This is a genomic window from Salinimicrobium sediminis, assembly GCF_900215295.1.
GTDB classification, from domain to species: Bacteria; Bacteroidota; Bacteroidia; order Flavobacteriales; family Flavobacteriaceae; genus Salinimicrobium; species Salinimicrobium sediminis.
Map to the genome: position 1 here is coordinate 403,204 of NZ_OCMF01000002.1, position 57,671 is coordinate 460,874.

Genomic DNA, 57,671 nt, shown 5'->3' on the forward strand with positions numbered 1-57,671 from the left:
GCTGCAGTTCCTGCCCCCACTGTTGGCCTATTTCCATTCCTTTTCTGGTGAGTTCAGGGGTGATTTCTCTCATCTTTTGGCCTACCGGTGTGTTATAAAACGCCAGGATTTGGTCGATTTCTGCTTCTGTGAACTCTTCTGTATATATCTGTGCCATTTGTCCGTACAGGCTTTCTAAACTGGCTACAACTTCCGCTTTAAAAGCTTTTCTGTTGTCCTCTGGCACCATCTTTACAATAGGATCTAACATAACATCAAATTGTTGTCCCGAGGTCATTTTTATTAGTTCAATGGCTTTTTGGTTAAGATCAGTTTTTTCCTGCGCCTGAGATTGGATTCCGATAAAAATCAGGAACAGGAGGCATAGTGCTTTTTTCATTATAAAGGTTTTTTAGGTTGCGGTAAAAATAAAATATAATTTCAGGTATTAAAGAATTAAAATGAAATAGAAGTGTTTTAAAACTTAAGAGCTATAAATTTGTACAGTTTTTGATTCTCTTGAGCAAATGGGTAAAATGAATAAATACTTATTTCTGATATTTTTAAGCATAACCACTTTGGGAAATGCTCAGGAACTTAATTCTTCTGTTGAAGTACCAGACTTTCAGGAAACAGAATTTACTTCTCCTGAAGGCCTGTACATTAAATTCGGAAATATGAGTCGTCCCAGCCTTTCCCTACTTGCTCCTCAATTTCCGGAAAGCAGAATGCACCTCACTGAAATCAACTGGAACAGGGAAGAGAAACGGGAAGTGAACCTAATGGCTATGATGGAGCGCGAAAGATATGAAAGAGAACGAGGCTACGTGGAATTAGATGCACCCATGCCCACCCTGGGCAAAGCTGAAAAATCGCTGATCGAGGTCACCAATGATATCAGGATCCATGACCGTAGTTCCAATTATGATATTTACACTGGAAAGAAAAAGATTCCGGCTTATGAGGAAATGCGGGTGCCACTCTTTAGCAGTCCATATCATTCCCGGGCAAGAGTAAGAGGTTATGTTTCCCCTTTTTACCCTTCTCCTTATTTAAGATAAACACCGTTGTCTTTGATATCTACCTTTCTTTGTTTATAAAGATTTCCCAAAGCGCGTTTGAAACTTTTCTTGCTCATTTGCACTGATTTCTGGATTTCTTCGGGCGAAGATTTATCGGTCAGTGGTAAAAAACCACCTTTGATCTCAAGGAGAGTCAAAAGTTCCTGGGCGTTTGGTTCTATACTGCGATAACCGGGACGTTGAAGGGTAATATCCAGTTTACCATCAGTTCTGGTCTTTTTCACAAAGCCTTTTAACCGATCCCCCACATGTAATTTCTGAAATACCTCATCTTTATAAAGCAATCCCTTGTGAATCTCGTTCACGATCACATTCCAGCCCAGGTCTGTAGGATTGGCAATGATCAAATCTACTTCTTCAAATGGTTCAACTGTAAGCTGGGAATTATCAAGGAAAGCATCAACCTTGCTGGAACCCACCAACCTGTCACTTAATTCATCCAAATAGCAAAAAATGAGGTACCGTTCTCCTTTTCGAATTTTCATTGCCTGTTCTTTAAAAGGCACAAAAAGATGTTTTTCAAGACCCCAATCCATAAAGGCACCAATTTCACTCACTTCCGCACATTTTAGAAGGGCGAATTCATCCAGCTTAACAAAAGGTTTTAAAGTGGTTGCCACCGGCCTTTCCTCATGATCCAGGTAAACGAAAACAGTGAGTTCATCACCAATTTCAAAACTCGCAGGTTTGTATTTATTAGGTAGTAAAACCTCATTTCCATCATCATCTTTAAGAAAAAGTCCGGGATCAGTATCGCGGTCGATCTTCAACGTATGGTATTCCCCAATGGCAAGCATAAAAATATTTTTGGCAAAGTTAGTTATAATAAACGGCTATTTCACGAAGCTGAAATATTCCAGCAACACCTCGTCATTCACTTTTCTCGGAGTAAAGATCTCCAGAACTCTCGCCTTTTCTGAAGTGTCAAAAAAGCCATTTAGAGCCTGTTCTATTTCTTCGGAAGTATGAGCCTCCGCATAGTCAAAGCCGTACATCTCGCAAAGAGACCTGGCATTGAGATCGTGAACCGTCTCGAAATACTCATCAAAGGTTTCCGAATTCTTATCACCCGGAAGTATCCTGAAGATTCCTCCTCCTCTGTTATTAAGAATAATGATCCTGAAATTCTTCGGAATATGTTTGTTCCATAACGCATTGCTGTCATAGAAAAAGCTTAGGTCCCCGGTGATCATCAACACCGGCTCTACTGAGATCATTGCAGCTCCCACCGCAGTCGAAATACTGCCATCAATGCCGCTGGTTCCCCTGTTACAATAGATCTTTAAGCTCTCTTTCCACCTAAACAGCTGTGCATACCGAATCGTGGAACTGTTTGCAAGCTGCACGATATAATTCTCCGGTACCGCCGGACAAATCAGCTGCATTGCCTTAAAATCTGAATACGGGATCCTCCCCATATAATCCTCATGCTTCACTTTCCTCCTGCTTCTCACCTCCTGCCAGTATTCGGCATAATTGCTTTCTGAAATTTCAGTGAGTGGAAAGAACTGGCTAAAGAAACTATTCACTGAAGTCTCAAAATGCTTGTTCAAACAAAAGAAGGTGTTATATGCCTTTTTTGGATCCACATGCCAGTGCTGCTTTGGCTGGTAATTCCGAAGGAAAGCCTTGATCTTCTTGGACACGATCATTCCGCCGAAAGTGAGAAGGATCTCCGGCTGCAGGTTGTCGAAAAGCTGGTCACGATTCTCATCCTTTTCGATAGGACCTACAATGGTGTCAATGCGGGTGAAAAACTTCTCCTGCTGTACATTTGAGGTGGTTTCGGTAAAAACAATCACCGAAGTATCATTAGCCAACCGGTCGAGGAACTCCTGCTCCACTGCATTTGGTGCAGAAACCCCCACAATCACCATCTTCCTCTTTGCCTTGTTCCAAAGATCGGCATAAGCCTGGAGCTGATTTCTCGAATAGGTTCTTTCAATGATCTCCGGAAGGATCTGAATGGGATTCACTTCCACATCGTCTACCGTCCCGTACAAGGGTTCGTAAAACGGAACATTGATGTGTACCGGACCTTTCTCCTCAATGGCCTTATTCAGCGCCAGATTGATCTCCCGTTCATTGTGCTTCTGAGACTCAAACTGTTTCTGCTGAAGTTTTTTATCTGTCGCCTCATTTTCCAACACTAATTCTGAATGCAGGTTGGCTGAATACAAAATATGGTTTTCAAAAACGTTTTTTTGACGTATTGTTTGTCCGTCGCCTATGTCAACACGCTCAATAGGCCTGTCTGCAGAGATCACCACCAGCGGAATGTCGCTGTAAAAAGCCTCGGCCACCGCCGGATAATAATTGAGCAATGCCGATCCTGATGTACAAACCACTGCAACGGGTTTTTGCAGTTGCTGTGCCATTCCTATGGCGACAAAAGCAGCGCAGCGCTCATCAACCACGCTATAGGTTTTTATGTTTGGGTGATATGCAAAACCATTGGTAAGGGGTGCATTCCGTGACCCGGGAGAGATCACCACATGGTGAATTCCTTTGGCTTCGCAGAGTGCGACAATAGATCTTGCAACAGGTATTTTGGGGTATTTCATATTTATATTGGTTATCCAGACCTCCCAGGTCTTCATTGCGACCTGCAAGGTTTTGAAAACCTTGTAGGTCTAAAAATTCTATTTCAACAACACTTTCTTCATCGTCTCCGCCTTGTTCACTGTTTCCTGCCATTCATCTTCGGGCACAGAATCTTTGGTAATCCCGCCACCTATATAAAGAATAGCCGTGCCATCTTTAATTTGCATACAGCGCAGGTTAACGTAAAGATCGGTTTCTTTTTTTACAGCACGATACGCGAGATTCTCCACATTTCTCCTGGTCCTGCTTCGTTGTACATTTTTTTGCAGATTGAGCTCTCCCAGGAAGCCGGTGTAGAATTCCCTGTCGTAATTTTCTTCTGAAAGTATGAATTCTTTCGCTTTTTCCCTTGGTAATCCGCACACGGCTGGAGTTGGATGAAGGGCTGATATTATTTTTTCTGCTGATCCAGGATTATTATTTGGAATTTGGAATTTGGAATTTGGAATTTTCCCATTTATATCGGTTCGCAAATGCAGCAAATTCCCCGCCCTGGCAGTATATGGCTCTGAGCTCTCGACTCCGCTCGAGCTGACACCTGCTTTTTCAAGGCCTTGTCGAATAGAATCAGTAACAAATTGCTGTTCCTGCTTCTCTTTTTCGCCCCATTCCACATCTGTGGTGCCCTGAAATTTCTGAGTTCCGGCGAGGGCCATTGTTTTAAATCGGTTTCCTTCGACCTTCAGGAGCGTCTCAGGCGTTGCGCCAAGCCAACAACCGACTTTAGGGTGATACCAGCAGTAAACAAAGGCTGTAGGATAAGTAATAAGCAGGTCCCTAAAGAGCTTAAGCGGATCTTTCTCTTTAAGCTCTACTTCTTCCCTGCGGGAAAGCACCACCTTCTCCATTTCTCCGGCTTTTAAAGCCTCCACTGCTTTTGTTACCAGCTCAATATGAGTCGACTTTTTTTCTCCGGAAATTTCCCCTTTTTGAAAGGTAACGGGAGCCGGAACTTCTTCAGGAACTACCTGCTCAAAAATTAGCTTTTCCGAAGCATTTTCAGGAAAGAGAATGGCTTTTCCTGAGGTGTCAAAAGGGGCAAAAACAAACCCGCTTTCTGTGAAATCCTTTGAATGATAAAGTTGCTCATCCTGCTGAAGAATTGCCGTGACTTCATTTTTTTTTCCGTTAAGAATTGGCTTCCGGTACGCTACAAAAGGTAAACCTGAGGCATATTGCCCTTCCAGCCGATCAAAAAATTCAGCTTCAGGCATTGTCTTTCTTTTTCGGAAGGGTAATGGTAGTCAGTTTTACCACTGAGATAAGATTTTCAGCTTCATCTGTGATCCTGATGTTCCAGAGTTGAGTGGTACGACCTTTATGTAAATAGGTGGCTTTGGCGTAAACAAACCCTTCAGAAATGCTTTTTAAGTGATTGGCAGAAATTTCAATTCCGCGTACATAATAATCATCGGTATTTAAAAAAACGAAGCTGGCCATACTACCCACAGTCTCGGCCAGAGCAACGGTCGCGCCTCCGTGCAGCACGCCATCCGGCTGATGGACCTTTGGAGTCACGGGCATTTTTGCGATGAGATAATCTTTCCCTACTTCAGAAACCTCGATATCAAGAGTTTCCATGAGGGTGTTTTTGCATATCTTTTTCAACAGCGCGTGAGTTTCCTCTTTGGTCATAGCAAATAGATTGGTTTCTTTGTAAAAGTACAAAACCATCAGATAATATGGATGAAAAGCAGGTTTCTTATCGCGCTACCAATACCTATAGCACATTAAACCAACTTACCGACAAAACAGAAAATGTCTGGGTGGTTTTCCACGGCATCGATTACCTGAGCCGCTTTTTCCTGAAGTACTTTCGCCACCTCAACCAGGAGAAGAATTATATCATTGCTCCCCAGGCACCTTCCAAGTACTACCTCAATGGCAAATATGAGCACGTTGGAGCTTCCTGGGCTACACGTGAAAATACTGAGCTGGAAATTGAGAATGTGCTGGCATACCTCGATGAGGTCTATGAAAATGAAGGTCTCAAAAGAGCCAAAAACCTTGTACTTTTCGGATATTCCCAGGGCGTCTCTGTCGTAACCCGGTGGATAGCGAGAAGAAAGATCAGCCCTTCACAACTCATCCTGAACTCGGGAAGAATTCCGAAGGAAATAAAGCCGGAGGATTTTGCCTTTTTGGAAGGTACAGAGATCTCCTTCGTCTACGGAACGGAAGATCCTTTTGTGAATAAAGAATTCCTTGAGTCAGAGGAAAAGAGGATACGTGAGCTATTTCCAAAGAACCTGAAATTTATTCCCTTTGATGGCGGACATGAGGTAAACCAACAAGTCATTATTAAACTGGCGGGAGAATAGGTGCGTAAAAAGAGCCTGGACCGCTGCGCTGCTAGAGACTAGAGTCAAGACTATTTTGAATCGAAATTCTTTTGGTGTTTTCGTCATCCTGAACTTGTTTCAGGATCCTTGAGAAGCTGAAACTCCCGAAGCGTCGGGACAGCTTGACGATTCATGTCACCTCGAGCGGAGTCGAGAGGTCTCTTTCAATAATCTTATTTAGTCAGGTAAAGTTGGCGCGGATTTGTAATCCGTGCCGAGGTCTACCTTCCCCATCCCGACCTGCGCCCCCCCCTCCGCCGGAGGGGACGATTCAAAACAAAATAAAACGCTGCTCCCGAATAATCGGAAGCAGCGCTTTTAAAATATTCCCTAGGCTCCCCCTTTTTCAAAGGGAGGCTTGGAGGGGTCTTATTTCACCTCTTCGAAGTCAACGTCTTCTACATCGTCACCTTGCTTGGAGTCACCACCGGCTTGTTGCCCTCCGGCCTGCTGACCGTTTTGAGCTCCCGGTCCACCTTGTGGCCCACCCGGTTGTCCGCCTTGCTCGGCTTGTGCTTTGTACATTTCTTCAGAAGCTACTTTCCATGCCTCATTGATCTTGTCTAATGCAGGCTGAATAGTTTCTACTTCTTTAGTCTCATAAGCTTTCTTCAATTCTTCCAAAGCATCTTCGATCGGCTTCTTCTTATCTGCAGAAAGTTTATCACCAAATTCTTTCAGCTGCTTTTCAGTCTGGAAGATCATAGCATCGGCTTCATTCAGCTTATCTACTTTTTCTTTGGCTTTTTTATCGCTTTCGGCATTCGCTTCAGCTTCCTGCTTCATCTTTTGGATTTCTTCTTCAGTAAGACCAGATGAGGCCTCGATTCGAATATCCTGAGATTTACCGGTAGCTTTATCAGTTGCGCTTACTTTGATGATACCGTTGGCATCAATATCAAAGGTCACTTCAATTTGAGGTGTTCCTCTTGGCGCCGGTGGAATTCCGTCAAGGTGGAATCTACCAATTGTTTTGTTGTCATTCGCCATTGGACGCTCTCCCTGCAACACATGGATCTCAACAGATGGCTGATTATCGGCCGCAGTAGAGAACACCTGTGATTTCTTGGTAGGAATCGTAGTGTTAGACTCGATCAATTTGGTCATCACACCTCCCATAGTCTCGATACCAAGAGAAAGCGGAGTTACATCAAGAAGCAATACATCTTTTACATCTCCTGTAAGTACACCACCCTGGATCGCAGCACCAATCGCCACTACCTCATCCGGGTTCACACCTTTAGAAGGTTTCTTTCCGAAGAACTTCTCAACTTCTTCCTGGATCTTAGGGATACGGGTGGATCCACCAACAAGAATTACCTCGTCAATATCACTTTTTGAAAGTCCGGCATCGCTAAGTGCTTTTTGCACAGGATCCATAGAACGCTTCACCAAAGTATCGGCTAATTGCTCGAACTTAGATCTTGTAAGTGTCTCAACAAGGTGCTTTGGTCCGCTAGCGGTAGCAGTTACGTATGGTAGGTTAATTTCGGTCTGAGAAGAAGAAGAAAGCTCAATTTTAGCTTTTTCCGCAGCTTCCTTCAAACGCTGAAGTGCCATTGGATCTTTTCTTAGGTCGATATCTTCCTGCTTTTGGAAAGTATCGGCAAGCCAGTCTATGATAACTTCATCAAAATCGTCACCTCCAAGGTGCGTATCACCATTTGTAGAAAGTACCTCAAAAACTCCGTCTCCCAATTCAAGGATAGAGATATCGAATGTACCACCACCAAGGTCATAAACAGCGATCTTTTGATCCTGGGATTTTTTATCAAGTCCGTAAGCCAGTGCAGCTGCAGTTGGCTCGTTGATGATCCTTCTCACTTTAAGACCGGCGATCTCACCGGCTTCTTTTGTAGCCTGACGCTGAGAGTCATTAAAGTAAGCTGGTACAGTAATAACGGCTTCAGTCACATCCTGTCCAAGATAATCCTCGGCAGTTTTCTTCATTTTTTGAAGCACCATTGCAGAAAGTTCCTGCGGAGTGTACTTACGTCCGTCGATCTCCACACGCGGAGTATCGTTATCACCTTTTACTACTTTATAAGGAACCCTTCCGGCTTCTTTAGAAACTTCGGAATATTTGTTTCCCATGAACCTCTTGATAGAGGAAATGGTTTTTTGCGGGTTGGTTACAGCCTGACGCTTTGCAGGATCCCCTACTTTTATTTCGCCTCCTTCTACAAAAGCAATCACAGAAGGAGTAGTTCGTTTTCCTTCGGCGTTAGGTATAACCGTTGGCTCGTTACCTTCCATTACGGCAACACAGGAGTTGGTAGTACCTAAGTCGATTCCAATTATTTTACTCATAATTCTATAGGTTGTTATTTATTATTTCTGAATTTTTTTGAACAACCTCTTAAAGTCAATCATTATGCCACCTGAAATAATATGACAGGATGTCATTTTTGACACCTGAATGCGGGCATTTGCTGCAATATTTGGCAAGGATTTTTATTCTGAAATTGCTGAAGGGATTATTACCTTTGCCCGCTAAAGATTGAGAATGGAGAGTATCAGCGTTTTTGACATGCTTAAGGTAGGAGTTGGACCGTCCAGCTCCCACACCCTTGGTCCATGGCGGGCTGCCGAAAGATGGATCGCGGAATTAAAGGAAGCCGGTAGATTTGATCAGGTAGAAAAAGTAACCATCAACTTGTACGGCTCTCTTTCCCTTACCGGAAAAGGCCACGCTACAGATCTGGCTTCTGTGCTTGGACTTTTAGGATATGACCCCGTTACTATACCTGTTGAAAATATAGATCCCGAGATTAATAATATCCAAACATTTAACCGGCTTAACCTTAACGGGGAACGCAGTATTGACTTTAGCCTCGAAAACGATATCGTGTTCAACAAGAAGTTCCTGCCATTCCACCCTAACGGAATGAAATTCACTGCGCAGCTTTCCTCCGGAAAAACCACCTCCTCCACCTTCTACTCCATCGGCGGCGGATTCGTGGTAAAGGAAGAACGCAAGAATGCAAAAAAGCAACTGAAGAAATTTAAGGAGTTTCCGTTTCCTATCGTAAAGGGAACCGACCTGGCTGCATTTTGTAAGCAGGAGAATAAAAAGATCTCCGAAATAGTTTACGAAAATGAAAAATCCCTTCGGACTGAAGAAGAGATCGACGCCGGACTCAAGGCTATATGGAATGTAATGCTCGAATCTATGTATCTTGGTTGCCATACTGAAGGCACACTACCCGGCGGATTGAACGTACGCCGTCGTGCTCCCGATTCCCACAAGAAGCTTATCGGAGATTCAAAATATGAGACGAAGGAAGAATGGATCGAAGCTATTCGCAATACCGAAGTGAAATTCCGTTCCATCCTGAAATGGGTGAGCTGTTTTGCCCTCGGAGTGAATGAAGTAAATGCTTCTTTGGGTCGTGTGGTTACTGCACCAACTAACGGAAGTGCCGGAGTTATTCCTGCAGTTCTTATGTACTATTTGACCATCGAAAACCACGACGCCGGATTCGAAAAAATAAAACAGTTCCTGCTGGTTGCCGGAGAAATTGGTAGCCTGTTCAAGAAAGGTGCAACCATTTCGGCTGCTATGGGTGGATGCCAGGCTGAAATTGGCGTTTCCTCCTCCATGGCCGCCGGAGCATTAACCGAAGTCATGGGAGGATCTCCCGAACAGGTAATGATGGCTGCCGAAATAGCCATGGAACACCACCTTGGTCTCACCTGCGACCCCATCGCCGGACTTGTCCAAATCCCCTGTATCGAAAGAAATTCCATGGGTGCCATTAAAGCCATCAACGCCGCCGAAATGGCGATGGACGCAGATTCCATCCACGCCAAAGTTCCTCTTGACAAAGTTATCGAAACAATGTGGGAGACAGCGAAAGATATGAACTCCAAGTACAAAGAAACCTCTGAAGGGGGACTGGCCGTGAGGGTGAGTTTGAGTGACTGTTAATCAGATGTGAGATATTAGATATTAGATCTGAGAATTGGACCACCCCGCCCTTCGGGCAACCCTTTATTAGATTTGAGATATTAGTATTGAGTATTCAGATTTCACAAGGCTCCTCTAATGGCTACGCATTCCCGGTAAAATTTAATTTCCTGCCGCAGGCAGGATGAACGCGAAGCGGAAGTACAATTAAAAATCCTCTCCTCTCGAAGAGAGTGAACGCGAAGCGGAACATTTCTTCGGAACTTCCTCCACCTGTGGAGGGTTTCGCGCAGCGAAATGTCTCAAACAGCTCCCCTCCTTTTTTTAAGGAGGGGTGGCAGGCGAGAGCCTGTCGGGGTGGTCAGGCGCTGCTCCTGCCGCTGGCAGTGTGAACGCGAAGCGGAACAAAATGAAAACAAACTCCTCCACCTTTGGATGGTTTCGCGCAGCGAAATGTCTCAAACAGCTCCCCTCCTTTTTTAAGGAGGGGTGGCTCCGCCGGGAGGTGGAGACGGGGTGGTCAGGCGCCACACCCGCGCAGCGGAAGTCGTCCCAACTTTTCTATTTGAAAGTTTTGACCTTTGGGACCCTCTATCTACAAGTTGCAACCAACCTCACTTAAGCTTTTTTTTAGAATGAATGGAACTTGAGATTTGGGATTTGAAATTTGGTATTTATCTTAACGGTACTCTCTTTCCTACCTGCTTTTAACGCTACATTAAAGCTATATGGCATTAATTATCAATAACTTCAACAACCTAAACCATTTAGAAATTATGAAAGCAGCTCAAGTCCAGGAGAAAGGTGGTGATTTTAAAATTGTTGAACTTGAAAAACCAACCCCAAAAGCAAAGGAAGTACTCATTAAAGTAGAGGCATGCGGCATTTGTCACAGTGACGCCTTTGTTAAAGACGGAACTTTTCCGGGAATAGAATATCCAAGAGTTCCGGGGCATGAAGTGGTGGGTACGATCGAAGAAGTCGGCAAGGAGGTAAAAATGTGGAAGAAAGGCCAAAGAATTGGAGTGGGTTGGCATGGTGGGCATTGTTTTGAGTGTGATCCCTGCAGGAGAGGGGATTTTATCAACTGCCAAAATGCCAAGGTAAGCGGAATCTCCTATGATGGCGGATATGCCGAATATATGACTGCGCCGCAGGAAGCTGTTGCCTCAGTTCCCGAAGAGCTATCTTCGGCAGAAGCCGCTCCCCTGCTTTGTGCAGGAATAACAGTATACAATGCCTTAAGGAATTCCGGTATCAAACCCGGGGATCTGGTCGCCGTGCAGGGAATTGGAGGCCTTGGGCATCTGGCTGTTCAGTACGCTGTAAAAATGGGAATGCGCACAGTAGCCGTTTCCCATAGCGACAGCAAAAAAGAACTGGCAAAAGAACTCGGGGCTCAGCACTTTATTAATACTGATAAAGAAGATCCGGCGAAGGCACTTCAGAATCTGGGTGGAGCAAGATTAATACTCGCAACTGCCCCGGTGAGCAAAGCTATTACTTCGGTAGTTGATGGACTAGGAATCGATGGAAAGCTGCTTATGGTAGCCGCGACGGGAGAACCGGTAGAAGTTTCACCAATGCAACTGCTCATGGGTAGAAAATCCCTTTCGGGATGGCCGAGTGGAACTGCTAAAGATTCTGAGGATACTCTTAATTTTAGCGCCCTTACTCAAACCGTTCCTAAAATAGAAGAATATCCTCTCGAAAAGGTAAATGAAGCCTATGAGAGAATGATCAGCAATAAAGCGAGGTTTAGGGTAGTGCTTAAACCATGAAAGAGATTTGATTAATGAGTACTAAGTATTGAGTATTGAGATTTTAATCTCCCCAATCTGCCGAAGGCAGGTAAATGCGCAGCGAAATGAAGTACCAGACTGCCTCCACCTGTGGAGCGTTTCGCACAGCAAAATGTCTCAAACAGCTCCCCTCCTTTTTTCAAGGAGGGGTGGCTCCGCCGGGAGGCGGAGACGGGGTGGTCAGACCACTCTCCCGCGCAGCGGTTTTGGATAAAAATCCCGCAACTCGCAACCCGCAACTGGCAACTATTTTACCTTCCTCTCCTCACAACCCTCTCTCCTCCTGGTATCTATCAGGTAAATGATCTTCCATTCTTCATTCTGCTTCAGTAGTTGGAAATTATTCACTCCGCAGTGGCTAAACGTGTCGTTCAGGTAAAAAGAATAAGGTGTCCAGGCGTTTGCCATGTCACCATCAATTTTAATCACATAATCATGCAGCACCTCTTTAAATTCAGTTTCCAGCGGAATGGCAACAATTCCTTTCAGCACCTTTTCAAGTTGTTCATTTACTAGTTTTGTTTCCCCTACCTTGGTTTTGCCAATGGTCTGCACCACAGGATCTTTATAAAAAACCGATTTCATAATAATGGAATCCCTGGCATGAAAACCTTCGAAAAATGTATTGACAACTTGTTTAACTTTCTCTTCTTCAGAAGAGTTTTGTGCTACCGCGAAGATTCCAAAAAGTAGAAAAAAAACACAGGTTATAAGTCTTTTCATGTAATTATGGTTTTGCGGGTAATTTAGTACTTTTACCTGAATTTAAAATCGGTACCCCTATGTCAGTCGCTAAGAAAGAATATAAACGCATTACCACGAAGTCCCTTGTTGAAATGAAATCCAATGGGGAGAAGATCTCTATGCTGACTTCCTATGACTTCTCGATGGCCAAAATTGTAGATGGTGCAGGGATAGACGTAATCCTGGTCGGCGACTCGGCGAGTAATGTCATGGCGGGGCATGAAACTACCCTTCCCATCACCCTTGATCAGATGATCTATCATGCGGCCAGTGTGGTTCGTGCAGTAGAGCGCGCACTTGTGGTTGTAGATCTCCCCTTCGGAAGTTATCAAAGTGATCCGAAAGAGGCTCTGCGCTCAGCGATCAGGATCATGAAAGAAAGCGGCGGACATGCAGTTAAACTGGAAGGCGGAAAAGAGATCAAAGATTCTGTAAAACGAATTCTCAACGCCGGGATCCCGGTAATGGGCCACCTTGGGTTGACTCCGCAGTCTATATATAAATTCGGCACCTATACTGTGCGTGCTAAAGAAGAAGCCGAAGCTGAAAAGCTTAAAACTGATGCATTAATGCTGGAAAAAGCCGGTTGCTTCGCACTTGTTCTGGAAAAAGTTCCTGCCAAACTCGCTAAAGAAGTAGCTGAAAGTCTTACAATACCTGTAATTGGAATCGGTGCCGGAAATGGCGTGGACGGGCAGGTGCTGGTAGTTCACGATATGATCGGGATGACCCATGAATTTAATCCCCGGTTTTTAAGAAGGTATCTCGATCTTTATCATGAGATGACAAAAGCATTTGAACAGTACCGGGATGATGTGAAGAGCGGGAATTTCCCTTCAGATGAGGAACAATACTAATAGTTCAAGGTTCAAGGTTTAAGGTTTATGGTAGATGAAGATTAAATATTCAAAAAAGCGACTTTATTCCGGATTTTTCCTCGGAGGCTTATTTGCTTTGTTTGCTCTTCTGCGTTTGATAGATGACCCCGAAAACCCATGGCTTTACTTTTTACAACTCTTCCTGGGGCTATTTGTAGTCGCTGCTTCCTTATACGAGAAGCATTTTCAATATCTCCTTATAGAAAATGGATTCTTAACCAAGAATACCCTTAGAAGAAAATCCTTTCAGCTCGACAAGATCGAAAGAATTCAGTCATTCCCGGGGAAGATCAAACTTTTTACTTCCGAAGAAAACCTGAACATTAATACCGAACTCCTTGAAGACGATTCCAGGAATGACTTGTTAAGAGTTCTTGGATCTTTGGAAATTGATAATAATCCTTTCATTGGCTACTCGCCAAAAACCTCCTAAAAATCCCATTTTTGGAAGATAAGACCCTTTCCACTCCGCAGAACCTGCAGGTATTGTACGAAGACAATCACCTCATCATTGTCAATAAACGACCTGGAGACATTGTTCAGGGTGACAAAACAGGAGATACTCCTTTAAGTGATGTGGTTAAGGAATACATCAGGGTCAAATATGGTAAGCCCGGAAATGTTTATTTGGGAGTGGTACATCGCCTTGACCGGCCAACAAGCGGAATCGTTGTTTTTGCAAGGACCTCTAAAGCCCTCCCCCGTTTGAACAAACTTTTCAAGGACAAGGACGCAAAAAAGACATATTGGGCGATCGTTAAAAACTCTCCTCCAAAACAGCAGGATACGTTGGTGCATTACATGAAGCGCAATCCAAAGCAGAACAAATCATACGCTCATATCAAAGAAGTACCAGATTCCAAAAAAGCCATTTTAGAATACCGTATTTTAAAGCAGCTCAATAACTATTTTTTACTGGAGATCGATCTGCAAACCGGCCGGCATCACCAAATAAGGAGTCAGTTCTCGGCGATTGGGTGCCCGATAAAAGGAGACCTCAAATACGGCTTCGACCGCAGCAACAAAGACGGCAGTATTCACCTGCACGCGCGTAAACTTTCATTAGTACATCCTGTGAAAAAGGAAAAACTGGAGATCATTGCCTCACCGCCTCAGGATCCTTTATGGGATGCATGCATTTCTGAATAAAACATTTACACCCAACCAATTATCTTTTTTCGTACCTTTAAGTTCCTCACCAAAAGAGTGTTGCGCTTGATCGAATTCTGAATTCGAAGATCTATGGTTCCATTCGGAACTTCCGGTAAGCCCCTTTTTTTGTATTGATCGTAGTGCCGGTATTGACCGGAAATGTTACCACAGCATTTTTTTCCCCATTAAACATAAAATTTCATGTTATGATAGATGAAACAGCAATGAAGGAATTCCGTACCGGTCTAAGAGGAAGTATAATTGAACCGGGTGAAAAGGATTATGAAGAATCGCGCAAGGTGTACAATGCCATGATAAGCCGTAAACCCAAAATGATCGTGAAATGCGCCGATGTCGCCGATGTTATCTCGGCAGTAAATTTTGCCAGGGAGAACAAGATGTTGCTTTCCATTAGAGGAGGCGGACATAATGCCGGAGGTCTTGGTGTTTGTGATGACGGACTGGTGATAGACCTTTCTATGATCCGCTATACACAGGTGGACCTGCACAATAAGACTATTACCGTAGGTGGAGGCAGCACCTGGGGAGAAGTTGATCATGCAGCTCATGCCTTTGGAATGGCTACTCCCAGTGGTATTATCTCTACCACCGGAGTGGGAGGATTGACCCTTGGAGGTGGTATGGGATACCTTACCAGAAAATACGGTCTCAGTATTGACAATCTTCTTTCTGTAGACATGGTGTTGGCCAATGGTAATTTTGTTACCGCAAATGCTATTGAAAATAAAGATCTCTTCTGGGCCGTAAGAGGCGGCGGCGGAAATTTTGGAGTAGTTACAGCATTCACCTTCCAGTTGCACGAAGTAGACGAAGTTGTTGGTGGGCCAATGCTTTACGAATTAAGTGAAACTGAAGAAGTACTTAAATGGTACAGGAAGTTCATCAAATACGCTCCGGATGACCTCTACGGATTTTTTGCATTTTTGACAGTTCCTCCGGGAGATCCATTTCCCGAACATCTGCACCTGAAAAAGATGTGTGGAATTGTATGGAACTACACAGGGCCGAAGGATAAAGCAGAGGAAGTTTTTAAACCGGTTCGAGAATTCAAAAAACCGGCTCTTGACCTGGTGGGACCTCTGCCCTTCCCTGCACTGCAATCCATGTTCGATCCCTTATATCCAAAAGGTATGCAATGGTACTGGCGTGCAGATTTCGTGAATGAAATTCCGGATGAAGCTATAGAAAAGCACAAAGAGTTTGCAGAAAAACTTCCAAGCATGCTTTCTACTATGCACCTCTACCCCATTAATGGGCAGGCTGCACGTATAAATGACAGCGATACCCCATGGAATTACAGGGATGCAACCTGGTCTATGGTAATAGTTGGTGTGGATCCAGATCCTGCAAATGCAGAAAAGATCACGAAATGGACCAAGGATTACTATGATGCGCTGCATCCATATTCAGCCGGTGGTGCTTATGTGAACTTTATGATGGACGAGGGTGAAGACCGGGTGAAAGCCACCTATGGTAAGAACTATGACCGGCTTGTTCAGATAAAGAACAAATATGATCCAAAGAACCTCTTCTGCATCAATCAGAATATCAAACCTTCTTTGGAAACCCAAAATGAAGCAGAGGCTGAAGGTCCAGTACTCGCTTGATCATTGATCAGTCAAAAAAGGTCCGGAAAATCCCTTTTTGAAGGGGTTACTTCCGGACCTTTTAATATATGTATGACAATGATTATCTAAGATTCTTTTTCTTTTCAGCGATCTTATCAAGAGCAAGATTGTCCTTACTGCCAATATGGGAGTGATCTTTTAGATCTGTAGGTTCATAAGTGCCATTTTGCACCTGTTCCCCTATTTGTTTGTAAGCATCCCTGAAAGAACTTCCCTGCACCACCAGGTCATTTATACTGTCTACGGTAAAGAGATATCTGTATTTTTCATCTTTCAGATCAATATCCTTCACCATAATCTGGCCAATAGAAAAAGTGAAAATATCCAGGATCTCTTTAATATTTTCAACAGCGTAAATACTGTTCTCCTTGATCAATTGAAGATCCCTGTGGTACCCGCTTGGAAGATTATTAGTGATAAGGATCATTTCATTAGCGATCGCCTGCAGTTTATTACATTTCCCCCTGATAAGTTCAAAAACATCCGGGTTCTTCTTATGAGGCATAATACTGGAACCGGTAGTAAGTTCATCGGGAAAGCTTATGAATTCAAAGTTCTGACTCATATAAAGGCAAATATCCATAGCAAATCTTGACAGGGTATTTGCCAGGGAAGCTATATTGGAGGTCACTGTCCGCTCACATTTCCCTCTGCTCATTTGGGCGGCTACCACATTGTATTTTAAAGTTGAGAATCCCAGTTCTTTGGTAGTTAATTCTCTGTCAATAGGGAATGATGATCCATAGCCTGCCGCCGATCCCAAAGGATTCTGATCAACGATCTTCAAACCTGCATCCAATAAATACAGGTCGTCTATCAGTATTTCGGCGTAAGCTGAAAACCATAAGCCGAAAGAAGAAGGCATTGCCACCTGCAGGTGAGTGTATCCCGGCAATAGTTTATCCTGGTGTTTTTCAGCAAGCCCTAAAAGGACATCTATCAATTCGGAAGTTTTTCCGGAAATTTCCTGCAGATTCTCCTTGAAGTATAACTGCATGGCAACCAAAACCTGGTCATTCCTGGAACGTGCGGTATGTATCTTTTTACCGGTATCACCCAATGCCCTGGTCAGTTCAAATTCAATTTTTGAATGCACATCCTCAAAATCCTTTTCGATTTGAAAGCTTCCCGACTCCACTTGCTGCTGAAGTTTTTCAAGTTCAGAAAGAATAGCATTTACTTCTTCCGTGTCAAGAATTCCGATCTCCCCTAGCATTTTTGCGTGTGCAGCCGAGGCTGTTAGATCATACTTCGCCAGATGCATATCCAGTTCCCTGTCGTTTCCAACGGTGAACTTCTCTATTTTTTGATCTATAGAGTTTCCTTTGTCCCAGAGTTTCATATTTATACCATTTAGACCTCACAGGTCTTGGAGACCTGTGAGGTCTGTTAAAATTTTATTTCTTTACCGCCTTTTCCAACAGCTTAATATACTTCTCTATTCCTTCTTCGATCTCCTTCACAAAGATGTATTCATCTGCGGAATGAGATCTTGTGGAGTCTCCCGGCCCCAGTTTTAAAGAGGGGCAACTCAGCATTGCCTGGTCAGACAGGGTTGGCGATCCATAAGTGTTCATTCCCAGAGACATTCCTGCTTTCACCAGCTCGTGATCCAACGGAATTGAAGATGAATTCAATCTGAGAGATCTGGCAGTAATACTGTCAACCGGAGCATTTTTCTGCAGGACCTCTTCGATCTCCTTATTGGAATACTGGTCATTTACTCTCACATCAATTACAAGCTCTACCTGTCCCGGCACTACATTGTGCTGACTCCCGGCATTGATCTGAGTGACCGTAAGCTTCACCTCTCCCAGCACATCAGATTTCTTTTCAAACCTAAAATCCTCGAACCATTTCAAAACATTAGCTGTCCTATAGATGGCATTATCATCATTGGGATGTGCCGCATGTGAAGGCGTGCCCTTAACCACCGCGTCAAAAACGACCAGGCCTTTTTCGGCTATAGCCAGATCCATTAAAGTCGGTTCTCCCACAATTGCGACATCTACCTTCGGGATAACCGATAAAAGACAGGCGATTCCGTTCTTTCCATTGATCTCCTCTTCGGCAGTACCTGCAAAAAGCAGATTGTATTCCAGATCTTCAGCTTCATAGAACCAGGTGAATGTAGCCAGAAGTGAAACCAGACAGCCACCGGCATCATTGCTTCCCAACCCATAGAGTTTCCCGTTCTCGACCCCGGCCTCAAAAGGATCTCTTGTATATCCTGAATTAGGTTTTACCGTATCATGATGAGAGTTCAAAAGCAAGGTAGGTTTTAGAGGATCAAAGTTTTTATTGACCGCCCACACATTATTCAGGTAGCGTTCGAAAGGAATGTTCCTGCTCTTAAACCACTTTTTTAAATGACCTGCCGTTCCTTCTTCCTCTCCCGAAAAAGACCGGGTTTGGATAAGCTCTTTCAATAATTCTAACGCTTCCTGTTGTAGATTTTCAAGTTTCATTACTTCACGATTTCAGTGGCGTTTGCATTTTCAGTTATTACCCGGGCATCGCCTAAAAAGATCTTCTTCACTCCATTTTCAAGGGCTCCAAAACAGTTAAGGAGCTTTGGTAACATACCGTCAGTTATAGCTTTCTGATCCAGCAGATCCTGATACATTTTTTTATCAAGAGTTTTTATCACCGAATTTTCATCCATAGAATTTGCCAAAACCCCCTTTTTCTCAAAACAGTAATAAAGTTCTGTATTGTATTTCTCACTTAATGCCTTTGCTATTTCCGCGGCAACAGAATCGCCATTCGTATTCAACAATTCCCCTTCCCTTGTACAGGAAATAGCTGAAAATACCGGTACCACCCCCTGCTCCAAAATGGAAGAAATAAAATCTGAATTCACAACTTCAATGTCTCCCACATATCCATAATCTATTTCCTTTACTTCTCTTTTTTTGGAAATAATACTCCTGCCATCAGCACCGCATAAGCCTAAAGAATTTACATCCAGAGCCTGCAATTTCGCCACTATGCGTTTGTTGATAAGGCCGGCGTAGGTCATAATGATCACTTTTAAGGAATTGGCATCTGTAATTCTTCGGCCATCTATCATTTTGGTTTCATAACCAAGCTTTGAAGCTATTTCCGTAGCCATGTTTCCTCCTCCGTGAACCAGTATTTTCAGGCCTTCGAGCTCTGAGAAATCTGAAAGAAATGCCTGCAACTTGTTCTCATCTTCAATAAGCTTTCCTCCTACTTTTACAATTTTTAATGTCTTTTTCATTTCTTACTGTTTTCCAGAATTCTCTTCAATACAGCCTGAGCAGCGAAAGTCCTGTTTCCTGCCTGTTGAATGACCACGGAATTTTTTCCGTCTAAAACTTCATCAGCAATAACTACATTCCTTCTAACCGGAAGGCAATGCATTATCTTTGCTGCGTTGGTAAGACCTAGTTTTTTATTATCAAATGTCCAGACCGGGTCTTCACTCAGTATCTTTCCATACTGCTCATAACTGCTCCAGTTCTTGACATATACAAAATCTGCGTCTTTTAAAGCTTCGGCTTGTTCATGAACAACAGGAGTGTCTTTGGTGATCGCAGGATTAAGATCATAACCTTCAGGATTTGTGACTACCAGGTCCACATCCATTTTTTGCATTACCTCCACAAAAGAATTAGGCACTGCCTGCGGCAACGCGCGTGGATGCGGCGCCCATGTTAGAACTACCTTTGGCTTTTTCTCGCCTTTCAGTTCAGACACCGTCATCGCATCGGTAAGCGCCTGTAAAGGATGACCTGTAGCGCTTTCCAGGTTGACTACAGGCACCGTAGCATATTTCTCAAATCCTGCCAATACCACATCAGCTTCATCTTTTTCACGATCTACCAGCCCGGGAAAAGCTCTCACAGCTATAATATCGCAATATTGTGAAAGCACTGCCGCAGCTTCTTTGATGTGCTCTGCCTTATTGGAATTCATTACGGCCCCATCTTCAAATTCAAGAGCCCATCCGTCCTTATCAGCATTCATGACCATCACCTCCATTCCAAGCAATTTTGCCGCTTTTTCGGTGCTTAAACGGGTACGAAGGCTCGGGTTAAAAAATAACATTCCCAAGGTCTTCCCTTTTCCAACTTCTGCCGCAGAATTCTGTTTCTTAAGTTCTCTGGCCTCAAAGATCAATTCCTCTAAATTCTCGATATCTTCTAAACTTGTGTAGTTCTTCATTTTCTAATGCTATTAGTCGTTCAGGGCTTTTTTCAATGCCTCAAAGAACTCATCAAAATGTTCTTCTTGAATATTTAATGGTGGCAGGATCCTCAATAATTTTTTATTGGAGGCAGCACCCGTAAAAACCCGGTGTTCAAAAAGAAGTTCCTTTCTAAGGGATGCGATCTCAAAATCAAACTCCAGGCCTATCATTAGTCCCCTGCCTTTCAATTTCTTGATCTGCGGAATTTCTGCAGCCCTTTCTTTTACGTACTGAAACAACTTTTCCGCATTTTCGAGCAGGTTCTCTTCCTTTAAAATATCCAGCACTGCAATTCCGGCAGCACAGGCAAGGTGATTTCCACCAAAAGTGGTTCCCAGCAATCCATGTTTAGGCTGAATCCTAGGATTCATCAGGATCCCTCCAACAGGAAACCCATTGCCCATTCCTTTTGCTACGGAAATTATATCCGGTTTAATTCCGTGTTTCTGAAAGGCGAAAAAATCTCCTGTCCTTCCATATCCACACTGAACTTCATCGGCTATCAACAAAGCTTCATGTTTCCTACACAGATCTGAAACTGTCCGGATAAATTCCGAAGAAGCTTCTTCCAGCCCTCCTACTCCCTGGATGACCTCAAAAATAACAGCTGCGACATCCTCTTTTTGAAGTTCTTTTTCAAGCGCTTCAACATCTTCAAAAGCGAGTTTTGTCACCGAATGCTGTTGATTGAACGGTGCCTTAATCGATTCATTATCGGTTACTGCGACTACCCCTGAAGTTCTTCCGTGAAAAGCATTTTCGAAATAGATCACCCTGCTTTTACCGGTATGGAAAGACGCTAGTTTCAAAGCATTCTCATTGGCCTCGGCACCTGAATTGCACAGAAACAGTTTATATTCTGAGCATCCCGATAAGTCACCAAGCTTTTTGGCCAGTTCTTCCTGCAAGGGATTCTTTACTGAATTGGAATAAAATCCCAATTTCTCAACCTGCTCAGAAAGCGCCTTTACATATTTTGGATGCGCATGACCTACAGAGATCACTGCATGGCCCCCATAAAGATCAAGGTATTTTGTGTCGTTTTCATCATACACATAGGCTCCCTTCCCTTTTACAGGGGTAATATCATAAAGCGGATATACATCAAATAATTCCATCATTTTCTTTTAAAAATAACTGGCTTTCAACTGCAGGCCCTGGTTTTCAGGAAAGCCAAACATCAGGTTCATATTCTGAACCGCCTGGCCAGAAGCTCCTTTTAAGAGGTTATCCAGCACACTTGTGATAAGCAGCTTGTTTCCGAATTTTTGCAATCTTATAAGACATTTATTGGTGTTTACCACCTGTTTTAAATGCACTTCTCCCTCTGTTACAAAAGTAAAGGCAGCATCTTCGTAAGCTTTTTGGTAGATTTCTTTGGCTTCTTCCTGGCTCCCTTCAAAATGAGTATAAGCGGTACAATGAATTCCTCTGGAAAAATTCCCCCTGTTGGGAATAAAATTTAAAGTAGATCTAAAATCAGACTGTAATTTCTTTACGCTATGATTGATCTCTTCCAAATGCTGATGTTCAAACGCCTTGTAGGAAGAATAATTATTGTCTCTCCAGGTAAAATGTGTGGTTTCAGATAGGGAAGTTCCAGCGCCGGTTGCTCCCGTTACCGCGTTTATATGCACATCTTCCTTTAACAGGTCATTAGCTGCCAATGGCAGAATGGCCAGGCTGATCGCTGTGGCAAAACAACCGGGATTGGCTATAAATTTCGCATCGCTGATCTTTTCCCTGTTGAATTCCGGTAAGCCGTAAACGAAGGAATGGCTGTCAGCAGCTATCCTGTAATCGGTACTCAGGTCGACGATCTTTGTTTTATCTGAAAAACTATTGTCATTCAGGAATTTAACAGAATTTCCATGGCCCAGGCACAAAAAGACGACATCTGCTTCCGGATTTATTTCCCCGCTAAAAATGAGACCTGTTTCCCCTGTTAGATCCTGGTGGATCGAACTCACCGGTTTTTCCGCCTGGGATGTGCTGTATATGAAATTCAGGTTCACTTCAGGGTGTCTGAGAAGAATTCTTATAAGTTCCCCTGCCGTATAGCCGGCACCTCCTATTATTCCTGCTTCTATCATGATTCCTGTTTTACGTGTTGATAGATCTTTCCGGAATTTGAAAGTATCTTAATGAAGCCTTTGGCATCATTCGCTGTCCAGGCATTGTTCTCTTCCCCGTACTTTCCGAAGCCGCTATTCATTAGATCAAACTTTGATTCTATACCATCCAGCACGAACCTGTAAGGATGTAAGGTCAAAAATACCGTTCCGCTTACCTGTTCCTGGGAACTTTGTAGAAAGGCTTCAAAATCCCTCATTACAGGATCCAAATATAAACCTTCATGTAGGTGCATTCCATACCAGTTAGCGATGTAATCTTTATGCTGAAGCTGCCATTTGCTCAGGGTGTGTTTTTCCAGCAAATGGTGCGCTTTTATGGTAATAAGAGCGGCTGCAGCTTCAAAACCTACTCTACCCTTGATCCCAATAATGGTATCGCCCACGTGTATGTCTCTGCCAATGGCAAACTTAGACGCGATGTTTTCCAGGATCTCAATATTTTTCTCAGGGGAATTTACCGTGCCGTTTACTTCAGTAAGCTCTCCTTTATAAAAACTAAGACTAATTTGTTTAGGCTCCTGTTCCTGAAGCTGTGACGGATATGCACTTTCGGGCAAGGGTTTTTCTGAAGTAAGGGTCTCAGCTCCTCCCACACTGGTTCCCCACAGACCTTTATTGACCGAATATTTGGCCTTCTCCCAGTTCATGTCAACGCCATTGGCCGTAAGGTATTCTATCTCCTCCTGTCTGCTGAGTTTTTTGTCTCGAATGGGAGTGATGATCTCGATTTCGGGCGCAAGGGTTTGAAATATCATATCAAATCTCACCTGGTCGTTTCCGGCACCGGTGCTACCGTGCGCGATGTATTTGGCACCAATTTTCTTGGCGTGGTTCACGATCTCGATCGCCTGAATGATCCTTTCGGCACTCACCGATAATGGATAGGTGTCATTTTTCAATACGTTCCCGAAAATGAGATATTTCACCACCCTTTGGTAAAAGGAAGAAACCGCATCGATATTGGTATAAGAGGTCGCTCCTATTTTTTGAGCATTGCTCCCTATTTTTTCGATTTCTTCTGAAGAAAATCCGCCGGTGTTAACGCTCACGGCGTGCACCTCAAAATTTTCTTCTTTTGACAAATATTTGGCGCAGTAGGAAGTATCCAATCCGCCGCTATATGCTATTACTACTTTTTCCATTTTATAAAATTTTGCTTTACAAGAAGAATTTAGCTTACCGCTTTTTCCTTCTCTTTCTTGTAAAAAAGTGTTTGTTTGATATTCTTTAATCTCTTAAAAGCCTTTTCATTCAGCTTTTCTCTCTTTTCGATAGGTTTCTTTTTTGCAGGATCATACAGCATGCCGGTACACAGGCACATCTTGCGCTCGGTACGGGTGAGAATGTCAAAGTTCTTACAGGTTTGACAACCGCTCCAAAAAGTCTCATCATCGGTAAGTTCTGAGAAAGTTACCGGTTGATATCCCAGCTCGTAATTGATCTTCATGACCGCAAGCCCGGTAGTTATCCCGAAGATCTTAGAGTTGGGATACTTTTTCCTTGACAGCTCAAAAACGGCTTTTTTGATATCTTTTGCCAGTCCCTGGTTTCTATAATCAGGATGTACGATGAGCCCGGAATTGGCTACGAATTTCTCATGACTCCAGATCTCGATGTAACAGAACCCCGCGAACTTGTCCCCGTCTAAAGCAATGATCGCATTACCATTAGACATCTTTTTCAGAACGTATTCGGGGCTTCTTCGGGCAATACCCGTCCCTCGAACCTTGGCCGATTCTTCCATCGTGTTACAAATGATCTCCGCATACTTTGCATGAGACTCGTTAGCAATGACAATTTTCATATGCTAAAAATTTTTAGTGAAAAGATTAATAAAGATTTTAAAGGGGGAACTCAAAAAAGTTCCGGAAAATCAAGCGCGCACAAACGTGCGGCGGAGACCAATACGACGCCTAAAAGAATATTCAGGAGAGATCCTGAAAACAAAAACTAAAACTATGTGGAAAAAATGACTCAATATGGTAAACTCAAATAATTAAACACTGCGACGGAAAGACAAATATCCTTACCTGCGACGATTGTATAACCGGCGCCTTAAAAGCGTTCTTATTATTTGAAGTATTGAATTCACGGGGTAAAAATATATTTTATTTTAATACCAAGACAAAAACTTGTTTTAAAATTAGAAGCAGCACCTGTTAAAATATAATTATTTAAGGTTCTGATGGTTATTGACCATATTTCTAGGCATTAATATATTAGACTCGTTAGGTATTAATGATTTTCCGGGTTTTTTGTTCTCAATGCTTCTAAAAAAATGAAAAAGCCAGAACCATTGTCCCCAGATCCTTAAATGCCTGCTATAGGCTGAGAGAATAAATATTATTCCAAATTGGATTACACCACATAATCAACTGAAAATCATTATTGTACCATAATTTTATTCTTGTTTTTCATATCTTTATATAGAAGAAGAAAAAACATCTGACTTTCTTTTTCTCTTTTTAAGACGTATTAAATCTCCAAATCTTGATAAAAATTTAATGAATATTGCCTTTATCAGTGCCTTTTAGTTTCCCCTCAACGATGTAAATTTTATAGCCATGAGAAAGTGCCTTTTTTTCGGTTCTCTAATTGGAATTTTATCCTTACAGGCTCCTTTAAATGCTCAAACAAGTTTGAACCTTGGCCAAAGTTCAAAATTCTCTGCTGAAGCAAATTATTTATTACAAGACTCCTTAAAACTAATCAAAGCTCTTGTTTACGATGCTGCGGACTTAGTACGATCAAAGGGAGATGCTGCTTTTGAGGAATTTCGACAACCCGAAAGTCAATGGCGAAATGGAGAAACTTATATATTCATTCTTGATGAAAAGGGAAATATGCTGGTGCATCCGGACACGAATTTGGAAAACAAGAACCAACTAAATCTAAAGGATGTCAATGGAAGATTTATAGTCAGGGGAATTTTAGCAGCCGCAAAGGGTGGACAGGAAAAACAGGAAGGCTGGTTCCATTATCAATGGCCGGTACCGGAAGGACTGCTTCCGCGATGGAAAAGCAGCTTTGTGCAACTGGTAGAGGCACCTGACGGAAAAGAATATGTCATTGGGAGCGGTTTATATGATGATCAAATGAATAAGGAATTCGTGGTCGACTTAATAGAGACTGCAGCAAAACAGATAAAAAAGGAAGGCAGGAAAGCTTTCGATAAATTTTACGATCCTGCGGAGGTATTTCTAGTCAAGGACACTTATGTTTTTGTTTTGGATACAATGGGGATAGATCTGGTAAATCCCGCTTTTCGTAATCTGGAAGGCCGGAATCTCATAACTCAAAAGGACACTCAGGGGAAATTAGTGGTGCGTGATATGTTTAAAGCTGTTGAAAAAGACAGTACCGCCTGGATAGAATACATGTGGCCAAAGCCGGGAGATAATCTCTCTACACAAAAATCTACTTACATAAAGAAGGTACCATTAGGGAATAGTTGGGTACTCCTTGGAGCAGGTGTATATCTTGCCGATGCTCCAAAAATTAATGTAAGTAAAGAAAATATCTCTCCTTTTGACTTAAAGAATTTCGTTATTGATGCTGCGGCTAAACTTGAAAAAGAAGGGGAAGCAGCCTTCGGGGAATTTAAAATGAAGGACTGGCACTGGTTTGATGGAAAAAAATATGTTTTTGTGTGCAACCTGGACGGAAAAGTAAAATTTCATGCTGCCGATCCTACACTTGAAGGAGAAATAATTAAATACCGCGAAGATGCCCTGGGTCGTCTATACGGCAGGATGTTTCTAGAAACAGCATCGTCTGAAGCGGGACAGGGCTGGGTACATTATGTCTTTCCGGAACCAGGAGATATTTTTCCGGCCTGGAAGTCGAGTTTTATTAAAAGGGTAACCTTTCCTTCAGGAGAGGAGCACCTTGTAGGCAGCGGAATTTATAATATGGAAATGGATGAATTTCTCATTGAAGAAATGGTCTACCAGGCTGCCGCTTTGGTTCAGAAGGAAGGACGGGAAGCTTTTGAAAAACTAAGAGATAAAAAAGGGCCCTTTTATTTCATGGACACCTATGTTTTTGTCTTAAGTCCGGACGGTACAGAATTGGTGAATCCTGCCCAACCTTCTCTTGAAAGAAAAAATCTTATTGACATGAAAGACCTTAACGGAAAATATGTCGTGAAGGAAGAACTCGCTTTAGCCTTAGATCACGGGAGTGGCTGGTTAGAAACCTCATGGTTTAGGCCCGGCACCAACACCCCTTCTCCTAAAATGACTTTTGTAAAAAGGGTTAAATTCCGGGGAGAGACTTTCATTGTGGGATCCGGTTATTATCCAACAAAATAACGATCATTTCCCCGATCTTTTCAGAATAAAACAGGTACCGACATTGCATTCCTGAAAAAGCCAAAAATATCTTGTCCAGATTTCCGGAGATGTTTAAGTTGCGCTGCTGTAACTGGTGTAGTATTTTAGCTACTTATTACTCTTTTCATGAAAAAACTTTTATTCTTTAGTTTCCTTATTTCTTCGACCTTTTCTTTCTCTCAGGATACCATTTACCTCGATTCAGATTATAAAGAAGTCCTACCGGTAAATGCGGTTTACTTTCAGGTAGAAGACCGCACAGCTCCAGGAAAACAGGACCTGTTGACCAGCCTCTTTCGTATTAATGGAGAAATTATGAAACAGCGATCCTTTTTGGAAAAAGGTAAAAAAACCATCCTTCACGGACTCCAAAAAACCTGGTATGATAACGGGCAACTTTTCTACCAGGAAACATATAAAAATGGCAAAAGACACGGAGATCTCATGGCCTATTGGGAAGACAGTAGCAGGAGACGACATGACACTTTCAAAAATGGCAAATTAAAATCAGGAAAAATATGGAATAGAAAGGGGCAGGAAGAGGAACATTATCCCGTGATGATCTCTGCTGAATTTCCCGGAGGTCAAAAAGGTATTGCAGATTATCTGAGAAAAAGTCTCCCTATTCCTGAAACTCAGAAATCCGGAACCGAAGTTCGCCTATTGGTGAGAATACGTATTGGCAAAGATGGATTTATAGACCAAATTGACATTATTGAAGGGGCACCCCAATGGTATAATGCAGTAACGACCAATGCTCTTCTCAATATGCCTCAATGGAAACCGGGATATTTCATGGGTGATCCTGTGAATGTATGGTACACCTTACCGGTAACTTTCCGAAAGTAAAATCTTGCTCTACCTTTTAACGATTCAAATCTACCACTGTTTTCCTCTACTTCGGGGAACAAAATTAAAAAATCGGTAAAAGTGGAAAACATTTTCCTAACCTGTGGGTAGCCTTTTATTGGCAATATAAAATATTGTATTTTGTAAAGAAAAATGGCCGAAGCGCTATCCATTCATTCTGAAGTCGATATTTCGAAATTATTATCCTCTCAAATAGCCTTTTTTGAGGCAGGTAATAGTTTAGATGTTGCTGAAAGAATATCGAAGCTCAGGAAGCTCAAAACTATCATTGAAGAAAAAGAAGAAGAAATTTCTGCCGCGCTTTTTGCCGACTTCCGCAAGCCAGAATTTGAAACCTACGCTACGGAGACCGCACTTATTTTAAGCGAGCTTAAGTTCACTATCAAAAAATTGAAGAAGTGGGCAAAGCCAAAAAAGGTTAAAAGCACCTTCCTCAACTTTCCTTCCAAAGATTATATCTATCCTCAGCCATATGGAAATGTGCTGGTGCTGGCACCGTGGAATTATCCTTTTCAGCTGAGTGTTTCTCCTGCTATAGGGGCTTTGGCTGCGGGGAATACAGTAATCCTCAAACCAAGCGAATACGCGCCCGCCACTTCTCAATTAACCAAAGAGATCTTTGCTGAAGTCTATACAGAAGAGGAAGTAGCAGTTATATTGGGCGGCGTAGCAATCTCTGAAGAACTGCTGAAGCTCAAGTGGGATTATGTCTTCTTCACCGGAAGCGTTCCGGTAGGCAGAATCGTAGCAAAAGCCATTGCACCTCATCTCACCCCTGCTACCCTGGAACTTGGAGGTAAGAATCCATGCATTATTCACAGCTCGGCAAAAATCGACCTGGCAGCAAAAAGGATCGTATGGGGTAAGTTCATCAACGCCGGACAAACCTGCATCTCCCCCGATTATATCCTCATCGATAAAAAGAAGAAAACCGAATTTACAGAGGCTGTAAAAAAGGAAATAAAAGCTGCTTTTGGAGAGGATCCACGGAATTCATCCGATTATGCCCGAATCATCAATAAGAAGAACTTTGAACGGCTTCAGGCGATGTTACAGGAGCAAACGATCATCACAGGAGGTGAGACTGCCCCTGATGACAATTACATCGCTCCTACGCTCTTAAATGAACCTTCTTTGGATGCTGAAGTGATGCAGGATGAAATTTTTGGTCCCATTCTTCCGGTGCTCACTTTTTCAGATGAAACGGAAATAGAAAAGATCATCTGTCACTACCCCGACCCTCTTGCCCTATATGTTTTTGCTGAAGACAAGGATTTTTCAGAAAAGATCCTTCAAAAATATCGTTTTGGAGGGGGTGCTTCCAACGATGTGGTGGTGCACATAGCGAATAAGAATCTGCCGTTTGGCGGCGTGGGTAGCAGCGGCTATGGTGGATACCATGGCAAATTTTCCTTTGACACATTTACACATAAAAAAAGCATCAGCAAACGAGCCACCTGGATAGATATTCCGCTTCGGTATGCACCATACACTGGAAAACTCCCTCTTATTAAAAAAGTGATGAAAAGACTTTAAAAAAGGTTTTATAAGCTTTCTTATATTTTCAGCTTTAAACAAAGAAGTTTAGCGCATATCTATAAATATTTTAGAATTGAAAGTTGTAAATCAGGTTCAATTCCCGCTGAGTAGAAACTAAAAAAGCCGGATCAACAGAATTTCTGTTGATTCGGCTTTTACATTTTAATCTATAACTATTTTTTAAGCTTAAGAGAATAAAGGTCTTTTCGACGGTCCTTCAGGTTTCTTACGCTTCCAAAGTTGTGCAGCTCCTTTAGCAGATCAAGATCCACATCAACAAGCAGGGTGCTTTCGGTATTGGGAGTAGCTTCAGCCTTAATTCCGTTCACCGGAAATGAAAAATCGGAAGGCGTGAAAACTGCACTCTGGGCATACTGAATATCCATATTGTTCACCTTCGGCAAATTCCCGACAGATCCTGCAATAGCCACGTAACATTCATTTTCGATCGCACGACTCATGGCACATAACCTAACTCTGGAATATCCGTTTTGAGTATCGGTCATAAAAGGGACAAAAAGAATGTTCATGCCTTGTTCGGCCAGGATCCTTCCCAGTTCCGGGAATTCCACGTCATAACATATAAGCACTCCAATTTTTCCGCAGTCGGTATCAAAGGTCTTCACCTGGCTTCCGCCTTTCATACCCCAGGCAGAACCTTCGGCCGGGGTGATGTGCAGCTTTTCATAGCGTTCGTAACTTCCGTCACGACGACACAGGTAACCTACATTATACATGTGTTCCCCAATGATCTGCGGCATGCTGCCGGTAATGATATTGATGTTATAGGTGATCGCAAAATCCACGAAAGTTTCCAGCAGCCTGTCAGTATAAGAAGCGAGGGAGCGAATAGCTTCAGCTTCGTTGAGATGGTTGTATTCAGCCATTAAAGGCGCGTTGAAGAGCTCCGGAAACAGGATAAAATCACTCTGGTAATCGCTTACGGCATCTACAAAGAATTCTATCTGGGACACCAGGGCATCAAAATCCCTGAACAAACGCATTTGCCACTGCACCAGCCCCAGCCTTACCACAGTTTTAGCGGTATTGATAAGCTTATCCGGTTTGGTGTAGTAGATATTATTCCACTCCATGAGCGTAGCAAACTCCTTACTTTCATGATCACCCGGCAGGTAACCTTTAATCACCTTTTTTACGTGGAAATCATTCGAAAGCTGAAATGAAAGCACGGGATCATGGATCTCCTTTACCTTTACCTTTTCGATATATTGTTTTGGCGTAAGTTCTTCGGCATATTCAGCATAATTGGGAATTCGACCCCCAAAAACTATAGATTTCAGGTTGAGTTGTTCGCATAGTTCTTTACGCGCTTCATACAACCTTCTACCCAGCCTCATTCCGCGGAATTCAGGATGTATAAAGACATCAATTCCATAAAGCACATCCCCGGTCTTGGTATGTGTGGAGAAATTTTCACCACCTGTGATCTGCTCATAAGTATGATTATCATCGAATTTGTGATAATCCACAATGATCGATAACGCGCACCCGGCGATCTTCTCATTGATCACAATACAGAACTGCCCGTCGGGGAATTTTTTGATAAGGTTCTTGATCTCCCGTTCACTCCAGTATTCATTAGCAAGAGCATCATAGCTCTCGATCATGGAGATCTTAAGTTCCTTATAATCCTTTACACTTAAATTTCTTAATTCAATTTTCGCAGAATCTATCACTTACAATTTTTTTACAAAGATATTCCTTTCCCTGCAGCTATTAAAATTATCTGCATCAGGCCCTAAAAGGATAATTTTTAAAGACCTTTTTTATTTTGATAAGACCGTCAAAAACCCTAATTTAATACATCAATTTTTATTCTTTAAAATTTTGAAAGAAAGGATGTCATTCAAAAGATGTTTCACGATGTAGGGGAGTGAGGCCATCTTGTTGTCTGACATCTTTTTTTTATTTTACCCGTTTGACTTACAGGTAATTTACAAGTTTTATATAAAGTTCTTCTCCAGGTAATTTTTGCGCTAAAATATCCATTCCTTCTTCAGTTATTTGCAGGATCCTGGGGTATCCACCGGTGGTTTGACCATCTCTCATTAAAGAAATCATGACGCCCGAAGGAGTTAGCTGAACGGTACCCGGGAGTACAGGTCCTGTGATGATAGGCGCTAATGAATTCTGAAGCTTCTCTTGGAACCTGATCCCCATTCGATCGCTATCCTTTCCTACTGAAAAGTGCCCTTTTCTAAGCCTCTCTTTTTCTGAAGCTGAAAGCAATTCAAATTCAGGCCCGGGAAAAGCTTCAATGACTTCTGAAGTCAAATAAGCATCAGATCTAACCGTCGAAAATTTTTCTGAAGCTGAAATATCACCCTTCAAAAACGGGATTTCCATTCCCTTTTCCATTCGGTGATGCGGGGTGACCCCTTTGCACCAGGATCGGCTTTTTAAAATCTTAGGGCTTTGAAAACCATTTTTTATCCCCACATATGCTCTAAAGCCTGATATCCTGCCGCCAAACTTCAACACCTGTCCCTCTTTGACAGGCACGGTGTGATTATTAAAAAGCTTTTCCCCATCAAGTACAGGAGAAAGATCTGCTCCCGTAACTACAATTTCAGCAGCTTCCTGAAACATCAGCACCGGCCCCTGTAGAGTGATCTCAAGAACTGCAGCGTTTGGTTCATTTTGCAGCAGTAGATTAGCCATACCTGCAGCTCTTTGATCCATCGCACCACTTAGCGGCACCCCATATTTTCTGAAGCCAAACCTCCCCAGATCCTGGATACTGGAATATAGACCAGGCATTAAAACTTCTATTTTAGCCATCGTATTCCTCCTTCCGGAATTTGAATTCTCCTTTCTCCACCACTTCCAAAATCTCCTGATGTTCTTCCAGACTCACCTCATAGAACCTCATCTTATCTCCCGCCTTGATCTCACAGGGAGGATCTAAATAAGGATCAAAAAGCGGCACCGGGGAATTCCCTATAATATTCCAGCCGCCCGGACTTTTTTGAGGGTAAATCCCGGTCTGTTTTTCACCTATTCCCACAGCACCTTTCGGCACCTCGAGGCGGGGATGTTCCCGGCGTGAAAAATGGAGCTCTTCCGGCAGGCCTCCCAGGTATAAAAATCCGGGTAAAAATCCGGTGAAATAGACAGTATATAAAGCCGTAGAATGAAGGCCAATTATTTCCCTAATTTGAAGCTCCTTTGCTTGAGAAATTTCCTGAAGATCAATACCAAATTTTTGATCATAACAAACAGGAATATGGAACAGGTGAGATTTAAAATTATCTTGTATCTTCGTCCGCTCCAACTCCTCTTTTAGCTGCAAAAAGCCATCATAGGTAATTTCTATAGCAGTGTTATAAGTTATTAATAATGAATTGTATGTGTTGATTACCTCAACCCCTTCTTTAAGTATTTTTTCCTGAAGTATTTTTTGATAAGCCAGCACTTTTTTAAGCACTTTTTCACTGATCTCCGGCTCAAACTGAAGCAGAATTGCCCGCTCCCCCATCCTGGATATCTTTGGAAATTCCTGCATTACCCTCTTGAAATTTTTACATTTTTGGCACCCAATTCCGTATGTAAATATTGAAGAATTTCTACCGAATTCGGCGTGTCACTGTGAAGACAAAATGTAGTGGCCCCGGTGTCAATTTTTTGACCTTTTTGTGTAGTTATTTTTTCCTCAAAAATCATGGAGAAAAGATGCTTTAAAACATCCTCTTTTTGGGTGATCAAAGCATTAGCTTCCTTCCTGGAAACAAGGCTTCCGTCATGGTTATAATTGCGGTCGGCAAAAGCTTCAAATCGAACTTTCAGTTTCCCTTCAGCAAGATGGCTTATCACAGAGTTTTCCGGAGCATATAATACCAGCTCATCTCCAAATTCAAGAATAGATTCGATAATGATCCCTGCAACGCGCCGATCTTTTTGTGCCTCATTGTAGAGAGCTCCGTGCGGTTTGACATGGGTAAGGATTGCACCTTCAGCTTCAGTGATATGCTTAAGGCTTAAGATCTGGGCAACCAGAGACCGTTTTAGCTCCTTGTCGCTCATTTGAACAGAACTCCTTCCGAAGTTCTCTTTATCGGGATAAGAAGGGTGCGCGCCTATCTCCACCCCGTGCTCCATAGCGAGATCTACGGTGTGCTGCATGGTTTCTAAAGTTCCTGCATGTCCGCCGCAGGCAATGTTGCATGCCGAAATAAGAGGCATAAGCTCCTGGTCATGCTCCCCTCCTTCTCCCAGGTCGCAGTTGATGTGAATAGTTTTCATAGCTATAAATTCTGAAGTACTGTAAATACAGACCTGGCTCCAAGGAAGATCGTGATCCCTATCACCAGGAAAGCTGCAATATTGAGCTTTATTGAATTTTTCGAGTGGCCCATTAAAGAAGACCTGTTCACGATCCAGAGCAGAAAAACCGCAACTACAGGTAAAAGAATTCCGTTCGCTACCTGCGCAAACCTGATGATCTCCACCGGCTGAAACCCAACAGACGAAAAGATCATTCCCAGCACTAAAATTCCCGCCCAAACCAGCCTGAACTTTCCTGAAGTTAAGTCTTTTTTCCAACCCATACAACCGCTTACCACGTATGCTGCGGCCAACGGAGCAGTTATAGCCGATGATATTCCTGCAGCAAATAATCCTAAAGCGAGGAACCATGTGGCAAAGCGGCCAAAAACAGGTTCCAGCCCTGCAGCAAGATCGGCGGCAGTAGTAACATTAGTTACGCCAGAGGCTGCAGCAGTTACAACAATGGCCATGGAAACAACTCCTCCAAGGCTAATGCTCCAAAAAAGCTCTTTTTGAGCCATTTTAAGAGATGCTTTTCCTTTCCACTTTTCAGAGACCAGGGAAGCATGCAAGAACAAATTATAAGGCACAACAGTGGTTCCTATGAGGGCCATGACAGTTAATAATCCCGCAGAACCTTTGGACGGAATAAATAATCCTTTCAAAAGAGCAGAAAGATCGGGTTTTGTAAGGACAGCGGTGACCAGAAAAGAAATGCTCATGACAGCAACCAGGCCTATAAATGCCCTTTCCAGCACCTTATAATTTCCTATTGCAAGTAAAGCAAAGGCAATAAAGCCAATCACCAGACTCCATAGGTTTAAAGAAACAAATCCGAAATCAAGCAGATAAGAGGGCACAATGGCAGAAATTCCCAACACAGCACCCGAAATGTTGCCCGCTTCATAAGCGGCATTCCCAAATACGATAGCCGAAAAGATCAACAGGATCGCAAAATTCCGAAAAAGCGGACTTGCGATCTCTTCCCTGATCACCTCGCTAAGGCCTTTTTGAGTTACCAGCCCTACCCTGGCCGCCATTTCCTGAAGAATTATACATGCGATCACCGACAACAGCAGGGCCCAAAGCAAAGAAAAACCGAATTCTACCCCCGCCAGGGTACATACCGTCACGGTGCCCGGACCTATGAATGCTGCTGAAACCAGAACTCCCGGCCCTAAATTCTTCAGCCAGTTTTTCACTTTTCCTTATTGCTTTCCTGAATAGCGTATAATGCAAAGGAACCAAGCCAATGGCCGCCTTCATAAGAATCCCCTACTAAATTTGGAAAGGAATAAGCCACATGTTCATCTGCGAGTTCCCGCAGGTGATCGTAAGTATCGGGATATTGATTTGAAAGCCCATAGAGTACCCATGCACGGCTAAAGTTGAGACCATCCAAATGCACCAGTTTTCCGTCTGTACGATCTGTAACTTCGGCTACTTCCAGGGAAAAGTCTTTCTTTTTAAGCTGAGGCAGGAAATCGTTCATCCACATTTTAAAGGCATTTTTACTGAGCACCCGGCGCATGATGTCGATCTCAGAAAAACAGGGAGAAAGAAAGTCAAAACCTCCCGGTTCCCAGCTCACAGGGCAGTTATCGTCATTGATGTAATAATCTCTCGCTCTTTTATCGATCAACATCCTCAATTCTTCATTTTCGGTAGTTACAGCATAATCGTGAGCCAGAGCAAGTGCAAAGGCTGTATTGGTATGTTCTCCCACACGAATAGGATAATTGAGCTTGGGAAGAAACTCCTTGAATTTTTCAACCATAAGGTTGGTAAGCGGCTGCAGATTCTCACTCAGCTCCTGTCCCAGGGGATCTTCCCAGGTTTCAAGCTCTTCAGCCAGTTTTAAAACCCATGCCCAGCCATAGGTACGCTCAAAAGTGCTTTCCTGTTCTCTGCTGAAGTATTTTACTTCGGCCTCAATATTTTCTTTTGAAAGAGAAGTTTTAAGCTTTTCTCTTATTTCCTCGGCTTTTTTAAGATCGGGAAACTGTTTTAGAAGGCTTACAAGAGACCAATGGCCATGGACTGAAGAATGCCAGTCAAAACATCCGTAAAAGGCAGGGTGCAGCTCCTTTGGCTCCCCAAGATCTTCGGCGCCGGACAAAGTCTGGTTAAGTTTATTCGGATACTCGACGTTAATACAATTAAGCGGAAGTTCTGCCAGTTTATTGGCTTCCTCCAGAGTGAGTCCTATGGTTGCCGGTCTTTCCAAAATTGCTACAGCTTCATCTACAAGGGTGGAATCCTGTTCCACACCAATTTCTCCCGGGGTTTCATCATTTCCTTTACAACTAATTATTGCCATGGCGGCAATTACAATGGTCATTTTTCTCATAACATTGGTTTATCCAAGCCATCCTTCCCTGTCCAGGCTTCTGTATTGTATGGCTTCACTAATATGGGGTCCTTTAATATTTTCTGAATCTTCAAGATCGGCAATAGTGCGGGCAACTTTTAAAATCCTGTCATATGCTCTGGCCGAAAGGTTTAGACGCTCCATGGCTACTTTTAGGAGGTTCATGGACGATTCGTCCAGTGCACAGTATTTCCTTATTTGTCGAACGCTCATTTGAGCATTATAGTGCACCTTATCATTATCTGCAAATCTCTCCGTTTGTTTTTGTCTTGCGGCGGTAACTCTTTTTCTTATTTCCACGCTGCTTTCTCCCCGCCGCTCCTCACTTAACTTTTCAAAAGGCACGGGAGTCACTTCAATATGAATATCAATGCGGTCCAGCAAAGGTCCGCTAATTTTGCTCATATATCGATGCATTTCTGCCGGGGAAGAAGTATTTGGCGATCCGGGATCATTGAAAAATCCGCTGGGGCTGGGATTCATGCTTGCCACCAGCATAAAACTTGAAGGATAGGTAACGGTAAATTTCGCCCTCGATATGGTCACCTCCCTGTCTTCAAGCGGTTGCCGCATTACCTCCAGCACACTTCTTTTGAACTCCGGAAGTTCATCCAGGAATAATACCCCGTTGTGTGACAGCGAAATCTCCCCCGGCTGCGGATAAGCACCGCCGCCAACAAGGGCTACATCCGAAATTGTGTGATGAGGACTCCTAAAAGGCCTGTGCGCCATCAATCCTACGTTCTCCTTCACCCGCCCCACAACGCTGTGGATCTTAGTAGTTTCCAGAGCTTCATGCAAGGTCATAGGCGGCAGGATACTCGGCAGGCGTTTTGCCAGCATGGTCTTTCCGGCTCCCGGCGGACCTATCAAAATGATATTATGACCGCCTGCAGCTGCGATCTCCATACAGCGTTTGATCGACTCCTGTCCTTTTACATCGGCAAAATCATGCTCCGGGTGCTCCAGTTCCTGGTAGAATTCTTTTCGGGTGTCAATTATGGTGCGTTCCAGCGGCTCTCCCCTGTCAAAAAAACGAATTAGTTGCTCTATGTTATCAATCCCGAAAACTTCAAGGTCGCTTACTATTGCTGCTTCCTTTACATTTTGCTTCGGAAGTATAAAGCCTTTAAAACCTTCTTCTTTGGCTTTTATGGCAATTGGTAAAGCTCCTCTAATGGGTTGTAAACTTCCGTCAAGAGAGAGTTCTCCCATAATAATATATTCGCTGATGTTTGGAGCTTTGATCTGGCCCGAAGCTATGAGAATTCCCATAGCAAAAGTGAGATCGTAAGCAGAACCTTCTTTCCGAAGATCGGCAGGTGCCATGTTTACGGTGATCTTTTTTCCGGGGAGACTGCGGCCTACATTTTTTAAGGCTGCTGCTATTCTGAAACTGCTTTCCTTAACAGCGATATCAGGAAGCCCAACAAGATGGTAACCTATGCCGGTGTCTACGTTCACTTCCACAGTAATGGTGGTGGCTTCCACGCCAAAAACCGCACTTCCGTAAACTTTTACCAGCATTAAAAAATTCTTTTTTTAAATGTAATAAAAATTTCGGCTTAAGGCGGTTAGGCTAAATTTTAAACTTTTTTTATGAGTTATGCTGAAAGAGAGTGAAGAGTAACGAGGCAGGAATTAAAAACCAGGGTTCTAAAAGGTATTTTTGACAGGTATAAAAAGCAACGGCTACCAAATGGTAGCCGCCGAATATACTTTTAGAAGAATCTTACTTTCCTACGATATGCTTTCGGTAGTAATCGATAATTCCGTCAATAGGTCTTTGAACAAAATTTCCGGGCTCAAGACGGTAAGGCTGTAAAGCATCTTTTATAATATCCTGTGAAAAATAGGCTATAGAGCCTACAAAATGGATAGGCACATTTTGAGCCTCTTTGAAACACAATACGCGGTGCTCAATAAAGTTCTGCATCCCTTCAGCAATAAGCTGATAGAAATAGCCATTCCTCTCGTTCTTAAAGATGAATTCTGCAAAAGAAGCCAGGTAGGTGTTTGGATTATCTTTTTTGTAAATGTTCTCTTTAATGGTATCTGAAGAAAGATCAAATTCCAGTGCAAACTTATCCGCCAGAACCTTTGGCATCTTCCGGTAATAATAATCCCTGATAAGCCTTTTTCCAAAGTAATTCCCGCTCGCCTCATCCATTAGAATGTACCCAAGAGAATCTACAGCGGTTCTTATTGTTTTTCCATCGTAGTAACAACTATTGGAACCGGTACCAAGGATACAAACGATTCCCGGTTGATCTGTCACAGCATACACGGCTGCAACCATATCTTCCTGTACTTTAACTTCTGAAGCACCCGAAAAAAATGCAGTTAGTATGGATTTTAGTAAAGCGGTAGGTTTTGGAGTACCACAACCTGCACCATAAAAGTGGACTTTTTCCACCACATCTCTTACCTGTTTAAGGTCAAGATTTTCCTCCAGTCTCTCCTGAAGTACTTCAGTTTTGAACACGGCAGGATTAAGTCCTTTAGTACGTGTTTTCAATATTTGCTCCCCCTTGGAATCCAGTAAGATCCAGTCACATTTTGTGGAGCCTCCGTCTGCTATTAATATCATAGTAGAAAAATATAGAAAAGCCCTGAATTATCAGGGCTTTTCTGGGTTTATTTTATTTAAGTGAGGCAATATGTGCACAAAGATCTACAAGTTTTGCAGAATATCCATACTCATTATCATACCAGGCTACAAGTTTAAAGAAGTTCTCATTCAGCGCAATCCCTGCTCCTGCATCAAAATTACAGATGTAAGCATTGGAAACGAAATCCTGAGAAACTACCTGCTCATCGGTATAGGAAACGATCCCTTTGTAATCTCCTTCGGCTGCTTTTTTGAATACTTCCTTGATCTGGTCGTAAGAAACAGATTTCTCAGTTCTTACTGTAAGATCAACTACAGAAACATCGGCAGTAGGTACTCTAAAGGCCATACCGGTTAATTTTCCATTTAGAGCCGGAATAACTTTTCCAACAGCTACAGCTGCTCCGGTAGAAGATGGGATAATGTTCATTAAAGCACTTCTACCACCTCTCCAGTCTTTCTTGGAAGGTCCGTCCACAGTTAATTGAGTGGCTGTGGTCGCGTGAATGGTAGTCATTAATCCTTCTACAAGCCCGAAGTTATCATCAACGATCTTCGCAAGAGGTGCAAGACAGTTGGTAGTACATGAAGCGTTGGAAACTACAGTGTCTTCAGCCTTGATATCCTGATGGTTCACGCCCATAACATACATGGGTGCATCTTTGGAAGGGGCAGAAATTACCACCTTTTTGGCACCTGCGGTGATGTGCTTTTTGGCTGTTTCATGGCTGGTGAAAATTCCGGTACACTCAAGCACGATCTCGGCTCCTGCCTCGTCCCACTTAAGATCTTCGGGATTCCTTTCGGCAGTAACCCGAATGGTCTTTCCGTTCACCACAAGATTTCCATCTTGAACATCTACAGTTCCATCGAATCTCCCGTGGACTGAATCATATTTAAGTAAGTATGCCAGGTGGTCCACATCCAGCAAATCATTTACTGCCACTACTTCTACATCATTCTTTGCTGCAGCAATTCTGAAAGCGATCCTTCCAATGCGGCCAAATCCATTTATTCCTATTTTAGTACTCATAACTTTGAATTTATTTAATTATACGGTAGTGATAGTCAATACCCGTCTCAATTCTTTATCTAACGGCCTGGTGCCTTTAATGGCAGTATTGAAATCCACCGATGTTACTATTTTATTTGTTATTCCCACCATTACTCCGCTTTCTCCTCGAAGCACGGCTTCTACAGCACCTACGCCGAGTTTGCTGGCAAGAACCCTGTCATAACAACTGGGAGCTCCTCCCCGTTGAATATGTCCCAGAACCGATACCCGAATGTCATAATCCACCATTTTTTCCCCAATGTATTCGGCAAGTTCAAAGATGTTCTTTCCGCTTTTTTCACCTTCGGCAACTACAATGATGCTGGAAGTTTTTCCGGTTTTACGGCTTTTTTCAAGGGATTCCATCATTCTTTCAACTCCCATGTCTTCTTCGGGAATAAGAATCTCCTCGGCTCCTGCTCCTACCCCGGCATTAAGCGCAATATCTCCTGCATCCCTACCCATTACCTCAACAAGAAACAGGCGGTCATGAGAACTCGCTGTATCGCGGATCTTATCGATTGCGTCAACAACGGTATTTAAAGCGGTATCATATCCAATGGTATAATCGGTGCCGTTGATGTCATTATCGATGGTGCCCGGGATCCCAACAATAGGAATTCCATGCTCATCTTCAAGATAAATGGCACCTGTGAAAGTACCGTCTCCTCCAATGACCACCAATGCATCAATGCCGGCATCCTTTAGCTTCTGAAAAGCTTTAGCCCGGCCTTCAACTGTTCTGAATTCTTTGGAACGGGCAGATTTAAGGAAAGTCCCTCCTTTATTGATAATGTTTCGAACCGAACGGGCAGTAAGCACTTCAAAGTCGCCTTCAATAAGTCCCTGATAGCCCCGGTAAATGCCCACACATTCAACGTCAAAGTAAGAACAGCTCCGCACTACGGCTCTAATAGCTGCGTTCATTCCCGGAGCATCTCCCCCGGAAGTTAAAACTCCAATTTTTTTGATCTTTTCTAACATTGACGTAAAGCTATTTTAAAAGCTTAATATAACCTAATCCGTACTGAAACTCAAACGATTTCGGTTAATAAAAAACAAAAAAGCCTCTTTTTAGAGGCTTTTTATAAATTTTTTGTGCAGTTTTTTAATTATTTGCTAATATTACATATTCCCAGGGTGCAAAATGATATTGATCATTTTTTTCCTTTTTTAATTCTTTTTTTCCCAGATAAGGTTGTAACTCCTCTGTCAATTCCAGGGAGAAATTAACGGGTTTATCAGATAAATTGGCGATATAAATGACCTTTTCTCCATTTTTTGAACGTTCAAATGCAAGAATCTGCTCATCTGCGGAAGTTTTTAGCCTCGTATAATCTGCAGCTTCTTTTCCTCCGTTAAGGGCAGGATTCTGGTTCTTTAGCTGCCCTAGCTTTTCCATTAAGGGCCACATCACTCCTTTAGTTTTTGGAATAGTATCTTTTTCAAAGAACTTTAACCTGTGGTCCATATCATATTCCTGCCCGCTATAGATTAGTGGCATTCCGGGAATGGTGTAGGTCAAAGCTACCATTGCTTCGGCAGCATCTCCCATTCTCTCTCTTACAGTTCCATTCCAGGAGTTCTCGTCATGATTGGTAACGAAATTCATTAGGTAATCATCCTGCTGATAGGTGGTATCTATCTTTTTCATGTACTCATCCCAGGCCTCAACAGTAACTTTCCCCTGTGCAAGCTGGTTCTTCAGGTGATGTCCTTCCCAGTTATACCCCATGTCAAAGGCGTTGTGGAAAAGATCTTTATCTTCCGACTCTGCCAACATGAACAACGGCTTGGTCTCTTTCAGCTTTGGCACTGCCTGCTCCCAGAATTCTGTTGGAACTTCTCCGGCCACATCTGCTCTAAAGCCGTCAATGTCATGCTCGTCTACCCAATATTTCATATCGGCAGTCATAGCATCCCACAATTCCTTGTTCTCATAATTAAGGTCCGCAACATCTGTCCATCCCCATGATTCCCCGGTTGCAGGATTCAAGGGATCAACAGGTTCTCCCTTTTCATTCTGAGTGTAGAAATCAGGATTTTCTTCTAACCATGGGTGATCCCAACCTGTGTGATTCGCCACCCAGTCCAGAATGACGTACATTCCGTTGGCATGAGCGGTTTCAACCAGTTCATCAAAATCTTCCTTGGTACCAAATTCAGGATTTACTCCCGTATAATCGGCAATGGCGTAATAGCTGCCCAGGTATTTTTTTCTTTCTTCGGGATCTTCGATATCCTCGATGCTCTTATCATTTGTAGCTTTTCTTCTTGCTTCAGAAATAGGATAAATTGGCATCAACCAGATCACTTTCACACCCAGGTCCTTTAACTGAGGAATATCTTCGGTAAAGGCATCAAAGGTTCCTTCGGGTGAATATTGACGAATATTTGCTTCATAGATCACTGCCGACTCCAGCACCTCGTTGTTTACAGGTTCAATGCTTTGTTCTTCCTGTTCCTCTACCGCAACAGTTTGTTCCGGTTCATTTTTGCAGGATGCGAGGGTCAAAATTCCCAGCAAAAAAATTGATATTCTCTTCATATAAATTAAATTTAATTGGTGATTTTTATTTTTGTAAGATCGGTTTTAAGCTCAACCGGAATTATTAATTGTCGCCGCTCCTTATCATACCGAAAAGGTATTTTTTCAGTTCCCATGTTTACCCTTTTCGGTGCAGTATTCATGTGATGAACAACAACATTCAGCTTTTTAAATTCTGAAGACTTTCTATTGTTTCCCACACTTCTTTTGATGCTAAAAGTTACTTCATTTTTTCCAACCTCACTTTCAAAATTCAGGAGCTCGTAATCTCCGGTTTGATAAGTTTCAGGAGTCTTACCGTCGTCATGAAAAAGTATTCCAGAACTTTTCTCAGTTACAGGGTCAAAAAAGTAATGCACCTCAACATCTTCTGCTGAAAAATTCTGCGTGGTCTGCAGTGGTTTTGCCATGGGAATGATCGCGCCCCCTCTTACGAAAGTTGGAATATATTCCTCCTCAAGCCCAATTACTGCAGTGCTTCCACCTTCATACTTTTCTCCGGAATAAAAATCGATCCAGTTCGATTCCTTCGGAAAATAAACTTCCTGACTGCTTACATTCTCCTGAAGCACCGGTGAAATAAGGAAATCTTTACCCCACAAATAAGTACCGGCCATTGAGTAAAGCCTGAAGTTATCCGGCTCCTCGAAGAACAAAGGTCTCATTAATGGTAAACCTTCGGTTGAATTCCTGAAGGCCAGGGTGTAATTGTAAGGCAGAAGTTGGTATCGAAGTTCTATTGCTTTTTTGGAAAGCGCTTTGGTTTTGGGTTCTCTAAAAACAGGTTCTGAGGGAACAGCTTCCTGCGCATGCGGCCGATATATGGGCTGAAAAACCCCATACTGAAGCCACCTTACGTACAGCTCATCATTAAGGTTGTCACCTGCAAATCCGCCAAGATCTGAATGCATATATGCCAGCCCCTGAAGTCCCATTTGCAGGGAAATTTCCGGCTGTGGCTTGAGTCCGCCCCAGCTGCGGTTCACATCCCCGCTCCAGGGGATCATCCCGAAGCGCTGGGATCCGGCTGCACCGGCTCTCATCAGGATGAAAGGCCGCTGCCTGGGAAAGTCTTCCCGATAGCCTTCGTAGATCATTTTGGCCCAGTAATGCCCGTAGATATTATGTACTTCGTTTGCAGTTCCGGTTGCATGAAGCAATCCTTCAGGATGGACTTCAGGTTCTCCCAGGTCGCCCCACCAACCTCCTACGCCCATTTCCGTAAGCTCTTCATAGATATTCCAGAACCAATCCCGGGCTTCAGGATCAAAAACATCGATCAGGCCGGTGTTTCCAAAGTAAAAGTCATAGGTAAAAGGATTTCCCAGAGAATCTTTCGCCAGAACATCATTTTCAACCGCCTCTTCCCACCTGTTGGAGGTGGTAAGAATAAAAGGTTCGGTGACCAGAATCGTTTTCACCCCATCCTCTGCAAGGTCCCCGATCATTTCTTCGGGCTGTGGAAAGGAATCTGTTACAAATTCCAGATTTCCCATGGTGCCCATGATCTCGTGACCAAACCAGAAAAGATCAATGATCACTGCATCTACAGGAATTTTCTCTTCTCTGAATTTTTGAATGGTATTCTGCACTTCCTCGCGGGAATGATAACCAAACCTGCTGGAAAAATTCCCAAGTGCCCATCTCGGCGGCAGGGGTTGTCTGCCTGTCAAAAGGGTGTAATTAGACATTATATTTTCCCAGGTCTTGCCAACGATCAGCTGATAAGTTTTCCTGCCGCTAATAGTTTCATAGGTCAGGGTATTGCTATGGTCGCTGTCCAGGTCAAGGTAACCGATGGGTGCATTATCAAAGTGAAGCATGTATTTTTCTGAAGAAAGAACAACAGGCAAAGTAAAATTCAAAAGTTCACTTTTGCTCTCATAACCATAATGCGCCCTGTTGTACAGTTGCAGCCTGTTTCCCCTGCGGTTCATGCCCAGCGCCCGGGCTCCTCCACCCATAAGTACTTCGGTTTCCGTCAGATTGAAGTTCAGTTTTTCATGCTCCCCGCCTGTTGAGTAGCCACTTTTTTCTGAAATTACTTTTTCTCCTTCAAAATAATAGGTGACCTGAAATGGCATTTTTGACACCTCTATGTCAAGACCTTCAGAATCAATGGTGATGGTATTTTCTGTTTCTGAAACCGTCAAGTTCACCTCCAGCGGCTCCAGTACTACAGCATGTGAATTTTCATCAAAACTTTCTCCTTCAGGAATGAAAGAAGCTTCAATAATCTCAGGAGTGTAATAGCGAAAAAGAAATTTCCCGTCGTTGGTGGTGATCTCCACGCCGGCTTCAGTCTTCTCCAGGCTTTCAAAGTTCCGGTTAGGATTTTGTGCAGCCAGGGAAAAAGAAAGGAGGAAAAGGACATTCAAAAATGCCATTTTTGGAACCTCTTTCAGCAATACCTTCATTCCGTTAATTTAGATCGATCACCAGGGAGCTTTTTTCTTCTATTTCCAATTTATCCTGCAACTGCATTTGACTGTCATTGATCACATTTCTTCCTGAAGTTGCGCCGGCAAGACCTTCAGCAAAACGGCTAAGGTCAAGTATCTGATTTTCGGAGCTGTTGTTTATCACCACCATCACCCGGTCTTCTGTATTATATCTGAAATATACATACACGTTATTTTCGGGAATGTACTGAAGCAGTTTTCCTGTGTGGAGTACTTCCTTATCCTTTCGAAAATTCAGCAGCTTTTTGGTGAATTGATGATACTCTTTCTGCTGCTGAGTTCTTCCGGCTTCAGTAAAGGCAGATTGTTCATCGGCTTCCCAACCTCCGGGAAAGTCACGACGAATATCACCATCACCTTTGGCTGGTTTGTCGCCCCTCATCCCTATCTCGTCTCCGTAATACAATTGCGGAGTGCCACGGGTAGTTAAAATAAGGGCCATGGCCATTTTATACTTTTTAAGGTCGCCGTCGAATTCTTCGTTGATGCGGTTGGTGTCGTGATTTCCGGCAAAAACAAGCAGGTTATCTGTATCTGCATAAAGAAAATCATTCGCAAAATTGTCATAGGCCCGCACCATTCCCCGGTCCCAATGCATTTCATCTTCGTTGAACATCGCCATAATTGCATCGTGCAGGGTGAAATCCATTACTGAAGGCAACCCTGTATTATAGCTTTGGATCGCTCCAACAGGAGAATCTTTTTGCCAGTAGGAGATCTGCGCCTGGTCATGCATCCACACCTCCCCAACAATATTGAAATTGGGATATTCCTCCATAATGGCTTTGGTCCATTTAGCGATCCCCTCCTTGTCATTATATGAATACGTATCGACTCTAAAGCCGTCGAGATTGGCGAATTCGATCCACCAAATGGCATTTTGAGTAAGGTAGTTCAGCACTAACGGATTGCTCTGGTTTAAATCGGGCATTGTGGAAACAAACCAGCCGTCTTCATTCAATTTTGTATCAATTCCAGATCTATGTGGATCGAATTGCGTGGTCATACGGTAATTGGAATTCTTATACCCCGGGAACTGGTGAATCCAGTCATAGGTTGGCAGGTCATCCATCATCCAGTGCTCCCCGCCCCAGTGATTGGTTACATAATCCATGATCAACTTCATGTCGCGCCGGTGCATTTCAGAAGCCAGACGGCGGTAATCTTCATTGGTACCATAGCGCGGATCTATTCTGTAAACATCACTTTGAGCATAGGTATGATAGGAATAAGAAGGATCATCATCTTCGAGTAACGGAGTGCTCCAGATCGCTGTTACACCCAGGTCTTCCAGGTAGTCCAGATTTTGAATAATACCTTCAATATCCCCTCCATGGCGACCTCCCGGCTCCTTGCGATTTGCTTTTTCCTGAAGTTCGGGATGCGAATCATTTGATGGATCTCCATTTGCAAACCTGTCCGGCATGATGAGATAGATCACGTCTGAAGAATCAAACCCTTCCCGCAATTCCGATCCTGCTTCCCGTTGTTTTAGCTCATAACTGTGAGTGAAGCTCTTTTTCCCCTTTTTGGAAAACCTGAGGTCGTAGCTACCGGCGGGAAGGCCTTCAGTTTGAACAGTTACAAAAAGGTAATTCGGGTTTTCGGTCTTCCTAATATTGCTGATGATCATTTCTTTGGGGACTGAAACCTCATATTCGGCAATATTTTTTCCGTAGAACATCAGCTGCACTTCAGAATAATTCATATCGCTCCACCAGAATGGCGGCTCCACACGATCAATCTGTGCAGTAACGGAAAGACTTCCGAAGAACAAAAAGAGGAAAATAAACTTCTTCATAGTTATACGGTTAAGGGCACACTTGGCTCCACTTTCACCACATTCCCATTGACATGGATCTCGAGCGGGTCATGACCTTCGAGGGTGAAACTGGTCTTTTCGGGTGCTACATTGATCTTTAAAATCTGGTCTCTGAAGTTAAGCTTAAAAGAATAACCTTCCCAGCCATTCGGAATTCTTGGGTTGAAAGAAAGTTTCCCGTCCACTATCCGCATCCCGCCGAAACCTTCTACGATACTCATCCAGGTGCCGGCCATACTGGTGATGTGACAACCTTCCTTAACTTCATTGTTATAATCATCAAGGTCGAGCCTGGAAGTCCTTAAATAGAACTCATAAGCCTGTTCCATTCGACCTAAAGCTGCAGCCTGTATGCTGTGAACACAAGGCGACAGCGAGGATTCATGGACGGTCAAAGGCTCATAAAAATCGAAGTGCTTTTCAAGTTCCGCTTTTGAAAAATGATCTTCAAAAAAGTAGAATCCCTGGAGCACATCGGCCTGCTTGATATAACAGGAGCGTAAAATGCGGTCCCAGCTCCACTTTTGATTGATAGGTCTTTGCGCACGCGACAATTCGCTCACCGGCACGATTTCCTTATCCAGGAAATTATCCTGCTGCAGGAAAACTTTATATTCTTCGGAATACGGGAAGTACATCTTTTCTGAAACCTCTTTCCAGTTGCTCACTTCTTCGGCAGAAAGACCGGTTTTTTCAATGATCCTGCTATAATCTGAAGCAAATTCCTGTTTTACCTTTTCAATGGAAGCAACACAATAATCTATACACCACTTCGCGATATAGTTGGTGTACCAGTTATTGTTCACGTTGTTCTCGTACTCGTTTGGCCCGGTCACCCCCAAGATCACAAATTTGTCCTTTTGGGTGCTGTAGTTGGCTCGTTGCTGCCAGAAGCGGGCAATGGCGATCATCACCTCGAGACCTTTTTCAGGGATATAGCTGAAGTCTCCGGTGTAATCGACATACCTTTTAATAGCGACAACCATTGCTCCGTTACGGTGGATCTCCTCGAAGGTGATCTCCCATTCATTATGGCTCTCCTCCCCGTTCATGGTCACCATTGGGTACAAAGCAGCTCCATTGGTAAAGCCAAGTTTTTCGGCATTTTCAATGGCCCTCCCCAGATGATTGTAACGGTAGGTTAACAGGTTTCTGGCCACCTCATGGTTTTTGGTCGCCATATAAAAGGGAATACAGTAAGCTTCTGTATCCCAGTAAGTACTGCCACCGTATTTTTCACCGGTAAATCCTTTTGGTCCTATATTCAGCCTTGCATCTGTACCCAAATAGGTTTGATTCAGCTGAAAAATGTTGAACCTTATACCCTGCTGGGCTTTCACATCTCCCTGTATAGCGATATCGGCCATTTCCCAGATCTCTGCCCAGGCTTGTTTTTGCTCCTCTAGCAAAGTTTCAAATCCTGCGGAAACTGCATTTTCAAGCACATTATTTGCTGCAAAAACCAGTTGCTCCCGCTGGTGATTCATATCGGTCACATAACCTCCAAACTTCTGAAGTGCGACTTTTTCACCTTTTTTAGCAGCTACCTCATACCTGAAGCTGATCTTTTCATTTTCCTGAATTTTAGAAAACCCGGTTTTTACCTCCCGGTCATCCTGAAAGAGCCTGGACTGCATAAAAGCAGTGGCGTGAAATTCGGTTTTAAAAGTCTTAGCGGTAATGAAGCCACGGTCGGCAATGGTATTTATCTCCAGGGTCTTCCAGAATTTCTCTTCCCAGTTGGCATCTTCATTGGTGATACCACTATCCAGATAGGGTTCAAAAATGATATTTGCGTCGACATTTTTTACCGTCAGCTCATATTTAATGGCTCCCAGTTCATTTCTTTTTAGGGAAAGGAATCTTAGCACCTTCACTTCCACCTCAAGCTCATTAGGCATGATCGCAGTAAAACTACGCTCATACCAACCTTCCTTCATGTTGAATTCTCTGCGGTAGTCTTTAACATCCTTACAGGTATGAAGGTCAAGAGCTTCCCCGTTGATGCTTACATTGATCCCAATCCAGTTGGGAGCGTTGAGTACTTTTGCAAAATATTCGGGATAGCCGTTCTTCCACCAGCCCACTTTAGTTTTATCGGGGTAATAAATTCCGGCGATATAGCTCCCCTGAAAGGTGCTTCCGGAATAATTTTCCTCAAAATTGGCCCGTTGTCCCATCGCCCCGTTACCAAGGCTAAAAAGACTTTCGGAGGCTTCTACTCTCTCTGCATCAAATCCTTCTTCAAGAATGGACCAATTGTTTGGTATGATATAATCCTGATTCATTTCTTTATTTTCTAAGAATTTTCTTTATAAAATCTATATCTATTTCAGTGAAATCGGCGAAATTGTAATTTGCTTCCTTCAGTATTTCCTTGTCTCCAATCCCTACACTTATCATTCCTGCCCGATTCGCTGCTTCGATCCCTGCCACCGAATCCTCAAAAACCACGCAATCTGAAGGCGGCAGATCTAATTTTTTGGCAGCGACAAGGAAAACCTCGGGATCGGGCTTTGCTTTAGTAACATCATTGCCATCAATAATAACTTTGAATCTCTTTTCAATCTTAAGACCTTTCAGTATCGGCCTTGCATTTTTACTGGCTGAACCCAAAGCATAAGGAATTTTATTTTCGGTTAAGTAATCCAGCACTTTTTTGACACCCGGCAGGAGATCTTCTTCGTCCATATGGGCTATTCTTTCAAGGTAATCTTTGTTTTTTGACGCCATTAGGCGTTCAAATTCGGTTTTATCCACAGTTTTATTTCCCCAACTTAATATTTGCTGCAGGGAATGCACGCGACTCACGCCTTTTAATTGTTCATTTTGTTCCATGCTGATATCAAAACCCAGATCATTGGCCATTTTTCTCCAGGCCAGATAATGGAACTTGGCAGTATCAACAATGACCCCATCAAGGTCGAATATTATTCCTTTTGTATTATTCATGAATTTTTAAACGTTTTTTACTATAACGGGTTCATCTACATCATGTATCCTTACACACAATGCTGCAGCTATAAGGAAGGCTATCCCACTGGTCACCAAAGCATAAATTGGATCTCCACCATACAGGTATTTCACCATGGGACCTCCAATGAGGGCGTTAATAATTTGAGGGATAACAATAAAGAAGTTGAAGATCCCCATATAAACCCCCATTTTTCGGGGAGGAATGGAGCCTGCAAGAATAGCATAAGGCATGGCCAAAATACTTGCCCAACCTATACCTATTCCTACCATAGACAGCAGTAACCAATATTCATTAGGAGCAATATAAATGGACAACAAGCCCACACCTCCCAGGATAAGGGAGAACATATGTGTGCTTTTTCTACCCAATTTTAAAGCAATGGCAGGCAAGAAAAATGCAAATACCGCCGAGACAGCATTATAGACTCCAAAAAGTACTCCTACCCAATCCCCTGCATCCTGATAAGTTTCACTACTGTTGTCTGTTAGCGGCAGGTCATAAATATGATGCGCTATTGCAGGAGTTGAAAAAACCCACATCCCAAAAAGGCCAAACCATGAAAAGAATTGCACCCAGGCAAGTTGCCTCATGGTGAACGGCATGTTCTTAAAATCTGTAAAAATGTCAAAAAGGCTGGATTGTTCTTTTGGTGCCAAATGCCTATAGGCAATATAGTCCTCCATTTTCTCGAGTTCTTCGGGAGAGTATTCTTTGGTGGTAAAAATGGTAACTAGAATACTCCCTACAAGTATTGCAGCTCCAATAATAAAAGAGAGCAAAAGGTTGAGGGGCACTTCTCCCGCCACAGTACGGTTACTTATGTCAAACCAGTTGGCCAGCACATAGGGCAACCAGGAACCTACAACTGCTCCAATTCCAATCAATACGGTTTGAACACTAAATCCAAGGGTACGTTGGTCTGAAGGGAGATTGTCTGCCACCAGGGCCCGAAAAGGCTCCATAGCAATATTAAAGGAAGCATCCATTACAAAAAGCATCCCCGCTCCAATCCACAGGGACGGCAGAATAGCTATAAAGAGATCGGCATTGGGCATTAAGATGAGACCTGCGGCAGCCATAAGAGCTCCCACAAGAAAAAAGGGACGGCGCCGCCCTAACCTGGTCCAGGTCCTGTCGCTGTAATAACCGATTATAGGTTGGATTACCAGTCCCGTAATAGGTGCGACCAGCCAGAACCACGAGAGTTCATGAACATCGGCTCCAAAAATTTGCAGAATTCTACTGGCGTTTGCGTTCTGTAGCGCAAAACCCAGTTGTATACCAAGAAATCCAAAACTCATGTTCCAGATCTCCCAAAAACTCAAGGTGCGTTTTTGCATTATCGTAGTATTAGATTACGATAAGCTGTTTAGACTTATCAAAACTTAAAAAGGGGAAGTAGAAATATAAGTTCTGATAAAAATCTGTCAAATATAATAAAAAAATTATACCACCGGCTTCTTTGTTTTTAATGTGGATTCTCTTTCTATTAAACTCGTATTGATAATGGCGGTTTGATACCTCTCCTCATCTACCACACGTTCCAGTCTCTCGATTAAAAGTTGAGCTGCCCGGGCACCCATTTCGGCTCCATGCTGGTTAACTGTACTTAGACTGGGCATAAATCTGCGGGATAATTCCCCGTCAGAAAAACTTATTACCAGCACATCTTCGGGAACAGTTAAGCCTTTTGAGACTAAAGCCTTTACCGCACTGGCTGCGAATTGTTCATTTACCGCAAATACCGCATCTACATTGCGGCTCTTCAGGAATTCATCGATTTGTTCCTGACTTTGATCTATGTCTTCTATTTTTAGAATCAGATCCTCATTTACAGTTATATTATTTTTCCGCAGCGCATTGAGATACCCATTAGTACGCAGTTTCCCCACACTTACATAATCTACGGTGGTAATTATTGCGATACTCCTACAACCGGAATCTATAAGATGCTGTACCGCTTTTGCAGCACCTTCGGCATCATCAATAATCACTTTATCACAAATTATTTCGTCCACTACCCTGTCCACCAGTACCACCGGCATACCCTGATTAATGACTTCCTGTAAATGGTGGTAATCTCTTTTTTGCTGTGTTTCTTTGGCAACAGAAAGAATAAAACCATCGGTGCTGCCGTTAGCCAGCATCTCCATATTCATAACTTCCCTGTCAAAAGAGTTATTGGAGAGACATATAATAACATTATAACCTTTCTTGTTTGCTACCTCCTCGATCCCGCTAATGACAGTTGCAAAGAAGTCATGTACAATTTCCGGAAGAACCAGCCCTATAGTTCTTGTCTTCCGGTTCTTTAAGCTTAAAGCAATATTGTTGGGCTTGTAGTTATATAACTTGGCAAAGGCTTTCACTTTTTGCCGGGTATCTTCTCCAATTTCCGGGCTGTCTCGTAAAGCTTTGGAAACTGTTGAGACTGAGACATCAAGTTCAAAGGCAATTTGTTTAAGGGTAAGTTTCGGCTTCATTTTTTAGTCCTCAGGGGTTTTGTAAAAAGTGGAAAAAGCAAAAATATCACAATTAGTTGTGATTATTAGAATCCAATAAAGTTTTCAACACGAAAACGTTTTCGGACCGGTAGTGCTGCTTTTTAATACCTGCTTATCTTTTTAGAATAGCTACTTTTATATCGGGAAAAGTAGAAATATATGTTAAAACAAGTAAAACCTAATAATGCAATTTTATGAGAACATTAATTAAAAGCACATTGCTTCTGTTGTTCATGATGCCAATGAGCTTTTTTGCCCAATCTACGGTTAGCGGTCTTATCACCGAGGCCGATACAGGGATGCCTATCCCGGGGGCTAACGTAGTAATTCAAGGTACCACAACCGGTACCACAACCAATTTCGACGGGGAATATACTCTCGAAGGAGTCAATCTGGATGATGTGATCGTAGTATCATATGTTGGATTTACTTCCCAGGAAATTCCCTATACAGGCCAGCAAACAATCAACGTAGAATTATCCCCCGATACAGCAGTACTGGAAGAAGTAGTATTAGTAGGATATGGTTCCGTTCGGAGGCAGGATGCTACCGGTGCGGTTTCCCAGGTTTCGACTGAAGATTTTAACGAAGGTTCAATTGTTACCGCCGGTCAATTAATCACAGGGAAAGTCGCCGGGGTAAACGTTACCTCGGGAGGTGGTGCACCTGGTGAAGGTCAGAACATAATTATAAGAGGGCAGGGATCTTTATCTTTAAATAGCTCTCCTCTAATCGTTGTGGACGGGGTGCCTATAGATAATGATAACATTGGAGGATCAAGAAACGTCTTGGATTTTATTAATCCGAATGACATCGAGAGTATGAGTGTCTTAAAAGATGCTTCTTCCACTGCAATCTATGGATCGAGAGCAGCCAACGGGGTTATTTTGATCACCACCAAAAAGGGAAAAGGAATGGATTTCAAATTCAATTATTCCGCGGTAACAACGGTTTATGAGCCTACCGATTTTGTAGATATGCTTGATGCAGACCAATTCCGCACCTTAATCAATGAGGTTGGAAGTGATGCTGCAATTGACAGGTTAGGTGAAAGTAACACCAACTGGCAGGATGAAATATATACTACTGCCTTTGGGGTGGACCACAACTTTAGTACTACCGGAAACATTGGCGGCTTTATGCCGGTAAGAGCTTCCCTTGGATATACCGATCAGGATGGAATCCTTAAAAGAGACAATTTCACAAGGTCTACTGCTTCTATAAACTTAAGGCCAAATTTTCTGGATGGACATCTTACTCTAGAATTGAACGGTAGAGGAATGTATACCGAAAATACTTTTGCCAACAGGGATGCTATAGGGGCTTCTGTGGATTTTGATCCTACCCAGTCCATATATGATGAAGATTCTCCCTTTGGAGGTTATTTCACCTGGTTAAACTCTGAAGGAGTAAAGAACAATCTCTCTCCTACTAACCCACTAGCCTTGATCAATCTGAAGGATGATAATTCTGAAGTGCGAAGGTTCATAGGAAATGCAAAAGTAGATTATGACCTGCACTTCATGCCAGATCTTACAGCTACTGTAAATGTTGGTTTAGATAAAACAAACAGTCACGGAAGGACCAGAACCTCCATTGAAATGCCATCTTCAGATCTTGATTGGAATGGAGCAAACACGCGATATACTAATGAGGCAACAAATAGTTTATTCGATGCCTATTTAACCTATCAAAAAGAATTTAGTAATAATTCCATAAATGCTGTTGCAGGTTATTCCTATCAAAAATTTGAAAACGAAACTTACAATTTCGATAGTGAAGCACAAGAAGATGGGAATGATTACGAATTCATTGATAAATGGAGAAGTGTCTTACTTTCTTATTTCGGAAGAATTAATTTCAATTTTGATCAAAGGTACTTGCTTACCGCCACTTTGAGAGCTGATGCTTCGTCCAAACTGAACCCAAATGACAGATGGGGCTATTTTCCTTCTGTTGCCGTAGCATGGAACATACACAATGAAAACCTGTTCACCGATTCCAGCACTTTTGATGAGCTTAAGCTGCGCGTTGGATATGGAGAAATTGGAAACGTGAATGGTCTTGGAGATTATAACTTCCTTACAAAATACACCGGAAGTAGATCAAATGCGACTTATCAATTTGGATCGGGGTATTTCCAAACCTACCGCCCGGAAGAATTTAATGAGAATCTTCGCTGGGAGGTTGGAAAGACTTTCAACGCCGGACTGGACTATAGTCTGTTCGATTACAGAGTTACCGGATCCTTCAATGCCTATATCAAGAAAACCGAGGACTTGATCAGTTTCGTAACAGTAGATCCATTCACCAACTTTTCTAATGGAATAGATAAAAATATTGGAGATATGGAGAATAAAGGTATCGAATTTGATATCAATATTTTACCTGTAGAAACTGAAGATTTCAAGTGGAGCATTGGGTATAACATTGCTTATAACGTTAATGAGATTACAAATTTGCCAGACCAGGTAGAGGTGGGAGGAATAAATGGAGGAACAGGTAATAATATCCAGCTTCATAAGGAAGGATATTCTCCATTTAGTTACTGGGTTTATAAGCAGGTTTACAATGAGGAAGGATATCCTATTGAAGGAGTTTATGTCGACCGAAACGGTGACAACATTATCAATGATTCCGACCGGTACATTTATAAGGATCCTTATGCAGATATCATTATGGGTCTAAATACAAACTTGAATTACAAGAACCTGGATTTCTCTGTTGTTACAAGAGCAAACATTGGGAACTATGCCTATAATAACATGGCATCAAGTAAATCTTACGAAATAAGAGCTTCAGAAAATAGTATTCTGACCAATCTGCATTCAGATTATTACAACACCCGATTCTTGTCGCTTACTGAAACTAATCTTCAAAGTGATTATTACATTCAGGAAGCTTCTTTCTTCAAGATCGATAATATTACCCTTGGATATACACTTCCTGAGGTTATAAAAAATTCTACACTAAGAATTTTTGGTTCTGCGCAAAATGTGCTGACTATAACCGATTATGATGGTTTAGATCCGGAAATTGATGGTGGAATAGATAACAATTTCTATCCAAGACCAAGATCATTCGCCATAGGCGCTAATCTTAATTTTTAAAAAAATGAAAATGAAAATAAAACATTTTAAAATTTTGGCTCTGCTTATTCCGGCTTTGGCGTTACATGCCTGTCATGCAGACCTGGATCAGGAACCTATTGATCCGGACAGTTTTACTGAAACAAATGTTTTTGCGAGTACCGCAGAAGCAAAAGGAGCCTTAGCCAAGCTCTACGCAAGTTTAAGCCTAACAGGACAGGAAGGGCCTGCCGGTGATGCAGATATTTCCGGGATTGATGAAGGTACCTCCCAATATTCAAGGATGTTATTTAGCTTGAACGAATTGACTACAGATCATGCTGTTGTAGGATGGGGAGATCCAGGCCTGCCAAACCTCCATGCTATGAATTGGGGTGCAAGTAATGATTTTACCACCGGGATGTACTATCGTTTGGCACAGGAGGTTTCTTTTGCCAATTCATTTATTGATAACGCAGGTAGACTGGAAGGTGAGGAAGCAGAGGCTTTTATTGCTGAAGCTCGTTTCCTGAGAGCATTTGCCTACTACAATTTAATTGATCTTTTTGGCAATGTTCCTTTGGTAAAGGAAGTAACAACCTCCTTACCGGAACAGAATACAAGAACGGAGATATTCGAATTCGTGGAATCTGAACTGCTTGAAATACAGGATCAGTTATTAGAGAGTGGGGCAAATGAGTACGGACGTGTAGATAGAGTAGCTGCATGGGCTCTCCTGTCCAAATTATATTTGAATGCAGAAGTATGGACCGGCACAGAGATGTATGCTGAATCTTTGGAATTTTCCAACAAGGTGATCAATTCTTCTTATTCTATTAATACGACTGATGCCAACGGCAATGGATCTGCATATGACGAATTATTTTTGGCAGATAATGATTCTAATGGGGCTCAAGATGAGTTCATATTCGCCATCAATTTTGATGGAATTAATTCCAGAACCTATGGAGGAACTACATTTCTTGTGCATGCAGCAATAGGTGGTTCGATGAAAGCTTCAGATTTTGGAGTTAACGGGGGCTGGGGTGGTCTAAGAACTACTAAGGCACTGGTGAATAAATTCGACTATGCAGTTACAGAGAGAGATGGTGACGGTGATCCTATAGCCTGGTCAGATGGTCGCGCTATGTTCTATACAGATGGCCAGGAATTTGAAATAAATACCATCGCCAATACTTTTACTGATGGTTATGCCGTAACAAAGTTCACGAATATTGACTCTGAAGGAAACCAGGGGAATGACGAGTCAGGTGAATATGTTGACACAGATCTTCCTCTTATTCGATTAGCCGAAATCTATCTTAATTACGCTGAAGTTGTTGCACGAGGAGAAGGAGGCGATGTAGGAACTGCTGTGGCTTATATTAACGAACTCAGGGAAAGAGCTTTTGGAGATAACTCCGGAAACATAACTGCTGCCGATCTTACTTTGGATTTCATAGAGGCTGAAAGGTCCAGAGAGTTGTACTGGGAAGGACAAAGAAGAACCGATCTCATACGATTCAATGACTTTACAACAGCAAATTATCTTTGGCCATTTAAAGGCGGAGCCAAAAATGGTACTGCAGTAGAACCTTTTAGAGAACTGTTCCCTTTACCAAGTAATATTATTTCAGTAAATCCTAACCTAACCCAAAATCCCGGTTACTAATAAAACATATAAAAATGAAAAAAATATCAATTTTAGTCACTGCCATTCTGGCTCTTGTATTCAACGCCTGTTCAACAGATGATGAGTTTACATTTGTAGCTAAGCCAGATCCGGAAGGAATAGCCTTTATGAATACCTTCCTGCCTTCGTACATTCTCAAACCCTCCAATGCTACCAATTTAGCAGAGAGGTTTGTATGGAATGAAGTTGACATGGATGTACAAACTACAGTAAGATATGAACTACAGGCTTCTGCCGATGAATCGTTTCAAAATATGACTGTGATTGAGAGCGATATCGCTACAACCAATCAGGCAGTCACTGTAGGGGAACTACTTGCTCTTGCAGAGGAAGCTGGTCTGGACACCGATCCTGATACTGAGGCTTCAAATTCGGGAACTGTTTACTTCCAGGTTCGGGCTTACGCAGGGGAAAACCCTGCAACCACTGTGGAGCAATTTTCTGAACCGGTTGGTATCACTGTAGAATTAGTCGAAGATACTAGTGGAGAAGTAGAACTTCCAAAGATCTATGTGGTAGGAAACTTCCAGGGAGCAGGTGGATATGGATCTGACTGGACTCCTGCAGACGGAGTGCCTCTAGCAGCCTCTGGACCTGCAAAAACAGATTATGAAGGATTTGTTTATTTAAACGTGGATAAACCTCAATTTAAGTTTTTACCTACAAATGCAAGCTTTGATGGAGATTATGGTGACGCAGGAGAAACCGATGGAGTTTTTACAGGAAAGCTTAAGCAGGAAGGAGAAAAAAATGCCGGTACGCCTGATGGCACAGGAGGTTATTATTGGTTTAAAGTTGACACTGAGAAAATGACCTATAGCCTGACAAAAGTAGATTGGGGATTAATTGGAAATGCTACTCCTACAGGATGGGATTCTGATACAGACCTGGTTTACAATCCTGAAACAAAACTTTGGACACTTACCTTAGAGCTTACTGAACAAGTGGCTCCAGACAATGGTATCAAGTTTAGAGCAAATGATGGTTGGGATATTAACCTTGGTGACACTGGTGCTGATGGTACTTTAGAATTTGGAG

The 57,671-nt window shown here is 42.7% G+C and carries 46 protein-coding genes (2 of these 46 only partly in view); 14 read left to right on the plus strand and 32 right to left on the minus strand.

Annotated elements, in window-relative coordinates; translation table 11 throughout:
• Positions 1-379, minus strand: the 5' portion of a protein-coding gene (locus tag CRO16_RS09590) for a DUF2059 domain-containing protein (RefSeq protein ID WP_097056162.1). Its footprint begins 29 nt before the window's first position; the window shows 379 of its 408 coding nt (coding positions 1-379); the start codon lies at positions 377-379; the stop codon falls past the left edge of the window.
• 136 nt (positions 380-515) lie between these two features.
• On the opposite strand from CRO16_RS09590, the gene CRO16_RS09595 reads away from it, so the two are divergent.
• The gene (locus CRO16_RS09595) at positions 516-1,040 is read left to right on the plus strand and encodes a hypothetical protein (protein WP_143544498.1); all 525 of its coding nucleotides are present in this window, start codon (positions 516-518) and stop codon (positions 1,038-1,040) included.
• Here the strand turns inward: CRO16_RS09595 and CRO16_RS09600 are convergent.
• From CRO16_RS09600 to CRO16_RS09615, 4 genes are all read right to left on the minus strand, one after another.
• Positions 1,028-1,858, minus strand: a complete 831-nt coding sequence (locus CRO16_RS09600) for a CvfB family protein (RefSeq protein ID WP_097056164.1) — start codon at positions 1,856-1,858, stop codon at positions 1,028-1,030. The genes CRO16_RS09595 and CRO16_RS09600 overlap by 13 nt on opposite strands.
• Positions 1,859-1,894: 36 nt before the next feature.
• Entirely contained in the window at positions 1,895-3,625 is a 1,731-nt protein-coding gene (menD, locus tag CRO16_RS09605; protein ID WP_097056449.1) for a 2-succinyl-5-enolpyruvyl-6-hydroxy-3-cyclohexene-1-carboxylic-acid synthase, read from the minus strand.
• Between the two features lie 78 nt (positions 3,626-3,703).
• A complete protein-coding gene (locus tag CRO16_RS09610; protein ID WP_097056165.1) occupies positions 3,704-4,879 on the minus strand; it encodes a chorismate-binding protein in 1,176 nt (391 codons plus the stop codon).
• Positions 4,872-5,300, minus strand: a complete 429-nt coding sequence (locus CRO16_RS09615; protein WP_097056450.1) for a PaaI family thioesterase — start codon at positions 5,298-5,300, stop codon at positions 4,872-4,874. Before CRO16_RS09615 ends, CRO16_RS09610 begins: the two co-directional genes overlap by 8 nt.
• Before the next feature lie 47 nt (positions 5,301-5,347).
• Here CRO16_RS09615 and CRO16_RS09620 point away from each other — a divergent pair, with 47 nt between their 5' ends.
• Positions 5,348-5,986, plus strand: coding sequence for an alpha/beta hydrolase (locus CRO16_RS09620; protein WP_097056166.1), 639 nt, complete (start codon positions 5,348-5,350; stop codon positions 5,984-5,986).
• 390 nt (positions 5,987-6,376) lie between these two features.
• On the opposite strand, the gene dnaK is transcribed toward CRO16_RS09620, so the two are convergent.
• Positions 6,377-8,317: a molecular chaperone DnaK gene (gene dnaK, locus CRO16_RS09625; RefSeq protein ID WP_097056167.1), complete on the minus strand. Its 1,941-nt coding sequence runs from the start codon at positions 8,315-8,317 to the stop codon at positions 6,377-6,379.
• A gap of 196 nt (positions 8,318-8,513) precedes the next feature.
• Here dnaK and CRO16_RS09630 point away from each other — a divergent pair, with 196 nt between their 5' ends.
• On the plus strand, positions 8,514-9,938 hold the full coding sequence (locus tag CRO16_RS09630; protein ID WP_097056168.1) for an L-serine ammonia-lyase: 1,425 nt from the start codon (positions 8,514-8,516) through the stop codon (positions 9,936-9,938).
• Between the two features lie 755 nt (positions 9,939-10,693).
• On the plus strand, positions 10,694-11,698 hold the full coding sequence (locus tag CRO16_RS09640; RefSeq protein ID WP_097056451.1) for an alcohol dehydrogenase: 1,005 nt from the start codon (positions 10,694-10,696) through the stop codon (positions 11,696-11,698).
• Positions 11,699-11,965: 267 nt separating this feature from the next.
• On the opposite strand, the gene CRO16_RS09645 is transcribed toward CRO16_RS09640, so the two are convergent.
• The gene (locus CRO16_RS09645; protein ID WP_097056170.1) at positions 11,966-12,442 is read right to left on the minus strand and encodes a nuclear transport factor 2 family protein; all 477 of its coding nucleotides are present in this window, start codon (positions 12,440-12,442) and stop codon (positions 11,966-11,968) included.
• Positions 12,443-12,501: 59 nt separating this feature from the next.
• Between CRO16_RS09645 and panB the strand changes: the two genes are divergently transcribed.
• From panB to CRO16_RS09665, 4 genes are all read left to right on the plus strand, one after another.
• Positions 12,502-13,320, plus strand: coding sequence for a 3-methyl-2-oxobutanoate hydroxymethyltransferase (panB, locus tag CRO16_RS09650; protein ID WP_097056171.1), 819 nt, complete (start codon positions 12,502-12,504; stop codon positions 13,318-13,320).
• Positions 13,321-13,354: 34 nt separating this feature from the next.
• On the plus strand, positions 13,355-13,774 hold the full coding sequence (locus CRO16_RS09655) for a hypothetical protein (RefSeq protein WP_097056172.1): 420 nt from the start codon (positions 13,355-13,357) through the stop codon (positions 13,772-13,774).
• A gap of 11 nt (positions 13,775-13,785) precedes the next feature.
• Positions 13,786-14,490 (plus strand): RluA family pseudouridine synthase, encoded by a 705-nt coding sequence (locus tag CRO16_RS09660; RefSeq protein WP_097056173.1) that lies wholly within the window; start codon positions 13,786-13,788, stop codon positions 14,488-14,490.
• Between the two features lie 209 nt (positions 14,491-14,699).
• On the plus strand, positions 14,700-16,121 hold the full coding sequence (locus CRO16_RS09665) for an FAD-binding oxidoreductase (RefSeq protein WP_097056452.1): 1,422 nt from the start codon (positions 14,700-14,702) through the stop codon (positions 16,119-16,121).
• 82 nt (positions 16,122-16,203) lie between these two features.
• On the opposite strand, the gene argH is transcribed toward CRO16_RS09665, so the two are convergent.
• The 8 genes from argH to CRO16_RS09705 are packed head-to-tail and all read right to left on the minus strand — an operon-like array spanning position 16,204 to position 24,297.
• Complete coding sequence (gene argH, locus CRO16_RS09670) at positions 16,204-17,484, minus strand: argininosuccinate lyase (RefSeq protein WP_097056174.1); 1,281 nt, start codon at positions 17,482-17,484, stop codon at positions 16,204-16,206.
• 55 nt (positions 17,485-17,539) lie between these two features.
• Positions 17,540-18,610 carry a M20 family metallo-hydrolase gene (locus CRO16_RS09675; RefSeq protein ID WP_097056175.1) on the minus strand — a complete coding sequence of 357 codons (1,071 nt, stop codon included), beginning with the start codon at positions 18,608-18,610 and terminating at the stop codon, positions 17,540-17,542.
• Positions 18,610-19,386 carry an acetylglutamate kinase gene (gene argB / locus CRO16_RS09680; protein WP_097056176.1) on the minus strand — a complete coding sequence of 259 codons (777 nt, stop codon included), beginning with the start codon at positions 19,384-19,386 and terminating at the stop codon, positions 18,610-18,612. The genes CRO16_RS09675 and argB overlap by 1 nt, the downstream gene beginning before the upstream one ends.
• Positions 19,383-20,333, minus strand: coding sequence for an N-acetylornithine carbamoyltransferase (locus tag CRO16_RS09685; protein ID WP_097056177.1), 951 nt, complete (start codon positions 20,331-20,333; stop codon positions 19,383-19,385). Before CRO16_RS09685 ends, argB begins: the two co-directional genes overlap by 4 nt.
• 12 nt (positions 20,334-20,345) lie before the next feature.
• Positions 20,346-21,476, minus strand: a complete 1,131-nt coding sequence (locus CRO16_RS09690) for an aspartate aminotransferase family protein (protein ID WP_097056178.1) — start codon at positions 21,474-21,476, stop codon at positions 20,346-20,348.
• 9 nt (positions 21,477-21,485) lie between these two features.
• Entirely contained in the window at positions 21,486-22,451 is a 966-nt protein-coding gene (gene argC / locus CRO16_RS09695; RefSeq protein WP_097056179.1) for an N-acetyl-gamma-glutamyl-phosphate reductase, read from the minus strand.
• Complete coding sequence (locus CRO16_RS09700; protein ID WP_097056180.1) at positions 22,448-23,635, minus strand: argininosuccinate synthase; 1,188 nt, start codon at positions 23,633-23,635, stop codon at positions 22,448-22,450. Before CRO16_RS09700 ends, argC begins: the two co-directional genes overlap by 4 nt.
• A 29-nt stretch (positions 23,636-23,664) precedes the next feature.
• Complete coding sequence (locus tag CRO16_RS09705; RefSeq protein ID WP_097056181.1) at positions 23,665-24,297, minus strand: GNAT family N-acetyltransferase; 633 nt, start codon at positions 24,295-24,297, stop codon at positions 23,665-23,667.
• A gap of 760 nt (positions 24,298-25,057) precedes the next feature.
• On the opposite strand from CRO16_RS09705, the gene CRO16_RS09710 reads away from it, so the two are divergent.
• The 3 genes from CRO16_RS09710 (at position 25,058) to CRO16_RS09720 (ending at position 29,233) form a co-directional block, all read left to right on the plus strand.
• Positions 25,058-26,806 carry a cache domain-containing protein gene (locus tag CRO16_RS09710; RefSeq protein WP_097056182.1) on the plus strand — a complete coding sequence of 583 codons (1,749 nt, stop codon included), beginning with the start codon at positions 25,058-25,060 and terminating at the stop codon, positions 26,804-26,806.
• A 147-nt stretch (positions 26,807-26,953) separates the two neighbouring features.
• Positions 26,954-27,676 (plus strand): energy transducer TonB, encoded by a 723-nt coding sequence (locus CRO16_RS09715; RefSeq protein ID WP_097056183.1) that lies wholly within the window; start codon positions 26,954-26,956, stop codon positions 27,674-27,676.
• A 153-nt stretch (positions 27,677-27,829) separates the two neighbouring features.
• Positions 27,830-29,233 (plus strand): aldehyde dehydrogenase family protein, encoded by a 1,404-nt coding sequence (locus tag CRO16_RS09720; RefSeq protein WP_097056184.1) that lies wholly within the window; start codon positions 27,830-27,832, stop codon positions 29,231-29,233.
• 176 nt (positions 29,234-29,409) lie between these two features.
• Here CRO16_RS09720 and CRO16_RS09725 read toward each other — a convergent pair whose 3' ends face one another.
• From CRO16_RS09725 to CRO16_RS09805, 17 genes are all read right to left on the minus strand, one after another.
• Positions 29,410-30,933 carry a carbon-nitrogen hydrolase family protein gene (locus tag CRO16_RS09725; protein ID WP_097056185.1) on the minus strand — a complete coding sequence of 508 codons (1,524 nt, stop codon included), beginning with the start codon at positions 30,931-30,933 and terminating at the stop codon, positions 29,410-29,412.
• A 247-nt stretch (positions 30,934-31,180) separates the two neighbouring features.
• Positions 31,181-32,017, minus strand: coding sequence for a 5-oxoprolinase subunit C family protein (locus tag CRO16_RS09730; protein WP_245858979.1), 837 nt, complete (start codon positions 32,015-32,017; stop codon positions 31,181-31,183).
• A gap of 13 nt (positions 32,018-32,030) precedes the next feature.
• Complete coding sequence (pxpB, locus tag CRO16_RS09735; protein ID WP_097056187.1) at positions 32,031-32,762, minus strand: 5-oxoprolinase subunit PxpB; 732 nt, start codon at positions 32,760-32,762, stop codon at positions 32,031-32,033.
• A complete protein-coding gene (gene pxpA / locus CRO16_RS09740; protein ID WP_097056188.1) occupies positions 32,762-33,499 on the minus strand; it encodes a 5-oxoprolinase subunit PxpA in 738 nt (245 codons plus the stop codon). The genes pxpB and pxpA overlap by 1 nt, the downstream gene beginning before the upstream one ends.
• A gap of 2 nt (positions 33,500-33,501) precedes the next feature.
• The gene (locus tag CRO16_RS09745; RefSeq protein ID WP_097056189.1) at positions 33,502-34,725 is read right to left on the minus strand and encodes an Nramp family divalent metal transporter; all 1,224 of its coding nucleotides are present in this window, start codon (positions 34,723-34,725) and stop codon (positions 33,502-33,504) included.
• Complete coding sequence (locus tag CRO16_RS09750) at positions 34,722-35,873, minus strand: DUF2891 domain-containing protein (RefSeq protein ID WP_097056190.1); 1,152 nt, start codon at positions 35,871-35,873, stop codon at positions 34,722-34,724. The genes CRO16_RS09745 and CRO16_RS09750 overlap by 4 nt, the downstream gene beginning before the upstream one ends.
• Positions 35,874-35,882: 9 nt before the next feature.
• Entirely contained in the window at positions 35,883-37,421 is a 1,539-nt protein-coding gene (locus CRO16_RS09755; RefSeq protein ID WP_097056191.1) for a YifB family Mg chelatase-like AAA ATPase, read from the minus strand.
• A gap of 205 nt (positions 37,422-37,626) precedes the next feature.
• A complete protein-coding gene (locus CRO16_RS09760) occupies positions 37,627-38,484 on the minus strand; it encodes an N-acetylglucosamine kinase (RefSeq protein WP_097056192.1) in 858 nt (285 codons plus the stop codon).
• Between the two features lie 52 nt (positions 38,485-38,536).
• Positions 38,537-39,538, minus strand: coding sequence for a type I glyceraldehyde-3-phosphate dehydrogenase (gene gap / locus CRO16_RS09765; protein ID WP_097056193.1), 1,002 nt, complete (start codon positions 39,536-39,538; stop codon positions 38,537-38,539).
• Positions 39,539-39,556: 18 nt separating this feature from the next.
• On the minus strand, positions 39,557-40,543 hold the full coding sequence (gene pfkA, locus CRO16_RS09770) for a 6-phosphofructokinase (RefSeq protein ID WP_097056194.1): 987 nt from the start codon (positions 40,541-40,543) through the stop codon (positions 39,557-39,559).
• Positions 40,544-40,667: 124 nt separating this feature from the next.
• A complete protein-coding gene (locus CRO16_RS09775) occupies positions 40,668-42,107 on the minus strand; it encodes an alpha-amylase family glycosyl hydrolase (RefSeq protein WP_097056195.1) in 1,440 nt (479 codons plus the stop codon).
• Positions 42,108-42,118: 11 nt separating this feature from the next.
• A complete protein-coding gene (locus CRO16_RS09780) occupies positions 42,119-44,524 on the minus strand; it encodes a glycoside hydrolase family 31 protein (RefSeq protein WP_245858981.1) in 2,406 nt (801 codons plus the stop codon).
• Between the two features lie 4 nt (positions 44,525-44,528).
• Positions 44,529-46,370, minus strand: coding sequence for a glycoside hydrolase family 13 protein (locus tag CRO16_RS09785; protein ID WP_097056196.1), 1,842 nt, complete (start codon positions 46,368-46,370; stop codon positions 44,529-44,531).
• Between the two features lie 2 nt (positions 46,371-46,372).
• Positions 46,373-48,679 (minus strand): glycoside hydrolase family 65 protein, encoded by a 2,307-nt coding sequence (locus CRO16_RS09790; RefSeq protein ID WP_097056197.1) that lies wholly within the window; start codon positions 48,677-48,679, stop codon positions 46,373-46,375.
• 4 nt (positions 48,680-48,683) lie between these two features.
• Positions 48,684-49,343: a beta-phosphoglucomutase gene (pgmB, locus tag CRO16_RS09795; protein ID WP_097056198.1), complete on the minus strand. Its 660-nt coding sequence runs from the start codon at positions 49,341-49,343 to the stop codon at positions 48,684-48,686.
• A 6-nt stretch (positions 49,344-49,349) separates the two neighbouring features.
• A complete protein-coding gene (locus CRO16_RS09800) occupies positions 49,350-50,708 on the minus strand; it encodes an MFS transporter (protein ID WP_097056199.1) in 1,359 nt (452 codons plus the stop codon).
• A 105-nt stretch (positions 50,709-50,813) separates the two neighbouring features.
• Positions 50,814-51,851 (minus strand): LacI family DNA-binding transcriptional regulator, encoded by a 1,038-nt coding sequence (locus tag CRO16_RS09805; RefSeq protein ID WP_097056200.1) that lies wholly within the window; start codon positions 51,849-51,851, stop codon positions 50,814-50,816.
• A 215-nt stretch (positions 51,852-52,066) separates the two neighbouring features.
• Here CRO16_RS09805 and CRO16_RS09810 point away from each other — a divergent pair, with 215 nt between their 5' ends.
• The 3 genes in view from CRO16_RS09810 to CRO16_RS09820 are tightly spaced (at most 14 nt apart) and all read left to right on the plus strand, a layout consistent with a single transcriptional unit that may run on beyond the window.
• On the plus strand, positions 52,067-54,982 hold the full coding sequence (locus tag CRO16_RS09810) for a SusC/RagA family TonB-linked outer membrane protein (protein ID WP_097056201.1): 2,916 nt from the start codon (positions 52,067-52,069) through the stop codon (positions 54,980-54,982).
• A gap of 4 nt (positions 54,983-54,986) precedes the next feature.
• Positions 54,987-56,612: a RagB/SusD family nutrient uptake outer membrane protein gene (locus tag CRO16_RS09815; RefSeq protein ID WP_097056202.1), complete on the plus strand. Its 1,626-nt coding sequence runs from the start codon at positions 54,987-54,989 to the stop codon at positions 56,610-56,612.
• Positions 56,613-56,626: 14 nt separating this feature from the next.
• A protein-coding gene (locus CRO16_RS09820) for a SusE domain-containing protein (RefSeq protein ID WP_097056203.1) crosses the window boundary here: on the plus strand, positions 56,627-57,671 show its 5' portion. 95 nt of this gene lie beyond the right edge of the window; only the first 1,045 of its 1,140 coding nucleotides appear in the window; the start codon lies at positions 56,627-56,629; the stop codon falls past the right edge of the window.

Bases quoted from the DNA above. Each gene is read 5' to 3' on its own strand.
- CRO16_RS09595 (WP_143544498.1), top strand. From the start codon at position 516: ATGAATAAATACTTATTTCTGATATTTTTAAGCATAACCACTTTGGGA.
- CRO16_RS09600 (WP_097056164.1), bottom strand. From the start codon at position 1,858: ATGCTTGCCATTGGGGAATACCATACGTTGAAGATCGACCGCGATACT.
- menD (WP_097056449.1), bottom strand. From the start codon at position 3,625: ATGAAATACCCCAAAATACCTGTTGCAAGATCTATTGTCGCACTCTGC.
- CRO16_RS09610 (WP_097056165.1), bottom strand. From the start codon at position 4,879: ATGCCTGAAGCTGAATTTTTTGATCGGCTGGAAGGGCAATATGCCTCA.
- CRO16_RS09615 (WP_097056450.1), bottom strand. From the start codon at position 5,300: ATGACCAAAGAGGAAACTCACGCGCTGTTGAAAAAGATATGCAAAAAC.
- CRO16_RS09620 (WP_097056166.1), top strand. From the start codon at position 5,348: ATGGATGAAAAGCAGGTTTCTTATCGCGCTACCAATACCTATAGCACA.
- dnaK (WP_097056167.1), bottom strand. From the start codon at position 8,317: ATGAGTAAAATAATTGGAATCGACTTAGGTACTACCAACTCCTGTGTT.
- CRO16_RS09630 (WP_097056168.1), top strand. From the start codon at position 8,514: ATGGAGAGTATCAGCGTTTTTGACATGCTTAAGGTAGGAGTTGGACCG.
- CRO16_RS09640 (WP_097056451.1), top strand. From the start codon at position 10,694: ATGAAAGCAGCTCAAGTCCAGGAGAAAGGTGGTGATTTTAAAATTGTT.
- CRO16_RS09645 (WP_097056170.1), bottom strand. From the start codon at position 12,442: ATGAAAAGACTTATAACCTGTGTTTTTTTTCTACTTTTTGGAATCTTC.
- panB (WP_097056171.1), top strand. From the start codon at position 12,502: ATGTCAGTCGCTAAGAAAGAATATAAACGCATTACCACGAAGTCCCTT.
- CRO16_RS09655 (WP_097056172.1), top strand. From the start codon at position 13,355: ATGAAGATTAAATATTCAAAAAAGCGACTTTATTCCGGATTTTTCCTC.
- CRO16_RS09665 (WP_097056452.1), top strand. From the start codon at position 14,700: ATGATAGATGAAACAGCAATGAAGGAATTCCGTACCGGTCTAAGAGGA.
- argH (WP_097056174.1), bottom strand. From the start codon at position 17,484: ATGAAACTCTGGGACAAAGGAAACTCTATAGATCAAAAAATAGAGAAG.
- CRO16_RS09675 (WP_097056175.1), bottom strand. From the start codon at position 18,610: ATGAAACTTGAAAATCTACAACAGGAAGCGTTAGAATTATTGAAAGAG.
- argB (WP_097056176.1), bottom strand. From the start codon at position 19,386: ATGAAAAAGACATTAAAAATTGTAAAAGTAGGAGGAAAGCTTATTGAA.
- CRO16_RS09685 (WP_097056177.1), bottom strand. From the start codon at position 20,333: ATGAAGAACTACACAAGTTTAGAAGATATCGAGAATTTAGAGGAATTG.
- CRO16_RS09690 (WP_097056178.1), bottom strand. From the start codon at position 21,476: ATGGAATTATTTGATGTATATCCGCTTTATGATATTACCCCTGTAAAA.
- argC (WP_097056179.1), bottom strand. From the start codon at position 22,451: ATGATAGAAGCAGGAATAATAGGAGGTGCCGGCTATACGGCAGGGGAA.
- CRO16_RS09700 (WP_097056180.1), bottom strand. From the start codon at position 23,635: ATGGAAAAAGTAGTAATAGCATATAGCGGCGGATTGGATACTTCCTAC.
- CRO16_RS09705 (WP_097056181.1), bottom strand. From the start codon at position 24,297: ATGAAAATTGTCATTGCTAACGAGTCTCATGCAAAGTATGCGGAGATC.
- CRO16_RS09710 (WP_097056182.1), top strand. From the start codon at position 25,058: ATGAGAAAGTGCCTTTTTTTCGGTTCTCTAATTGGAATTTTATCCTTA.
- CRO16_RS09715 (WP_097056183.1), top strand. From the start codon at position 26,954: ATGAAAAAACTTTTATTCTTTAGTTTCCTTATTTCTTCGACCTTTTCT.
- CRO16_RS09720 (WP_097056184.1), top strand. From the start codon at position 27,830: ATGGCCGAAGCGCTATCCATTCATTCTGAAGTCGATATTTCGAAATTA.
- CRO16_RS09730 (WP_245858979.1), bottom strand. From the start codon at position 32,017: ATGCCTGGTCTATATTCCAGTATCCAGGATCTGGGGAGGTTTGGCTTC.
- pxpB (WP_097056187.1), bottom strand. From the start codon at position 32,762: ATGCAGGAATTTCCAAAGATATCCAGGATGGGGGAGCGGGCAATTCTG.
- pxpA (WP_097056188.1), bottom strand. From the start codon at position 33,499: ATGAAAACTATTCACATCAACTGCGACCTGGGAGAAGGAGGGGAGCAT.
- CRO16_RS09750 (WP_097056190.1), bottom strand. From the start codon at position 35,873: ATGAGAAAAATGACCATTGTAATTGCCGCCATGGCAATAATTAGTTGT.
- CRO16_RS09755 (WP_097056191.1), bottom strand. From the start codon at position 37,421: ATGCTGGTAAAAGTTTACGGAAGTGCGGTTTTTGGCGTGGAAGCCACC.
- CRO16_RS09760 (WP_097056192.1), bottom strand. From the start codon at position 38,484: ATGATATTAATAGCAGACGGAGGCTCCACAAAATGTGACTGGATCTTA.
- gap (WP_097056193.1), bottom strand. From the start codon at position 39,538: ATGAGTACTAAAATAGGAATAAATGGATTTGGCCGCATTGGAAGGATC.
- pfkA (WP_097056194.1), bottom strand. From the start codon at position 40,543: ATGTTAGAAAAGATCAAAAAAATTGGAGTTTTAACTTCCGGGGGAGAT.
- CRO16_RS09775 (WP_097056195.1), bottom strand. From the start codon at position 42,107: ATGAAGAGAATATCAATTTTTTTGCTGGGAATTTTGACCCTCGCATCC.
- CRO16_RS09780 (WP_245858981.1), bottom strand. From the start codon at position 44,524: ATGAAGGTATTGCTGAAAGAGGTTCCAAAAATGGCATTTTTGAATGTC.
- CRO16_RS09785 (WP_097056196.1), bottom strand. From the start codon at position 46,370: ATGAAGAAGTTTATTTTCCTCTTTTTGTTCTTCGGAAGTCTTTCCGTT.
- CRO16_RS09790 (WP_097056197.1), bottom strand. From the start codon at position 48,679: ATGAATCAGGATTATATCATACCAAACAATTGGTCCATTCTTGAAGAA.
- pgmB (WP_097056198.1), bottom strand. From the start codon at position 49,343: ATGAATAATACAAAAGGAATAATATTCGACCTTGATGGGGTCATTGTT.
- CRO16_RS09800 (WP_097056199.1), bottom strand. From the start codon at position 50,708: ATGCAAAAACGCACCTTGAGTTTTTGGGAGATCTGGAACATGAGTTTT.
- CRO16_RS09805 (WP_097056200.1), bottom strand. From the start codon at position 51,851: ATGAAGCCGAAACTTACCCTTAAACAAATTGCCTTTGAACTTGATGTC.
- CRO16_RS09810 (WP_097056201.1), top strand. From the start codon at position 52,067: ATGAGAACATTAATTAAAAGCACATTGCTTCTGTTGTTCATGATGCCA.
- CRO16_RS09815 (WP_097056202.1), top strand. From the start codon at position 54,987: ATGAAAATGAAAATAAAACATTTTAAAATTTTGGCTCTGCTTATTCCG.